A 54,797-nucleotide genomic window follows, 5' to 3' on the forward strand; every position below is an offset into this window, starting at 1 on the left:
CGACCGATGTCGACCTGCGTGTGGTAGCCAGGCGAGAGCAGCAGCGGCACGATGACGCCCGCTCCATCGAGCCCCGCCACTACCTCGTCGACCTGTGGCTGTTGGACGTCGACGTAGGTCTCACGCAGGGGAGCATCGCCGAGAAGCTCGGCGGCGCGCCGGGCGAGGAGAGAGATGACGGCCCGCCCCTCGGGGGAGTCGGTGCCGTGTGAGCAGCAGACGAGAGCGGGTGTCGGCATCAGATGTCCTTCACCGTGAGGCGGTATCCCCGCTTGACGACGGTCGTGATGAGATCGGGGAAGCCGAGCGCCTCGCGCAGACGCGCGACGGCCATCTCGACGGCATGGGTGCTCTGGCTCGACCGCGGCAGCGAATCCTGCAGATCGCGCCGCGGGATCACGGCGCCGCCCGCATCGAACAGTGCGCCGAGGACGGCCGTGCCGGTGGGGGAGAGCGGGAGGAAGACGCCCTCCAGCACGGCGCCGGCGCTGCGCATCTCCAGCCGCCCGCGCGGGGTGTCGAGCCCGGGAGCCTCGCCGCCGCCGAAGTGCGCCACGACGCCGCGCACGAGCGATCCGAGTCGGCCGCGCTCGGCGACGAGGGCGGGGATGCCGACGTCGTGCAGCGGCTGAACTGTGATGGGGCCGACGGCGGCCATCAGCAGTCGGTCGCGATCCGCGCGCTCGCGGATCTCGTGGAGGACGCCTGCGCGCTGCGCCTCGGCGAGCCATTCGCTCGCGCCCGGCGCGGAGGTGAACAGGACGGCGTCCACCTCGCCCGCCGCCGTCGCGAGCACGGACTGCCGCACGACGAGCGGATCCGCGGGCGGGCCCCAGCGGTACACCGTGAGGCTCACGACGTCGGCGCCGCGCTCACGGAAGAGCTCGTCGAGCCCGTCGGAGCCGGAACCGTGATGCTGCACCGCGATCCGCTTGTCTGCCACGCCCTCCGCGAGCAGGTACTCGCCGAGCTCGCGGGCCGTCTCGGACTCGGCGACCCAGTCGACGTCGAAGCCCGCCTGCTGAACCGCGCCGCGGGCCTTGGGTCCGCGCGCCACGATCTGCGCCCCGGAGAACGCGTGACCGAGCTCGTCGGCGAGGCCGGCCTCGTGGGCCGCCTCCATCCATCCGCGGAATCCGACGCCCGTCGTGGCGACGACGACGTCGGGCGGGGAGGCGATGAGTTCGCGCGTGGCGTGGAGGAGAGCCTCGTCGTCGATGTGGGGGATGATCGTCAGCGCGGGGGCCTGACGTACCGCGGCGCCGTGACGTTCGAGCGCGGCCGTCAGCTCGCCGGCGCGCCGATCGACGGCGATGACGACCGTGCACCCGTCGAGCGCCGAGGACAATCGGGGGCGGGGCGCGGCGTCGGTCATCCGGCGGCTCCCTCGTGCGCGGCAGTCGCCGTGTGCGCGGGGAGAAGCAGATCGGGTCGAGCGACCTCGCCGATGACGATGACGGCCGGGTTGCGCACGCCCGCGTGCCGGGCGTCGGCGACGGCGTGTGCGAGGGTCGTGCGGGTCGTGCGCTGGTGCTCGGTGTGCCCGCTCTCGACGAATGCCACGGGGCGATCGGCCGGGACGCCCGCCGCGAGGGCCTCGTGCGCGATCGCGCCGAATGCCTTCACACCCATGAGCAGGACGGTCGTGACCGTCGGATCCTCGAGGGAAGCGAGCGTCGCGTCCGAGACGCCCGACTGGCCGTTGATGATGTGCACGCTCGAGGCGACTCCGCGGTGCGTGACGGGGATCCCCGCCGCCTGCGGAACCGAGACGGAGCTCGAGACGCCGGGGACGACCTCGACGGGGATGCCAGCGTCGAGACAGGCCGAGACCTCCTCGCCGCCGCGCCCGTAGACGAACGGATCCCCGCCCTTGAGGCGCACGACGCGCTTGCCGGCGCGCGCGTGGTCGACGAGCATCGCGTTGATCTCGTCCTGGGGAACCGGATGGTGACCGGGGGCCTTGCCGACGTGCACGACCTCGACATCGGGATCGAGCTCGTCGAGCACTCCGGTGGCGCCGAGGCGATCTGCGACGACGACGTCGGCCTCGGCGAGGAGGCGCCGAGAGCGCAGCGTCAGGAGGTCGACGGGTCCCGGACCGCCGCCGACGAGGGCGACGGATCCCGCTGCCGATTCACGCACGCGGCGCAGGGGCGCGCGCCCCGACTCGAGCATCTCGCGGACCGAGGAGTTCACGCGCGCGGTGCGGCGCGGATCCACCCCCGAGTCGCTCGTGACGCCGACGAGCACGTCACCGGCGCGGGTCTGCGACGTCATCCGGGCGGATCCGTGCGCGCCGTCGGACGAGTTCACGCAGAACGTGCGCCGCGCCTCGCACCAGGCGACGACCTGGGCATCGACCTCGGGGTCGCCCGTGGCCGTGTGGACGAGCCACGCGCCGTCCACGTCGCCCTCGGACACGGGGCGAGCGTCCCACGGGACATCGTGGTCGGCGACGAGCTGCGCCACTTCGGGCGACAGCTCGGGGGCGACGAGACGCACATCGGCGCGTTCGTCGAGGAAGCGGCGCAGGCGGCGCGCGGTCACGCTGCCGCCGCCGACGAGCACGACGAGGCGGCCGTCGAGGGATACTCCGAGCATCGCCGTCATGTCACGCCGCCTTCCACTTGATGAGCACCTGTCCGTCGTCCACCGCAACGGGGTGAACCGCGATGTGGCGCTCGTCCTTGCCCTGCGTCTCGACGACGGCACCCGTGCGCAGATCCCATGCCTGCTTGTGCAGGGGCGATGCGATCGTGGGCACCTCGGAGCCGTCGGTGAACGCCTTGGAGCCGACGATACCCCTCGAGAGCACGTGTGCCAGGCCGTACGGGTCATAGTTCGACACAGCGCGCACCGTGCCGTCGACCAGCCGGAACAGCGCGATCTGAGTGTCGCCGATGAGGGCGGCGCGCCCCCGTTCGACCGTCAGATCGTCGAGCGCGCACACGCGCACCCACGTGGTCTGCGCGGTCGCCGCCGCGTCGCCGATCGTCGTCATCGCCGCACCTCCAGCGTCGTACCCGCGATCATCACGGATCCGGATTCCTTCTCCTCGTCTGAGGCGGGCCGCACCTGACCGCGCTCGAGCACATACGCGAGCGACGGATCCGGAGTATCGGGTGCGTTCACGAAGGAGTGGAAGCGCGAGAGCTTATCGGGATCCTTCAGCGTCGCCGCCCATTCGTCCTCGTACGTGCCGACGTGCTTGTCCATTGAACGGTCGAGGTCGTCTGCGATGCCGAGCGAGTCGTCGAAGATGACCTCGCGCAGCCCGTCGAGGCCGCCCTCGAGCTCTTCGACCCACGGCGCCGTGCGCTGCAGGCGATCGGCCGTGCGGATGTAGTACATGAAGAAGCGGTCGATCGCGCGGATCAGCCCGTCGTCGTCGAGTCCCTCGGCGAGCAGCTGCGCGTGGCGCGGGGTGAATCCGCCGTTGCCGCCGACGTACATGTTCCAGCCGTTCTCGGTTGCGATGACGCCGACGTCCTTGCCGCGCGCCTCGGCGCACTCGCGCGCGCAGCCCGAGACGCCGAGCTTGAGCTTGTGAGGCGAGCGCAGACCGCGGTAGCGCAGCTCGAGGCGCACCGCCATGCCGACGGAGTCGAGCACGCCGTAGCGACACCACGTCGAACCCACGCACGACTTCACGGTGCGCAGCGACTTGCCGTACGCCTGCCCCGACTCGAAGCCCGCGTCGACGAGGCGCTTCCAGACGAGGGGGAGCTGTTCGAGGCGCGCGCCGAACATGTCGATGCGCTGGCCGCCCGTCAGCTTCGTGTAGAGACCGAACTCCTTCGCGACCTCGCCGATGACGATGAGTCCCTCGGGCGTCACCTCGCCGCCGGGCATGCGCGGAACGACCGAGTACGAGCCATCCTTCTGCATGTTCGCCATGACGTGGTCGTTCGTGTCCTGCAGCGTCGCCGTCTCGCCCTCGAGGACGTGCTCGCCGACGAGACCCGAGAGGATGCTCGCGATCGTCGGCTTGCAGACATCGCAGCCGCGACCGCGGCCGAAGCGGTCGATGATCGCGCTGAACGTCGTGAGCCCCGACACCGAGATCGCGTCGAAGAGCTGTCGGCGAGACATGTCGAAGTGCTCGCACAGCGCGTCGCTGACGGCCTTGCCGAGAGATGCGAGCTCCTTGCCGACGATCTTCTTGACGGTCACGAAGCAGGATCCGCACGTGGCGCCGGCCTTCGTGCACGCTTTGACCTCGCCCGCGTCAGCGCAGCCGTCTTCGTGCACGGCGCCGCGGATCCGCCCCGCCGTCACCGACGAGCACGAGCACACGATCGCCTCGTCGGGAAGATCGCCCGTAGGGGCCTCGACGCCGCCTTCGGGCATGAGGTATGCCGCGGGATCGGCGCCGAGGGGGCTGCCGACGAGCGGGCGGAGGGATCCGTAGGCTGACGCGTCGCCGACGAGGATGCCGCCGAGGAGGGTCGAAGCGTCGTCGCTCATCACGAGCTTCTTGTACACGCCGCCCACGGGGTCGGTGTAGACGACGTCGAGCGCGCCCGGCGAAGTGGCCATCGCGTCACCGAAGCTCGCGACGTCGACACCCGACAGCTTCAGCTTCGTCGACTCGTCGTAGCCGGGGAACGTGGCCTCGCCGCCGAGGAGTCGGTCGGCCGCGACCTCGGCCATCGTGTAGCCCGGAGCGACGAGACCAACGCAGCGGCCGTCGAAATTCGCGACCTCGCCGATCGCGAAGATCGCGTCGTCGGAGGTGCGGCAGGCGTCGTCGATGAGGACGCCGCCGCGCGGCTCGCATTCGAGCATCGCCTCGCGCGCCAGGCGGTCGTTGGGGCGCACGCCGACGGTGAAGACGACGACGTCCGCTTCCTCCCACGATCCGTCGCGGAACTCGAGACCCGCGACCTGGCCCGTGCGATCGGCGTCGAGTCGCGTCGTGCGCGATTCGGTGCGCACGTCGATGCCGCGCTGCGAGATGAGGCGGCCAAGCACCTCGCCGCCCGCGCGGTCGATCTGCGCCGACATGAGGTGCGTGCCCGAGTGCACGACCGTGCAGTCGACGTCGAGCCCCTGCAGGGCGCCCGCCGCCTCGAGACCCAGCAGGCCGCCGCCGACGACCTTGCCGACGAGCGGCCGGCCGAGCTGCGCGCGACGTGCCTCGACGAAGTCCGTGAGCGAGACGAGATCGTCGATCGTGCGGTAGACGAAGCATCCGGGCAGATCGGCGCCGTCGACGGCGGGGCGCGCCGCGTAGGAGCCGGTCGCGAGCACGAGGGTGTCGTAGGCGAACTCGGATCGCGCGGCCGTGTGAACGGTCTTCGCCTTCCGATCGACGCGCACGACAGGGTCGCCCGTCACGAGCGCGACCCGCGGATCCTCGAGGTGGTGCCGCTCGAGCGTCAGCTCATCGGCCGTCGTGCCCGAGAAGAACGATGTGAGGCCGACGCGGTCGTAGGGGAGACGGCTCTCCTCTCCGATCAGTGTGATCTGCCACGGAGCGTCGCTCCGGGTGAGGAGGCTCTCGATGAATCGGTGGGCGACCATACCGGCGCCGACGACGACGATATGACCGGCGGTCTTGTTCGATGTGCTCATTCGCAGCTCCTGCACGGGGTGTCACGACAGTGATCCCCACGCTAAGAACGCGGTGTTTCGCGGCGCATCGCGATCGGGTTTCCCGAGAGCGACGAAACCCTCACAAGGCGCTGAGGGCCTTGTGAGGGTTTCGTGACGTGCGGGAAGCCTCCGCTCCTCTACTGCGAGAGGAAGCTCCGATCGGTGAGGACGACGGGTCCGTCCGCCGTGATCGCGATGGTGTGCTCGCTGTGCGCCCCGCGCGATCCATCCGCGCTGCGGAGGGTCCAGCCGTCGCGATCGTCGGTGACGAGCTTGTCGGTCGTGTGCAGGAACCACGGCTCGATCGCGACGACGAGGCCCGGCTTCAGAGGGAAGCCGCGTCCCGCCCGCCCATTGTTCGGGATGTGCGGGTCGCCGTGCATCGTGCGGCCGACACCGTGGCCGCCGAAGTCGGTGTTGATCGACAGGCCCTCGCCGTGGGCCACCGCGGCGATCGCCGCGGAGATGTCGCCCACCTTGCCGCCCGGCTGCGCCGCGGCGATGCCGGCGTCGAGCGCTCGCTCGGTCGTCTCGATCAGCTTCAGATCCTCGTCGCGCGGCGTTCCGACGACGAAAGAGACGGCCGAATCGGCGACCCAGCCGTCGATCGATACGGCGAAGTCGAGCGTGACGAGATCGCCGTCCTTCACGGCGTAGTCGTACGGGCGCCCGTGCAGGACGGCGTCGTTGACCGACGTGCAGATCACGTAGCCGAAAGGCCCGGATCCGAACGACGGTGCGTAGTCGAGGTAGCAGCTCTCGGCGCCCGCGCGGCGGATCAGCTCATGAGCGCGGCGGTCGATCTGGAGGAGGTTGGTGCCGACGCGAGTCTCGTCGCGGAGGGTCGCGAGCGTCTCGGCGACGAACCGGCCCGCCGGTCGCATCTCGTCGATCTCGGCCGGTGTGCGCAGTTCGATCATGGGAGTCCTTTCGCGTGTTCTGCCATTGTTCCGCATGGATCCGCGTAGCACCTGAAGGGGATGTTCCCGCATGCGCAGTCGATGTGGCAGAATAGGCGTTTGTGCCGTGATCGGCGCGCCCGTTGGTGCGCCTGGTTTCGACTCTGCCACAGGGGAGTCGAGGATCCGCTTCTTCAGGGGGTCTCATGCGCACCGCTCTCTCAACACCCCTCATCGCGGGCGACCTGTGGCGGCCGCAGGAAGCGATTCATCATGAACATCATCGATGCCGTCGACGCCGCGTCGCTGCGCAGCGACATCCCGAAGTTCGGCCCCGGCGACACCGTCAAGGTGCACGTCAACATCGTCGAGGGCAACCGCTCGCGCGTCCAGGTCTTCCAGGGCGTCGTGCTCGGCCGCCAGGGCGATGGCGTGCGCGAGACCTTCACGGTCCGCAAGGTCAGCTTCCAGGTCGGCGTCGAGCGCGTGTTCCCCGTGCACTCGCCGATCATCGACAAGATCGAGGTCGTCTCGCGCGGTGACGTGCGCCGCGCCAAGATCTACTACCTGCGCGGTCTGACCGGCAAGAAGGCGAAGATCCGCGAGAAGCGCGAGAACGCCTGATCGTCGATTCGAATCGGCTGAACGCCCCGCGACGTCATCGTCGCGGGGCGTTTCGCATATGGGATCCTGTGAGAGATGACAACCGAATCTGAGCCTTCCGCGACGGGCGGCCCCTCGCGAGGGCGCGGCATCCTCGCCTTCCTGCGCGACATCGTCGTGATCGTCGTCGTCGCGGTCGTCGTGTCGGTGCTGATCAAGGCGTTCGTGGTGCGCTCCTTCTACATCCCGTCTGCCTCGATGGAGGACACGCTCATGACGGGCGACCGGATTCTCGTCGACGAGCTGACCGTGAACTGGTCGGGATACTCGCGCGGCGATGTCGTCGTATTCGCCGACCCGGGCGGATGGCTGGACGGGGCGGATGTCGAGGGCCCTGGCGGCATCGCGGGCGCGATCGACTGGGTTCTGACGGGCGTCGGCATCTCGGCATCGGATTCGGAGGAGCACCTTGTCAAAAGGATCATCGGGCTGCCGGGCGATCACATCGAGTGCTGCAATGAGCTCGGTCAGATCCAGATCAACGGCGCCGGTGTCGACGAGCTCGACTACCTGAGACTTCCCGACGGATCGACGCTGGCGTCGACCGACGAATTCGACGTGACGGTTCCCGAAGGTTCCATCTGGGTCATGGGTGACAACCGCAATCGCTCGCAGGACTCGCGATACCACGATCAGCAGCCGGGAGGCGGCTTCGTGCCGATGGAGAAGATCGTCGGGCGCGTGGTGCTGCGTACCTGGCCGCTGTCGCACTTCGGTGTGCTCGAGGGGCAGAACGACGCGTTCACGGGCGTACCGGACGCTGCAGGATGAGCCCCGTCGCTCCGACTCTCGACCTCGAGCGTGGCCTCCTCGAGACCGCACCGCTCGTCTTCGGGCTCGACGAGGTCGGCCGGGGTGCGCTCGCCGGGCCGGTCACGGTCGGCGCATCCGTCATCGACCGCGCGGTCGCAGACGAACCGATCCCGGAGGGGCTGCGCGACTCGAAGCTCGTGAGTGAGAAGAGGCGTCCCGCCGTGGCGGAGCGGACCGCGGAATGGGTGCTGCGCACGACTCTTGGGTGGGCCACGCCGGGCGAGGTCGACGAAGTCGGGATCGTCGGGGCGCTCGGCCTTGCCGCGACACGCGCCCTCGCCGGGATGCGCGAGGCGGGCATCGATCCCACCGACGGGATCGTGCTTCTCGACGGCAGCCATGACTATCTGTCGGCGACCGCGCGTCCGCGGCTCGGCCGCCTGGACGTGCGCACGGTCGTGAAAGGCGACCGCGATCGCGCGTCGATCTCGGCGGCGTCGATCGCGGCGAAGGTCGCGCGTGACGTCGTCATGGTCGACCTCCACGCGCAGCATGAGGAGTACGCGTGGGAGCGCAACAAGGGGTATGCGAGCGCCGCCCACCGCGCGGCGATCGACGCGCACGGCCTCACCGACCACCATCGCCGGTCGTGGGCGATCGGGCCGGGACCGGCGCTGTTCTGACGTGGAGCCGCCGACTCGTAGGATGGGATGACCATGGATGACGACGCCTTCGAAGAATTCGACCGCGAGCTCGAGCTGGCCCTGTACCGCGAGTACCGCGATGTCGTCGGACAGTTCCAGTACGTCATCGAGACCGAGCGGCGCTTCTACCTCGCGAACGATGTGAACATCGTCCGGCACGACACCGAGCACGACTTCTACTTCGAGCTCACGATGCGCGATGTGTGGGTGTGGGACATCTACCGCGCGGATCGCTTCGTCACGAGTGTGCGCGTGCTCACCTTCAAGGACGTCAACATCGAGGAGCTTTCTCCGCGCGACTTCGAGTTGCCGGAAGACCTTTCCATCGGCAAGCCGTAGCGCCGGCGCAGCGTGCTCACAGCCGGCTGATTTCTCGCGCTGTCCACATCGCCCGCGAAATCACGCGGAGGCGCCGATCCGCCATCGGGGCGATCGCGGCACGGTGGGGGAATGCCTCACAATATGAGCCTCGGGCGCGCGGGGGAGCAGCGCGCCGCTCAGCACCTCGCAGATGCCGGCTACGACATCGTCGACCGCAATTGGCGGTGCTCTGACGGCGAGATCGACATCGTGGCCGTGCGCCGAGACGTCGTCGCGATCGTCGAAGTGAAGACGCGTACGAGCAGAAGGTACGGCCACGCCCTGGAGGCGCTCGACGCGCGCAAGACCGATCGTCTCTGGCGCCTCGCGTTCATGTGGGCCCGCGCGCATCCCGACGTCGCGCGCGGGAGACGCGTGCGGGTCGACGCCGTCGCCGTCACGGGCGCGGATCCGGCAGTGGGGGCGGTCGAACACCTGCAGGGTCTCCGATGATCGTCGTACGCACGTGGGCGGTCGCGTTGACGGGGCTGCAGGGCGCGCTCATCGAGGTCGAGGCCGACATCACGCAGCACAAGCCCGACTTCCGCCTCATCGGGATGCCCGACAAGGCCCTCGGAGAAGCGGTGCGCCGCGTGACCAACGCGTGCGAGAACAGCGGCCTCGCCTTGCCCGATCGGCGATTGACGGTCAATCTGTCGCCGGCGAGCCTGCCCAAGCAGGGATCGGGGTTCGACCTCGCGGTCGCGATGGCCGCTCTCTCGACCGACGGCCGGGTCGATCCCGACTCGCTCGCGCGCACCGTGCATATCGGTGAGCTCGGGCTCGACGGGCGGGTGCGCGCCATACCCGGGGTGCTCCCGTCGGTGCTCGCGGCTGTCGCAGCGGGGCGGCCGCGGGTGGTCGTGCCCGAGGAGAACCGCGCGGAGGCCGAGCTCGTGACGGGGGCGGAGGTGACGGGAGTGCGGTCTCTCGCCGAGGCCGCGCGGTTGCACGGGGCCGACGTCGACGACGCTGTGCTCGTGGGGCCGGATCCCGTTCCCGCGGTGCTCCCGGCACCCGAATCGCGTGCGGTGAACCCGCCTGCCGACCTGGCCGACGTCGTCGGTCAGCCTGCGGCGGTCGACGCGCTGCTCGTCGCGGCGGCCGGCGGCCACCATCTGCTGATGTCGGGTCCGCCGGGTGCAGGCAAGACCATGCTCGCCCAGCGGCTTCCGGGAATCCTGCCGGCGCTTGACGACGCGGGGGCGCTCGAGGTCGCCTCCGTGCGCTCGCTGACGGGCGAAGCGATCACCTCCCTGTCGCGCACGCCTCCCTTCGAAGCGCCCCACCACTCCGCCACGCTCGCGGCGCTGGTCGGGGGCGGATCGCGGCGCGCGAGCCCGGGAGCGATCGCGCGGGCCTCGCGCGGCGTGCTCTTCATCGACGAGGTCGCCGAGGCGCCGCGATCCCTGCTCGATGCGCTTCGGCAGCCTCTGGAACACGGTGCGATCTCGATCCACCGTGCGGGGTTCACAGCAAGCTTTCCCGCGCGATTCCAGCTCGTGCTCGCAATGAACCCGTGCCCGTGCGGCGAGTTCGGGGTCGCGGGTGGCACGTGCACCTGCTCGCCGACGGACGTGCGGAGGTACGCGAGCAAGATCTCCGGTCCACTGCTCGACCGCGTCGACATCGATCTGCGGATGCAGCGCGTCTCTCGCCTCGACGGGAACGGATCCGGGGGCGCTGTCTCGAGTGCCGAAGCCCGCGAACGGGTGATCGCTGCTCGCCAGCGCGCCGCCGCACGCCTCTCGGAGACCCCGTGGAGCACGAATGCGGAGGTGACGGGATCCTGGCTTCGCGAGGGGCCGTGCGCCCTCGACGGCCTGGCCCGGAAGACGCTCGACGGGGCCCTGCAGCGGGGGCTCCTCACGCTTCGCGCCTACGACCGCGTGCTGCGCGTCGCCTGGACGATCGCCGACCTCGCCGATCATCCGGCTCCGGACGCCGCCGATATCGGACGCGCGCTGTTTCTCAAGAAGGGGGTGACGGCGTGAGCAACGACCTCGACGTGTCGCGCCTCATCCGTCCCGAGGACGTCGAGGTGGCGCGTGACTGGCTGGGTGAAGACCGGCTCGTCGAGCGCGTCTCGCGCATCGCCTGGTCGATTCTCATCGAGCCGGGCGACCGCGCCGCGGGTGAGCACATTGCTCGCTTCGGTGCGGCGGAGTCCCTCGCTCGCGTCGCCGCGGCGGCCGAGGAGGGCGGAAATGAGACTGCGCAGGCGAGTGATCGGTGGCGCTCGCGCTGGGACTCGGCCCTCGTTGCGGCAGCCGTAGCCGCGGGCTCCCGGCGCGGCCTTCAGATCGTGATCCCCGGGGACGAAGCGTGGCCCCGATCGCTCGACGATCTCGGACCTCACGCTCCCGTCGTGCTCTGGGTGCGCGGCGATCCGTCGACTCTCGTCGACCGTGCGTCGGTCGGCATCGTCGGCGCGCGCGCCGCGACGCCCTACGGAGAGCACGTCGCCGCGGACATCGCCGGAGAGCTCGCCGCGAGCGGGACGACCATTGTGTCGGGCGCCGCGTACGGCATCGACGGTGCGGCGCACCGGGCGGCGCTCCGCGCCGGGGGACGCACGGTCGCCTTCGTCGCGGGCGGAGCAGACCGCGTCTACCCGGCGGGTCACGCCCATCTCCTCGCCCAGATCGCCGAGACGGGCGCAGTCGTCGCTGAATGCCCGCCCGGCACCACACCCACGAGGTGGCGTTTCCTCGCGCGAAATCGCCTCATCGCCGCGGTCTCGGACGGAACGGTGGTCGTCGAGGCGGGCGCCCGCAGCGGCAGCATCAACACCGCAGCCCACGCCGCCTCGATCGGCAGACCGCTCGGGGCGGTGCCCGGCCCGATCACGAGTTCGACGTCGGCGGGTTGCCACCGCGTGCTGCGCGAGTACGACGCGGTATGCGTGACGAGCGCCGACGACGTGCGCGAGCTCATCGGTGCCGCCAGCGCCCCGATTCCGCTCGCCTACGAGTCTCCCGACGCCGTGCGGGTGGCCGACGCGCTGTCGCGTCGACGCCCGCGGGATGTGGAAGATCTCGCGCGTCGCAGCGGTCTCGCCCCGGCCGACGTCATCGCGACCCTCGGGCTGCTCAGCCTGCAAGGGGCGGCTGAGGCCCGTCCGGACGGGTGGGTGGCGACTGTGTGAGGTTCCCACCGCCCCAAGGGCGTCTACGTCGGCGGGATGGCAGGGACGCAGTGCGGTTCGCCCGGCGCGCCGCGCGGAAGCGGCTCGCTCGGGCGCGGCATCCTGAAGTCATGATCCTGTCCGAGGCAGCCGCCGCGTTCACGGAACACCTCACCGTGGTGCGCCGACTGTCTCCGGCGACCGCGCGCGCATACGCGGCTGACCTCGCCGACCTCGCGCACGCGGCTGGCGACATCGAGCTGCGCGAGGTCGATCTCGAGCACCTGCGCGATTGGCTGTGGCGAGCAGCGCAGCGCGGCGACGCGCGGTCGACGCTCGCGCGCCGCACATCGTCGGCGCGTGGTCTGTTCCGGTGGGCGCTCGACGCGGGGCATGTCGACGTCGATCCGAGCCTGCGCCTCGTCACACCGAAGCGCGGCCGGACTCTGCCGAAGGTCGCGAACGCCGGCGGGCTGGGAGAGATGCTGGCGCGGGCGGCTGATGCAGCCGCCGAAGGCGACCCGATCGCGTTGCGCGATCATGCAATCCTCGAACTGCTGTACGGATCCGGGATCCGCGTCTCCGAGCTCTGCGGGCTCGATGTCGACGACCTGGATCTCGGACGCGCCACGGCCCGAGTTCTCGGCAAGGGGTCCAAGGAACGCGTCGTGCCCTTCGGCGCCCCCGCCCGCCGCGCGATCGAGGCCTTTCTCACCCGCGGGCGCGCCGCGCTCGCGGCGCGGACCGAGACGGCGACGCCCGCCACGTTCCTCGGCGCCCGCGGCGCCCGGATCGGCCCGCGCACCGTGTACGACCTCGTGGCCCGTACGGTGGGTCCGGTCGTCGGATCCGCGGCCGTCGGCCCGCACGCGCTGCGCCACTCGGCCGCGACGCATCTGCTCGACGGAGGGGCTGATCTGCGGGCGGTGCAGGAGCTCCTCGGGCACGCGAGCCTCGGCACGACGCAGGTGTACACGCACGTCTCGAGCGAGCGGCTCAGCGCCGCCTATCGCCTCGCGCATCCCCGCGCCTGACGCCCCCTCTTCGCAAGCATCGAATACGACCTTCCCGCCAGCTCAGGCGTCCTGAGGCAACGCGAACGCACCGAGATTCCCGGGTGAGCGCGGACTCTGCCTCGTCTCGGAACGTCCACCGTCCTCGATCGAGAGCCCAGGATCGCGGCCGAGCCTCAGCAGCAGGGGAGGAGCACGGGGCGCTCGAGCGCTCCGAGCAGACCGCGCGGGTCGATGTACTCGCCGTCGAGACGCGCGCCGAGGTGCAGGCCCCCCGCCGGGGCGTTCCCGCCGGAGGCGAGCATTCCGACGACGTCCCCGCGCGCGACCGGATCCCCCGCGGACAGCTCGCTGGCGACGGGTTCGAGTGTGGAGACGAGTCCACCGCCGTGATCGATCGTTATGAGTGGCCGGTCGACCACGGTCCCGCGGAAGGCGATGACGCCGTCGTCGGGCGCGACCAGGTACTCCCCGGAGACCGCGATGTCGATGCCGCGGTGGCCGGGACCGTACTCGTGCGATGGGCGCTCGAACGGCGTGATCACCTGGGCGACGCCGCCCGGCCAGACCCAGCGTGGCTCGACGTCCTCGGCCTCGGCGGTCGGCCCGGGAACGTGACCGAGCATTGCGCCGAGATCATCGTCGGCGACGGGCGCGGGATCGGCCCCGCGCGGGCCGATCGCGGGTGCGGCGAGCAGAGGATCGCCCACCGAAGCACCGCTCCCGACCGCCTCATCGGGCAGCGCGAGTGCGAGCGCGGGTGCCGGAGCCGCACACATCGCGGCGAAGACGAGTGCGGCAAGGGCGGTGAGGATGCGGGAGAGTCGGCGCTGCATACGGCTACCGTGTCCGATCCGTCGCCGCCGTGTGGGCGGGCGCGTACCTGATGTGGAGAGAATCTGGGGATCCGTCGGATGTGGACACGCTGAGTCCGCTGCCGCCGCGAGGATCACGGTCGTCCGTGCTGATACACTGGCATCCGCATCTCGGTCTCCGAGATGACTTCGCGTGCCTCAGCGACTTCGGTCGCGTCTGCACTTCCTCCGGTCCTCCCTCGTGGAGGTGGGAGTGCGTCGGGCACCAGGCTCGCCAGTGCATCGCTGGCAGATCAACCGCACACGGCGCGCTGAGCGCGCCCCGACACAAGGAGAACGGCACATGGCCGTCGTCACCATCCGCCAGCTGCTCGACAGCGGCGTTCACTTCGGACACCAGACCCGTCGGTGGAACCCGAAGGTCAAGCGCTTCATTCTCACCGAGCGCAGCGGCATCCACATCATCGACCTCCAGCAGTCGCTGTCCTACATCGACAGCGCGTACGAGTTCGTCAAGGAGACGGTCGCCCACGGCGGCACGGTCCTCTTCGTCGGCACGAAGAAGCAGGCGCAGGAGGTGCTCGCCGAGCAGGCGACCCGCGTCGGCCAGCCGTACGTGAACGAGCGCTGGCTCGGCGGTCTGCTCACGAACTTCCAGACGGTGTCGAAGCGCCTGGCGCGCATGAAGGAGCTCGAGGAGCTCGACTTCGACGACCCCGCCGGCACGGGCTTCACGAAGAAGGAGCTCCTGCTCAAGAAGCGTGAGCTCGACAAGCTGCACAAGTCGCTCGGCGGCATCCGCAACCTGACGAAGACGCCCTCCGCCCTCTGGGTGGTCGACGCCAAGCGCGAGCACCTCGCGATCGACGAGGCCCGCAAGCTGGGCATCCCGGTGATCGGCATCCTCGACACGAACGTCGACCCCGATGACCTCGCGTACCCGATCCCCGGCAACGACGACGCGATCCGCTCTGTCTCGCTGCTGACGCGCATCATCGCCGACGCGGCCGCCGAGGGGATGCAGCAGAAGCACAACCCCGAGAGCGGTGCCGACGCCGAGCCTCTGGCCGAGTGGGAGCGCGAGCTCCTCGAGCAGGGTGGCCAGACCGAGGCTCCGGCCGCCGACGAGACGCCGGCTGAGAAGGCCGAGGACGAGGCCCCGGCAGAGGCACCCGCTGAGGCGGCTGCCGACGAGAAGCCGGCCGAGGCTCCCGCAGCCGAGTGACCGTCGCGAGGGCGGGTGCCGACCCGGCACCCGCCCTCGTTCTCGGCGCGACCCGCGCCGCACACTTGAATCACAGAACACCTCCGGTCCATCACCGACACCAAGGGGAAGCCACTCATGGCAAACGTCAGCATCGCCGACATCAAGACGCTGCGTGAGCAGCTCGGCACGGGCATGGTCGACACGAAGAAGGCGCTCGAAGAGGCCGAGGGCAACCTCGAGAAGGCCATCGAGATCCTGCGCCTCAAGGGCGCGAAGGGCAACGCGAAGCGCGCCGACCGCGCCGCAACCGAGGGTCTCGTCGCCGGCGTCACGAGCGAAGGATCCGCGACGCTCATCGAGCTCGCCTGCGAGACCGACTTCGTCGCGAAGAACGACAAGTTCATCGCTCTGGCCGAGACCGTCCTTCAGGCCGTCGCGGCCGCGGGCGCCGATGGCGTCGAGGCGGCGCTCCAGGCCGACGCGAACGGCAAGAGCGTCGAGCAGGCGATCGCCGACGAGGCTGCCGTCCTCGGCGAGAAGGTCGAACTCCGCGGCGCGTCGACGCTCTCGGGCGATGCCTTCCAGATCTACCTCCACAAGACGAGCAAGGACCTGCCGCCGCAGGTCGGCGTCATCGTCGCCTACTCGGGTGACGACGCCGAGACGGCGCGTTCGATCGCGCAGCACATCTCGTTCGCTGCGCCGCAGTTCCTCACGCGCGACGAGGTCCCGGCCGACGTCGTCGAGAAGGAGCGTGACATCGTCACCGAGATCTCGCGCAACGAGGGCAAGCCCGACGCCGCGCTTCCGAAGATCGTCGAGGGCCGTGTGAACGCCTTCTTCAAGCAGGTCGTCCTGCTCGACCAGCCGTACGCGAAGGACAACAAGCTGTCGATCCAGAAGGTCGCCGACGACGCGGGGATCTCGATCTCCGGCTTCGCGCGCTTCAAGGTCGGCGCCTGACCGTAAGCTCGCTTCACGTCGAAGGGCCCGGGATCCGCGAGAGCGGCCCGGGCCCTTTGTCGTGCGCGGGGCGTCCGCTCAGCCAGGGCACGAGTGCCCTGCGCTAGCGTGGGGGACGCTGCTGCCAGCCGAGAGAAGGAAGTCATCGTGACCAGCGACGCCCCAGCAACCAGCCGCCGTGTATTGCTCAAGCTCTCGGGAGAGGCGTTCGGCGGCGGCCAGATCGGCGTCGCCCCCGATGTCGTCGGCACGATCGCGCGCGAGATCGCTGAAGCGGCGCAGGAGGTCCAGGTCGCGGTCGTCGTCGGCGGGGGGAACTTCTTCCGCGGCGCGGAGCTGTCCAAGAGCGGCATGGAGCGGTCGCGTGCCGACTACATGGGCATGCTCGGTACGGTGATGAATGCGCTCGCGCTGCAGGACTTCCTCGAGCAGGCCGGTACGGAGACGCGGGTGCAGTCGGCGATCGAGATGCGTCAGGTCGCCGAGCCCTACATTCCCCGTCGCGCCGAGCGTCACCTTGAGAAGGGGCGCGTCGTGATCTTCGGTGCGGGCGCCGGGCTGCCGTACTTCTCGACGGACACCGTGGCCGCCCAGCGGGCGCTGGAGATCCGCGCGGACGAGGTTCTCGTTGCGAAGAACGGCGTCGACGGCGTCTACACGGCGGATCCGCGCGTCGACGAGACGGCAGAGAAGCTCGATCACGTCACGTACGGCGATGCGCTTGTTCGAGGTCTCAAGGTCGTCGACTCGACGGCGTTCAGCCTGTGCATGGACAACGACATGAGCATGCGCGTCTTCGGAATGGAACCGGCGGGCAACGTCACGCGCGCGCTGCGCGGTGACCGGATCGGCACGAGCGTCACAAGCTGACGCGGCACGCCGCATCCGCTGCGGACGGGCGCGGACGCCGCCCGTCGATAGAATCTCGTAAGTCCCCAACGAATGGAGTTCCCGTGATCGCCGACGTACTGGCTGAAGCCACGAGCCGCATGGACCGCGCCGTCGAGGCCGCGAAAGAAGACTTCGCGACGGTGCGCACGGGCCGCGCCAATCCGCAGATGTTCCAGAAGGTGCTCGTCGACTACTACGGCACTCCGACGCCGCTGCAGCAGCTCGCGTCGCTCGCGAATCCCGAAGCACGCACGCTCGTGGTGACGCCGTACGACAAGTCTGCGCTGGGTGCGATCGAAGAGGCGATCCGCAACATGCCGAACCTCGGAGCGAACCCGTCGAACGACGGCGTGGTCGTGCGCGTGTCGATGCCCGAGCTCACCGAAGAGCGTCGCAAGGAGTACGTGAAGATCGTTCGCGCGAAGGCTGAGGACGGCCGCGTGCGCGTGCGCGGCATCCGCCGCCAGGTGAAGGACGATCTCGGCGCGCTGAAGGACGAGATCGGCGAGGACGATGTTGTGCGCGGTGAGAAGGAGCTCGACGTTCTCACGAAGAAGCACGTGGATCAGATCGACGAGGCGCTCTCGCACAAGGAAGCCGAACTTCTCGAGGTCTGATGGTGACCGGAACGCCCGAGGAGGAGGAACGGCAGGGTGACCCTGCCGCGGATCTGTCGCGGGATGACATCGCCTCGGGCTCGCTGCACGACCGTCTGAGCAGCGCACGCGATGACTTCGAACATCGCGTGGACCGCGCACGTGACCAGTTTGACGCGACGAACGAGATGATCAAGAAGCGCACGGGTCGCGACCTTTTCGCCGCGATCGGCGTGGGGATCGTCGCTGCCGCGGCGGTGCTGGCCTCCCTTCTCTTCGTAAAGTGGGCCTTTGCGATCCTCGCGGTGGGGATTGCTGCCCTTGGCGTGTTCGAGCTGACCCGTGCCCTGCAGGCTCGCGGTCGACGGATCGACCTCGTCCCGCAGCTCGTCGGCGCAGTTGCCATCGTCGGCGCCGCGTTCTGGTTCTCGACCGCCGTTCACTGGACCTCGGTGTTCGTGTCGCTCGCGTTCATCGTCGTGTGGCGCGTGCTGGTGCAGATGTCCGCCCGTGATGGGCGGGTGTATGCGTCGATCTTCAGCGACATCATCGTCGGCTGCTTCATTCCGCTCTACGTGCCCTTCCTTGCGAGCTCCGCACTGGTGCTCGTGCGGCAGGATGACGGAGAGCTGTGGGTGATCGCGTTCCTCCTCGTGGTCGTCGTCGCCGACACGGCCGCCTATGCGACGGGCCTTGCGTTCGGCAAGAACAAGCTCGCACCGCGGATCAGCCCGGGCAAGACCTGGGAAGGGCTTGCGGGGGCGGTCGTCGTCTCCGTCGCGGCAGGCATCGCCGCCGCCGTCCTGCTCCTGGACCTTCCCTGGTGGACGGGGATCATCATCGCGCTTGCGCTGGTCGGCTCGGCGACGATGGGTGATCTTGGAGAGTCGATGATCAAGCGCGACCTCGGCATCAAGGACATGAGCTCGTGGCTGCCGGGGCATGGCGGTGTGCTCGATCGGCTCGACAGCATCCTTCCGTCAGCGGTCGTCGCGTTGGCGCTCTTTCACTTTCTGTCTCCGCTGGGGGTTGCATGAGCGCCGGAACGTCGAGCGCCGTTGGTCGTACACCCGTCTCGCGGGTCTCTCGCCGTCGCCGTGGATACGATCCGGTCGCGGTCGACGATTTCCTGGCCGATGCCCGCGCGGCCTTCGAATCGGGAACTGAGGGATCGTTGAGCGAGGCTGTTCGCACTGCGGCCTTTCCTCTCGTGCGCGGCGGATACGACATCGCGGGTGTCGACGCGGTGCTGGCCCGCGTCGAGGATGCGTTCGCGATGCGTGAGCGCGACGCCCGGATCCGCGAAGAGGGCGCCGATGCCTGGGTGGCCGAGGCCCGTGCGGAGGCCCAGGTGCTCCTCGCGCGGATGACTCGCCCGCGCAGAGAGCGGTTCGATCGCGTCAGCTGGTTTCGCTCGGGGTATTCGACCGCCGAGGTCGACGTCGTCACCTCTCGCGTTGCGCGCTATTTCTCGGACGGTGACCCCGTGACGCCCGATCAGTTGCGCGCCGCTGCCTTCCACCCGCAGCGCGGTGGGTATCGCGAGGAGCAGGTCGATGCCGTGCTCGACGCGGCCGTGCGCGTGATTCTCGCAGTGCGCTGAAGAATCTGCAGGGCCGCCGACTCGGGTTGTCTCATTCAGGTAACAATCGGGTAGACTTCCGAGCACTGTGACTTCTGCGAACAACGACAACCGGCCCATGACCCGCCGTCAGGCGCGCGCCATCGAACGCTCCGCCGTTGCGGACGCCCGGCGCTCTCGCCGTGCCGTCGCGGTTGCTGAGCGCCGCGACTCGCGAACGACGTCCGTCGGATGGAGCGCCAGGCGCGCGACGGCGGCCGTTTTCGGCAGCATCGCGGCGGTCGGCTTCCTTGCCGCATCGCTCGCGCCCGTCGTGGGCTCGCAGATCGCGCAGGCCAGCCAGGACTCGGCACAGTCCGCCTATGCGACGGCAGCCGACGAGGCGCAGCTGTTCGCGGCTTCGGCGAAGGGCGGCTCTCTCGCGGCGCTCTCCACGGTCTCGTACGAGGCCGAACTGCGCACGCCGACACCGACGCCCGAGCCGGAACCTGAACCGGAGCCTGCGGCGATTGCCGAGGCGCCCGCTGAGGAGACCAGCGCGGAAGAAGAGGCTCTGCCGGCCCCCTACCAGCCCCCGGCGCCCTACTCGGGGGGTGGTGCCCCCGCCGAGTGGATGGCGGCGGCAGGCATCGCCGAAGCCGACTGGGTCTACGTCGACTACATCGTCAGTCGCGAGAGTGGCTGGAACCCGAACGCGACGAACCCGTCGTCGGGCGCCTGCGGCCTCGTCCAGGCCCTGCCGTGCAGCAAGGTGCCGGGCAACGGCTACGACCCCGTCGACAATCTGCGCTGGGGATCGGGGTACGCGATCGGCCGCTACGGCAGCTGGGCGAACGCGTACGCCTTCTGGACCGCCAACCACTGGTGGTGACCACGGGTGGCGAAGAAGGGCCGGTCGCGCCGGCGCCCTGATCGCCGCGCCTCCGACGACTCGTTCGATCGTCTGCTCTCGGGCTGGCGCCGCACAGAGGTGCGCCGCGGCTCCGAGTGGTCGGTGCAGCCCGTCGGGCCCGGCAGGTCCGACAAGCCGTACACGTGCCCGGGGTGTGGACGCGCGATCGAGCCCGGCGTCGCGCACCTCGTGACATGGCGCGAAGACGGCGTTCTCGGCGCCCGCGCCGACCTCGAGGCCCGCCGACATTGGCATTCGCACTGCTGGAACATCTTCTGATCTCACGCAACGTCGTCGTGACGGGACAGTATTCATTATCCGTTTGCCTGGAGGGCACTCTCGCCTGGGGGTCGCCGCGATAACGTGTCTGGGCGAGGCGACGGCAAGAGAATGCGAATGAAGCGTGTGTGGAACCGAATGGCCGCGAGCGTTGCAGCGCTGGGCGCGGTGGCGGTTGCGACTCCGATGTTCGTCGGTGCGGCAGGCGTGGAGGATCAGCCCAATACCGTCACCTACGCCGTGGTCGGCGATCTGGGCATCGAGGGTACGCAGGTCTCCCTCAATGAGCTTGAAGCTGCGGCCGACGCGTCGGGGCAGCCTCTCGAAGCAGTCGATGAGAGTGGTACCTCACCGAAGGATCAGCTCACGGCCATGGCGTCTGACCCGAAGTGGGGACTCGTCAATTCCTGGAATGATAAGAAGGGCAGGAACATATACCTGCGATACGGGAACGGCGTCGGCTGGGGCTGGAACAAGGTCAAGACCAAGCACGGCGAGACGCAGACGATGATCGTCTCGGCCACTCAGAACTACTTCGATCGTACGAGGACATCCTCTTCCACAACGTCGTATCTGTACAGGGCCACCGTGAGGTTGTGGGAGTGCGGCCTGTCGTGCACCTTGAAGGACGAGGAAATCCTGAAGGTGATCCACGAATCGAAGAATCGTAAGGGCGTCATCACCTCCTATTGCGACGGGCGAATCGTCTGCCCGAAATGGACGTGGGATGCCGTCTGACACAGATGTGGACTGGGCCGGCCTGATCAAGGCGGCCGTCGAGTCATGGCTCAGCGTTCCGAACGTCTCCGTCACCGAGCGCGACCATGAGGTGATCGTGGAGTTTGACGGACGCCCGTCGTTTCGGCCAGGGCGCTTCGGCACGTGCTTCTCGGTGCCGAGCGGACCCGACGACCCGCTCTGGGACCGATTCGACGACGACGAGCACGACGTAGATTTGTGGGTGTCGCTTGCCGTCGTCGTCGACGTGATGGAGCGATACGAGGCCATCGAGAACGAGAAGATCCCCGGTCCGGACGAGCGCGGCGTGCGCTGGCTGCCGGAACTCTGAGCGTGCCGCGGACGCCGGTTGGTCGGTAGTGTTCTCGAGTGCTCCGCGACCACGCGACGTTGCGGAGCGGGAACATCTACTGATCGAGGAGGCCCGTGTGGAGATCCGCGGAGCGACACAGCTGCCCGCCCGCCGCGAGGACATCGAACTGCGCACGTCCGACGGGCTCACGCTCGTCGGGGAGCTGGCTCTCCCGCTCGAGCGCGACCCCGTGGCGACCCTCGTCACCCTGCACCCGCTGCCGACGCACGGCGGGTTCATGGACTCGCACATCATCCGCAAGGCCGCGGCGCGGCTGCCGGCGCTCGCGGATCTCGCGGTGCTGCGCTTCAACACCCGAGGCACGGCATCGCCACGCGGGACGAGCGAGGGTGAGTTCGGCGACGGCGTCGCGGAACGCGCCGACGTCGAGGCTGCAATGCGCTTCGTCGCGGAGCGCGATCTCCCGAACCCCTGGCTCGTGGGCTGGTCGTTCGGCACCGAGCTGACGCTGAAGTACGGGCGGGATCACTCGATCGCGGGGGCGATCCTTCTGTCGCCGCCCCTGCACCGCACGACGCCCGAGGAACTCGCGGCGTGGCAGGGGGAGGAACGCCCCCTCGTCGCCCTCATTCCGGAGCACGACGACTTCTTGCGCCCCCCGGAGGCGCGCGAGCGCTTCGCCTCCGTGCCGAACGCGCGCCTCATCGAGGTGGAGGACGGCAAGCACCTGTGGGTGGGGGAGAAGCAGACCACTCGCGTGCTGAATGAGATCGTCTCGCTTGTCCGCCCTGAGGCGGCCCCGTTGCCGACTGAGTGGCCCGACGCCTGACGCGACGTCGGAACGAGCGGCTCAGCGCTCGTTCATCCGCGGGATCAGCACCTGCCGGTAGACGATCAGGATGCTCGCTGCGACGGGAATCGCGATGAGCGCACCCAGCAGGCCGAGCAGCGTGCCGCCCGCGAGTGCCGCCACGACCACGACTCCGCCGGGGACCGACACGGCGCGGCTCATGATGCGCGGCGACAGCACGTACGCCTCGATCTGCATGTACACGAGGTAGTAGATCGCGGCGATGAGAGCCGTGGTCGTGTCCCCGACGCTCGGCATCAGGCAGACGAGCACGATGATCGTCGATCCGGTCACGGTTCCCACGAGCGGGATCATCGAGCCGAGGAACGCGATCACGGCGAGGACCATCGCGAACGGCGCGTCGATGATCGACAGAAAGATCGCGCTGAGGACGCCGTTGGTCGCTGCGAGCGTCACCTGCCCCATCACGTAGTAGCCGACCGAGTCGGTGATCTGCTCGGCGATGTGAATGAATCCCTCGCGGCGCGAGGCGGGCACGATCTGATAGATCGCGTTTTTCAGCGACGGCGTCGATGCCGTGAGGTACAGCGTGAGAATCAGGATGATGAGGGCGCCGAAGAGCCCGTTCGCGACGCCGACCGTGACGTTCACGAGGCTCTCGCTGATCGAGAAGATGTTGTTAGTGAGCCAGCCGTTGACCGCGTCCAGCAGGACGGGGACATCGAGATTGGGGAAGGTGCCGCTGATCCAGGCCTCGAGATCTGTGTTCCAGGCGGAGCGATTGAGCGTGAGAGTGATTCGTCGGACGAGCTGCGAGACCTGATCGATCAGGACGGGGATCACGATGAGGAGGATCCCCGCGAAGACCGCCAACACGCCGACGATCGCCACGAGCACCGCGGCCCAGCGGGGGAGACGCCGCCGTTCGAGCCATGAGACGACGGGGTCGAGACCGAGGGAGATGAACAGCGCCGTACCGACGTAGAGAAGCACGGTCGACATGCTCTCGATGCTCTGCAGCAGGATGATCGCGAGGCCGACCCCGAGGGTGGCGATGAAGCCCAGACGGAACGGGTTGTGGATCTTCATGGATCTCCTGCGGGGAAGACGGGCACGGTTGGCCGGACGGTCTCCGCTGAGGGTACCCGGCGCGCGGGGATGGGCGGGGTCAGCACGCCCAGAAGCGAGGCGTCTCGGATTCTCAGGAGCCGTCGCTAGTCTGGGGAATCTGCGACGTCGGGGGCGAGGCGCACCCGACACCCGAACGAGGAGAGTTGATCCGTGCGATTTGTGTGGGCGGTCATCGCATTCTTGGCCGCCGTGGGCCTCATCGGCGCGGGAGTCGCGCAGCTGACGGTGTTGCGCGGTCCTGACACCGTCACGAGTCAGGTCGACGCGCCCGATCCCGATGCGCGCTACACCGTGATCGATGCCGCGGTGCTGAAGGCTCACCCCGGGCAGCAGGAGCTGAGGATCGCAGGCGCGGAGCAGGAGATCTTCGCGGCGTTCGGACGAACCGCAGACATGCAGGCCTGGCTCTCGGACACGAGCTACAACCATGCGACGCTCCGCGAGGATGTCGAGGAAGACGCCTCGCCGGTGGCCGTCGAGGTCGTGGAGCCGACGAACGCCTACCAGGACACGGGCGAGCGGGTGCGATGGAATCCGCGGAACGCCGATGTGTGGGTCGAACAGATGACGGCGGACGACGAGCTGGTGAGATCGTTCACACTGCCCGCCGGCATGAGCCTGCTCGTCGCGACCGATGGCACCGAGCCGGCGCCTTCGGACATCAGCGTCACCTGGCAGAGGTCGGTGACGACGCCGTGGGCGGGACCTCTCATCGCTCTGGGCTGCGTCGCCCTGCTGATCGGGCTGATCTTCTGGATCGCCGGCTTCGTGCACCTGCGTCGCCGCCGCGGGCCGCGACGCAAGGGACCGAAGAAGCCGCCGACGGGGCGTCCGTCGTCCGAGGCTTCGTCGTCCGAGCGCGCGGAGATCGCCGCGCCCGCAACGGGCGACGGCTCGGATGAGGCGACCACCGGCGCCGCCGCCGAGGAAGAGCCCGAGACGCGGACGCCGGACGGTGAGACGCCCGATGAGACGACGCGCAAGAGCGTCACAGCACGTCGGGGCGCTCGCCGAGCGATTCTCGTCATCCCGGCCATCGCCGTCGGCGGCGCGCTTCTCGCTGGATGCTCGCCCACGGCGTGGCCCGACTTCTCGACAACACCGACGCCCACCGTCGAACCGACGGAAGCCCCCGACACCGAGACTCCGGCGCTCACCGACGCGCAGGCGCAGCGCATCGTCTCCAACATGGCGCAGACGATGGCCGAGGCCGACGAGGAGAACGACACCGAGAAGGCGGAGGGGCGACTCACCGGTGCCGCTCTGGAGATGCGCTCGACCGCGTATGGCATCCGCAAGGAGGTCGAGGGCTATGCCGTGCCGACGGCACTCCCCGATGGCGACGTCAGCGTTCTCCTTCCGCAGGCGAACGACGGGTGGCCGCGGACAGCGCTCATCGTCGTCAGCCCGAAGGAGGAAGACGGTGAAGAGGAGACGAAGGCGACTCCGACCGTCCTGATGGCGACGCAGTCGAGCCCGTGGGAGACCTACAAGGCGTCCTACATGGGGTCGATCGCAGCGAGCACCGAGCTCCCCGAGCTCGCGCCCGCCTGGCTGGGCGCCGCACTCGTCCCGCCGGATTCTTCCTTCCTGCAGATCGCTCCCGACGAACTCGCCACCGCGTACGCCGACATCGTCGGCAAGTCGGAGGACAGCGAGTACGCCGAGCTCTTTGACATCGAATCGGATCCTTTCCTCACCGCGCTCAGCGAGAAGCGCCGGACGACTCGGGATACGTTCAACGAGACGGCCGAGGGGACCGCCGAGATCACCTTCGACGAGCGGGCAGGCGACACAGACGCTCTGGCCCTCGCGACGTTCAACAGCGGCGCGATCGTCGCGGTTTCGATGAACGACTCCGAGACGCTGAAGCCGACGGACGAGGACGGCGTCATCAAGATCCCCGAGGCGCCCGAGATCCAGCATTTCGTCGGTGAGGAGGAGACCACCACTGGGCTCACGACCAGCTACGCGAGCCAGCTGTTCTTCTACGTGCCGGCCAAGGCATCCGATGAGCCGATCCGCGTCCTGGGCTTCACGTACGGGCTCGCAGACTCGGAGCTGCTCCCGGAGCCCGAAGACGAGGAAGAATAGTTCCTGAACATCCCTGACGAACACGAAAGGTGATCGATGTCTGACGCCTCTCTCGGATCCGCTCTGCGCGGCGCCGTGGACCTGTCCTCTCTGCGCAACCAGCCCCCGGCCTCGCAGCCCGGTGCGCCGTCGGGCGGTGCGGGCGCGGCCGCTTCGTCGGGCGGTGAGCCCGAGGTGGTGATGCACGTCGACGACCAGAGCTTCGGTCGCGTGATGGAGCTGTCGGCGCAGTACCCGTTCGTTGTGCAGCTGTGGGCCGAGCAGGTTCCGCAGACGGTCACGCAGGGTGAGCTCTTCGAACGCGTGACGCGTTCGTACGGGGGCCGCATCGTCCTCGCGCGCGTCGACGCATCGCGCGCGCCGCAGGTCACTCAGATGTTCCAGCAGAACGGCTGGCCCATGACGATCGGCGTGATCGGTCAGCGGCCGGTCCCGGTCCCCGACCAGGAATACGGCGAAGAGCAGGTGCGCGACCTCTTCGAGCAGATCCTCCAGCTCGCCGCGAACGCCGGTGTCACGGGCATCGTCGCGGCTTCGGGCGAGGACGAGACGCCCGAAGAGCCTGCCGAGCCGACGCTGCCGCCCCTGCACCAGGAGGCCTTCGACGCGATCCAGCGCGGCGACTACGACTCGGCGGTCGCGGCGTACGAGAAAGCGCTCACGGAGAATCCGCGCGACGACGACGCGCAGGCCGGTCTCGCCCAGGTCAGCCTCCTGAAACGAGTCGAGGGTGCCGATCTGCAGGCGGCGCGTCAGGCTGCGGCCGACGCGCCCGGCGACGTCGACGCCCAGCTCGCCGTCGCAGATCTCGATATGGCCGGCGGTCACGTCGATGATGCCTTCGAAAGACTGCTCGACGCCTTCGCCGCGCAGGCGGGGGACGAGCGTGTGCGGATCAAGGATCGCCTGCTGGAGCTCTTCGGGCTCGTCGGGCAGGCGGATCCGCGCGTCGTCGCGGCACGTACGCGGTTGACGAACCTGCTGTTCTGACCCGCGTGCCGTACCTCGACTACGCCGCGACGGCGCCTCTGCGCCCGGAAGTGCGTGAAGCGTGGAATGAGGCGCAGACGACGGGGAATGCGTCGTCGGTGCACGGCGATGGACAGCGCGCCCGGCGGATCCTGGAGGACGCGCGGGAGCGCCTCGCAGCAGTTCTGGACTGCGATCGTCTCGAGGTCGTCTTCACCTCGGGGGGCACCGAGGCGATCAACCTGGCCCTCAAAGGCCTGTGGTGGTCGCGACGCCCCGAGACGCGGGCAATCGTGCTTCCAGACGGCGAACACCACGCGACGATGGATGCGGCCGAGTGGCTGAGGACGGCGGAGGGCGCCGAGGTGCGCGACGTTCCGCTCGACGATCTCGGCCGGATCCGCGCCGATCGTTTCGCAGAGGTGGTCGAGAGCGGCGCGGCGTGGGCCACGGCCCTCGCAGCGAACAACGAGGTCGGCACGATCAACGACGTCGAGGCGCTCACCGCGGCGTCCGCGGCGGCGGGCGTGCCGATGCATGTCGACGCGGTCGCGGCCCTCGGCCACCTGCCGATGTCATTCCGTCGATGGCGGGGCGATGCGGATCCGGCCGCGGGGCTCGTCGCGCTGAGCGTGAGCGGGCACAAGATCGGCGCGCCCGTCGGAACCGGGGCGCTCGTCGTCTCGAGGGCGGCGACGCCCGCGCCGCTGCTGCACGGTGGCGGACAGCAGCGGGGTCTCCGCGCCGGCACGCAGGACGTCGCGGGGGCGACCGCCCTTGCGGTCGCGGCCGAGCTCGCCGAGCGCGAGCGCGCCGACGAGGACATGCGCCTGGCCGGGCTGCGCGAGCGTCTTCTTGTCGCTCTCCGCGCGGACCCGCGGATTCGCCTGCTCGGCGATCCAGCCCGCCGCCTCGCCTCGAATGTGCATCTGCTGCTGCCGGGTGCGACCGGCGAATCGATGCTCTATCTGCTCGACATGTCGGGTGTGTCGGCGTCGACGGGCTCAGCGTGCCAGGCCGGCGTGACCGAGGCCTCGCACGTCGTCGAGGCGATGGGGATCCCGGGCGAGGCGCCGCGGCAGGTGCTGCGTCTCACGATGGGGCCCGCGACGACCGCTGCGGACGTCGACGCGGCCGCGCAGGCGATCCTCTCCTCGTACGCGCGCCTGGTTCCGCCCGACGCGGATCCCGCGACCAGCTGAGCGATCTACACTCGCACCATGCGAGTTCTTGCAGCGATGTCAGGCGGCGTCGACTCGGCGGTGGCTGCCGCGCGCGCGGTTGATGCCGGTCACGATGTCGTCGGCGTGCACCTCGCGCTTTCGCGCGCCGGCGGAACGCTGCGCACGGGAAGCCGTGGCTGCTGCACCGTCGAAGACGCGATGGACGCCCGCCGCGTCGCGGACCGGCTCGGCATCCCGTTCTATGTCTGGGACTTCTCGGAGCGTTTCCGCGACGACGTCATCGATGACTTCGTCGAGGAGTACCGGGCGGGACGCACGCCGAACCCCTGCATGCGCTGCAACGAGCGGATCAAGTTCGCCGCGCTTCTCGAGCGCGCGCTCGAACTCGGTTTCGATCGAGTCTGCACGGGCCACTACGCGACGCTGATCGATGGCGCGGAGGGTCTCGAGCTGCACCGTTCGAGCGAGCAGGCGAAGGATCAGTCGTACGTACTCGGCGTGCTCACCGCCGAGCAGCTGGCGCACACGCTGTTCCCTCTGGGGACGACTCCGTCGAAGGAGATCGTGCGCGCCGAGGCGGCGGAGCGCGGCTTCTCGGTCGCGAAGAAGCCGGACAGCTACGACATCTGTTTCATCCCTGACGGCGACACCCGCGGCTATCTCGCCGAGAAGGTGGGCGCCGAGCCGGGTGAGATCGTCGACCGCGCGGGGGAGGTCGTGGGTGCGCATGATGGCGCGCACGCCTTCACGGTCGGCCAGCGCAAGGGGCTGCGCCTGGGCACGCCGGCCTCCGACGGCAAGCCGCGTTTCGTGCTCGAGGTGCGGCCGGTCTCGAACACGGTCGTCGTCGGGCCGAAGGAGGCGCTCGCGGTCGCGGAGCTCTCGGGGAAGCGCTTCAGCTGGGCGGGCGCGGCGCCGCGCGACGTGGACGAGGAGTTCGCGTGCGATGTGCAGATCCGGGCACACGCGGATCCGGTTCCCGCCGTCGCCGTCGTACGCGACGGTGCCCTGACGATCACGCCCCGCGAGCCGCTCACGGGTGTCGCGACGGGACAGACGGCCGTCATCTACGTCGGTACCCGGGTGCTTGGTCAGTGCACGATCGACCGCACAGTGAGCGCGGTGCCCGTTCCGGCGTGAGCATTCGATTGTCAGAGGTGCGAATCTAGAATCGAGTCGTGACCGACGCCGATTCCGCTTCCGACATCTCACTCGACGACGCACGCGCCGAGGTGACCGATCTCATCGCGCGCATCGACGCGGCGCGCGATGCGTACTACGGCGCCGACGCCTCGAGGGTCGACGATGCGACGTACGACGCGTGGATGCATCGCCTCGAGCGGCTCGAGACGGCGCACCCGGTGCTGCGCGGGCAGGACTCGCCGACGCAGACGGTGGGCGCGGCGACGCAGACGGGGCTCGACACGATCGAGCATGCCGAGCGCATGCTCAGCCTCGACAACGTGTTCTCGCCCGACGAGCTGCGCGACTGGTGTGTGAAGACGGCTGAGGCGGCGGGGCGCGCCGTGCGATGGCTGACCGAGCTCAAGATCGACGGACTCGCCATCAGCCTCCGCTACGAGAACGGCGTGCTCACGTCGGCCGCGACGCGCGGCGATGGCCGCGTCGGCGAGATCGTGACGGAGAACGCGCTCCGCGTGGCCGGGATCCCCGAACATCTGGCGGGCGACGGGCATCCCGAGATCGTCGAGGTGCGGGGCGAGGTCTTCATCCCCGTCGAACAGTTCCACGAGCTCAACGCGCTTCAGGCATCGTTGCGCGAGCGTGCCGTGGCGGAGGCGCGCGATCGGTGGGAGCGCGTGCGAAGCGCGGGAAAGAAGCCTTTCGACGAAGAGCGACAGAGTGTCGCGGCTGCGCGCCGGTTCCCTGCGTTCGCCAATCCGCGCAACGCCGCGAGTGGCGGACTCCGCCAGCAGCTCGACAAGAAGGAGGGGCTCGAACTCGAGGCGGGCCGCGCGCGTCTCGGATCCCTGCGGCTGTACGTGCACGGCATCGGCGCCTGGCCGTCGCCGCCGGTCTCCGCGCAGAGCGACGTGTACGCGTTGCTGTCGGGGTGGGGCCTGCCGACAAGCCCGCATCTGCGCGTGTGCGATTCGATCGACGATGTGCTCGCGTTCGTCAGTCACTACGGTGAGAACCGACACTCGGTGGAGCACGAGCTCGACGGCATCGTCGTCAAGGTAGACGAGCTGTCGCTGCACGACGAGCTCGGTGCGACGAGCCGCGCGCCGCGCTGGGCGATCGCCTACAAATATCCGCCCGAGGAGGTGCAGACGCGCCTCCTGGACATCCGCGTCGGTGTGGGGCGTACGGGGCGCGCGACGCCGTATGCGGTCATGGAGCCGAAGCTCGTCGCGGGGAGCGTCGTGCGCCAGGCGACGCTGCACAACCGGGAAGTCGTCGTCCAGAAGGGCGTGCTGATCGGCGACGTCGTCGTGCTGCGCAAGGCCGGCGACGTCATCCCCGAGATTCTCGGCCCCGTCGTCGAGAAGCGCGATGGATCCGAGCGCGCTTTCGAGATGCCGCGCGACTGCCCCGAGTGCGGCACGCCGCTGCGAGCGATGAAAGAGGGAGACATCGATCTCCGCTGCCCCAATGGAGAAGACTGCCCGGCGCAGGTGCGCGGGCGCGTCGAGCACGTGGGTTCGCGCGGTGCGCTCGACGTCGAGGCCCTGGGCGAGGTGACGGCGGCGGCCCTCACGCAGCCGGCGCGTTCTGCGCAGACCGGCGAGGAGCTTCCCCCGGTGCTTCGCACAGAGGCGGGACTATTCGATCTCGGTCTCGACCAGATCGTGCCGATCGAAGTCGTCGTCCGTGACCCCGAGACGGGGGAGGAGCGCACCGACGAGGCGGGAGAACCCGTCCGGCGCGCGCCGTTCCAGCGCGTCGAGCGGACGTACCCGCCGGGCTGGGAAGACGCGTCGCCTGCCGCGCGTCGCAAGGCGGGGGTTCGCAAGGATCACGAGGTCGTGCACCCTTCGGCGCAGGCGACGAAGCTCCTCGATGAGCTCGAGAAGGCGAAATCGAAAGACTTCTGGCGCCAGCTCGTCTCCCTCAACATTCGCCACGTCGGTCCGGTGGCGGCGCGCGCCGTCGCCCAGCACTTCGGATCGCTCGACGCGATCCGAGCGGCGAGCGTCGACGAACTCGCGGCCGTCGACGGCGTCGGGGAGATCATCGCGCGATCGCTGCTCGACTGGTTCGACGTCGACTGGCACCGCGAGATCGTCGATCGCTGGCAGCGCTCGGGCGTGACGTTCCGCATCGAGGGGCACCCGGGGCCCGGCGCTGCGGCCGAGGGCGGCGGGGTGCTCGACGGCCTCACGGTCGTCGCAACGGGATCGCTCGACGGCTACACGCGCGATGGCGCGAAGGAGGCGATCCTTGCGGCGGGCGGGAAGGCAGCCTCGAGCGTCTCGAAGAAGACCGACTTCGTCGCAGCGGGGCCCGGAGCGGGCTCCAAACTGGCGAAGGCCGAGGACCTCGGCATCCCGATCCTCGACGCGGCGCAGTTCCGTGTGCTCGTCACGGAGGGGCCCGACGCGCTCGAGACGCCGGAGACAAGCGGATAACATTCTGCCTCTACAGCTTGCGATCCTGGAAAGAACCTGTGTAGCGTGACGAGGTCCCGCGGGAATGCCGTGGGCGAGACCACATGCTCGTCGCCGGTGAGAGCCGGCCCGGGGTACGGCTGCCGACCTGGCGGTCGTTGCCCGATCGGGCGGAGGACCACACCCTAAGATGTCACCACACACATACTTCATCATCGCGCTGGTCGTCTACTTCGCGGCCATGATCGGCATCGGCGTCTACGCGACGCTGAAGACGAAGAGCCACGAAGACTACATGCTCGGCGGGCGCAGCCTGCCGCCGGCCGTCGCGGCACTCAGCGCGGGCGCGTCTGACATGTCCGGCTGGCTCGTCATGGGTCTGCCGGGTGCGCTCTACGCGACGGGCCTCATCGAGGCCTGGATCGCGATCGGTCTCACGATCGGTGCCTACCTGAACTGGAAGCTGGTCGCGCCGCGTCTGCGCGCCTACACCGAGGTCTCGAAGAACTCGATCACGGTTCCGAGCTTCCTCGAGAACCGCACGCGCGACAAGTCGCACGTGCTGCGCATCGTCGCGGGCGTGATCATCCTCGTCTTCTTCACGCTGTACGTCTCGAGCGGCATGGTCGCCGGCGGCAAGTACTTCGAGAGCTCGTTCAACGGTGACTACCTCACGGGCATGCTCCTCGTCGGTGGCGTCACGCTGCTGTACACGCTCTTCGGTGGCTTCCTCGGTGCGACCTACACCGACTTCGTGCAGGGCATCATGATCTTCGCCGCCCTGCTCATCGTTCCGGTCCTCGCGATCATCTCGATCGGTGACCTCGGACAGGTGGCTGAGGGAATCACGACGGTTGGCGCCTCGAACCTCGACTGGTTCGGCGGAGGCCTGTCGGCCGCGACGTTCCTCGGCATCATCTCGTCGCTGGCGTGGGGCCTCGGCTACTTCGGCCAGCCGCACATCATCGTGCGCTTCATGGCGCTGCGCACCCCGGGTGACGCGAAGGTCGCCCGCCGTATCGGCATGGGCTGGATGATCCTGTCGCTGCTCGGCGGCGTGAGCACGGGTCTCATCGGTATCGCCTGGTTCAGCATCAAGGGCATCGAGCTGCCCGACCCCGAGACGGTCGTGCTCGTCCTGGCGCAGAACCTCATGCACCCGCTCATCGCCGGTCTCGTGCTCGCGGCCGTGCTCGCGGCGATCATGTCGACGATCTCGAGCCAGCTCATCGTGTCGTCGTCCGCCCTCATCGAGGACGTCGCGCGCCTGGTGCTGAAGAAGGACGTCAAGGAGTCGGTGCTCGTCTGGCTCGGCCGCGCGGCCGTGCTCGTCATCGCCGTGATCGCGATCCTCATCGCGCTCGACTCCGAGGCGACCGTCCTCTCGCTCGTGGGCTTCGCGTGGGCCGGTTTCGGCGCCGCCTTCGGTCCGCTGATCATCCTCGCCCTGTTCTGGCGCAAGCTCACCAATGTGGGTGCGATTGTCGGAATGATCGCGGGTGCCGCGACGGCGTGGATCTGGGGCAAGGTGCTCTCGGGCGGGTTCTTCGACCTCTACGAGATTGTCCCCGGCTTCCTCATCAACCTCGTGCTCGCCGTCGTCGTCAGCCTGGCGACGCACAAGGCCGACACGAGCGACGACCAGGAGATCCAGAAGGAGTTCACGGACACCGGATCGATCATCCTCGCGGACGTCAAGAAGGGCAGCAAGTCGGCCTGAGCGACGTAGAGCGCATCGCAGACGGCGTCCCGTCGAGCCTCGGCTCGGCGGGACGCCGTTTGCGTGCGCGAGGACCGCACGGACGCGCATACGATTGGTGACGTGACTGACGCGTACGATCCTCCGCGCCCCTGGATTCACTCCTACGCTCCCGGAGTTCCCGAAGATCTCCCGCCGATGCGCGGATCCCTGATGGATCTCGTCGCCGAGTCGGCCGCTGACTACCCGAACGCTCCGGCGCTGGAGTTCTTCGGCCGCGTCACGAGCTACGCGGAGCTTGCGGCGGCGATCGAGCGCGCGGCCGCGGGGCTCCGCGCTCAGGGTGTGCGGAAGGGAGACCCCGTCGCACTCGTGCTGCCGAATTGTTCGCAGCACATCATCGCGTTCTACGCCGTGCTGCGGCTCGGCGCGATCGTCGTCGAGCACAATCCCCTCTATACGGCTCGCGAGCTGCGCAAGCAGTTCGAGGACCACGGTGCGAAGCACGCGATCGTGTGGAGCAAGGTGGCCCGAACCATCCAGGAGTTCCCCGACGACCTCGTCGTCGACTCGCTCGTTTCGGTCGACGTCACGCGGGGGATGCCCGCGCCGATGCGGGCGGCTCTGAGCCTGCCGATCCCGAAGCTGCGGGAGATGCGCGGGCAGCTCACCGAGAGGGTCCGCGGCGCGATCAGCTGGGAGGCGATCGCCGGGTACGCGCCGCTCGACGCATCGGTTCCCGGCCCCGAGACCGACGACATCGCGATCATCCAGTACACGAGCGGGACGACGGGCGATCCGAAGGGCGCCGCCCTCACGCACCGCAACCTCCTCGCGAACGCAGCGCAGGCGCGGGCATGGACGCCCGATGTCGCGCGGGGCGAGGGTGTCGTCGTCTACGCCGTCCTTCCGATGTTCCACGCGTACGGGCTGACCCTGTGCCTCACGTTCGCGATGTCGCAGGCGGCTCGGCTCGTGCTGTTCCCGAAGTTCGACCCGGATATGGTCCTCAAGGTCACGAAGAAGAGGCCGGCGACGGTGCTGCCCGCCGTGCCCCCGATCGCGCGTCGCCTGCTGGCGCGCGCGCAGGAGAAGGGGATCTCACTCGCCGGCACGCAGATCGGCGTATCGGGTGCGATGGCCCTCGACGACGCCCTCGTCGTGCCCTGGGAGGAAGAGACCGGCGGCATGCTCGTCGAGGGCTACGGGCTGTCGGAGTGCTCGCCCGTGCTCATCGTGAACCCCGTCTCGGAAGACCGGAAGGCCGGGACGATCGGGTTGCCTCTTCCGGGAACCGAGTGCCGCGTCGTCGATCCTGACGAACCCGAGAAGGACGTCGCCCCGGGGCAGCCTGGCGAGCTGGTCGTACGCGGCCCGCAGGTGTTCAGCGGGTACTACGGGCGCCCAGAAGAGACGGAGCGCGCGTTCGTCGGTGGCTGGTTCCGCACGGGAGACATCGTGGAGATGGACGAGGACGGATTCTTCACCGTCGTCGACCGCATCAAGGAGCTCATCATCACGGGAGGGTTCAACGTGGCCCCGACCGAGGTCGAGATCGCCCTGCGCCAACACGCGTCGATCCACGAAGCCGCTGTCGTCGGGCTGCCGGGCAAGAACGGCGAGGATGTCGTCGCCGCGGTCGTGCTCGACGAGGCGACGGAGATCGATGAGGAAGAGGTGCGCGAGTTCGTCAAGCGGATCCTCACGCCCTACAAGGCCCCGCGGCGGATCGTCGTCGTCGACGAACTGCCGACGTCGATGATCGGCAAGGTGCTGCGCCGCCAGGTCAAGGAACGGTTGCTCGCGTCGGACGACTGATTCTCGGCGCCCGTCAGGCGACCTTCTGCGGGCCGGAGAACGGCGCGAGCACATCGCGAATGTCGGCGAGCTCCCGCGGGCTGAGCCCCGTCTGTGCCATGACCTCGCCGGGCACGTCGAGCGCTCGACCGCGGAGGGCTCGTCCGTCGTCCGTGAGGGTGATGTCAAGGCGGCGTTCGTCGTCCGGACGCCGCTCGCGCTGCACGAGGCCGATGCTCTCGAGGCGCTTGACGAGGGGAGAAGCCGTGGCCGGCTCGAGTGCGATGGTGCCGGCGAGGTCAGACAGGGAGCGCGGTGATCGCTCCCAGAGCGCGAGCATGACGAGATACTGGGGATGCGTGATTCCGAGAGGCTCGAGGATCGGTCGGTAGATCGAGACGATATTGCGCGCGGCTGTGACGAGCGCGAAGCACAGCTGATTGTCCAGGAGGAGGAGGTCGTCGCGCGGATCCGTCATAGGAGGATGTTACCTCGCAAAAGATAAGTACACTAAGGGTTATGGCACACACGAAGAAGCTGCGTGAACGGATCCGCGAGGCTGGCGGCTTCTATCAATGGGCCAACCAGACCCTCATCCGCATCGCCGGCCCCGCGCAGGTGGGGCCGTACGGGCCGACGCCGACGCCGCGCTGTGAGCACTGCGGTCTGCGCAGAGAACAGCATGTCGAGGCGCCCGACGGAAGCCTGCGCTGTCCCGAAGGACCCGCGCCGGATGCGTAGACTGGAGCGGTGTCTGAAATCACCCCCGATCTCGTGCGCCATCTCGGCGTGCTCGCCCGGATCAAGCTGTCCGACGAGGAGGTGACCAGCCTCACCGGCGAACTCGACGCCATCGTCGAGAACATCGCCAAGGTGAGCGAGGTGGCCACCGACGACGTCGCTCCGACGAGCCACCCGATTCCTCTTGAGAACGTCTTCCGGGCCGATGAGCCCGGTGAGATGCTCACGACCGAACAGGCGCTCCAGAACGCCCCCGACGCGGACGACGGTCGCTTCCGCGTCTCCGCGATTCTGGGAGAGGAGCAGTGATGGCGGATCTCACCCGGCTGACCGCGGCGGAGCTCGCGGCGGAGCTCGCGTCCGGCGCGGTCTCGAGCGTCGAGGCGACGCAGGCGCACCTCGACCGTATTGCTCAGGTAGACGGTGATGTGGGCGCGTTCCTGCATGTGTCTGAGCACGCGATCGACCAGGCGAAGCGCATCGACGACGCGCGCCAGGCAGGGGAGGAGCTCGCCGAGCTCGCGGGCGTCCCGCTCGCCGTGAAGGACGTGCTCGTCACGACCGACATGCCGTCGACCTCGGGCTCGAAGATCCTCGAGGGATACATGTCGCCGTACGACGCGACGGTCGTCGCGAAGTCGCGCGCCGCGGGCCTCATCCCGCTCGGCAAGACGAACATGGACGAGTTCGCGATGGGGTCCTCGACGGAGCACTCCGCGTACGGCCCCACGCGCAACCCGTGGGATCTCGACCGCATCCCCGGTGGTTCGGGCGGCGGATCCGCCGCCGCCGTCGCCGCGTTCGAGGCCCCGCTTGCGCTGGGCAGCGACACAGGCGGATCCATCCGCCAGCCCGCCCACGTCACGGGTACGGTCGGCATCAAGCCGACGTACGGGGGAGTGAGCCGTTACGGCGCGATCGCGCTCGCCTCGAGCCTCGACCAGATCGGCCCGGTCTCGCGCACCGTGCTCGACGCAGGTCTTCTGCACGACGTCATCGGCGGGCACGACCCGCACGACGCGACGAGCCTCGAGGGCGACTGGCCGTCGTTCGCGGCTGCGGCGCGCGAGGGCGCATCCGGTGAGGTCCTGAAGGGGCTCAAGGTCGGTGTCGTCCGCGAGCTGCAGGGCGAGGGCTTCCAGCCGGGCGTCTCCGAGTCGTTCGGCGCGTCGATCGCCGCCCTCGAGAAGGCGGGTGCCGAGATCGTCGAGATCAGCGCCCCGCACTTCGAGTACGCGATCGCGGCGTACTACCTGATCCTGCCGGCGGAGGCGTCGAGCAATCTCGCGAAGTTCGACTCGGTGCGTTTCGGCCTGCGCGTCGACGTGCCGGGCGGCACCGTCGAGGACGTCATGTCGGCGACGCGCGACGCGGGCTTCGGTCCGGAGGTCAAGCGCCGCATCATCCTCGGCACCTACGCGCTGTCGGCCGGATACTACGACGCGTACTACGGAAGCGCGCAGAAGGTGCGCACCCTGATCCAGCAGGACTTCGCGAACGCCTTCGCCGACGTCGACGTCATCGCGACCCCGTCTGCGCCGACGACGGCTTTCCGTCTCGGCGAGAAGCTCGACGATCCGCTCGCGATGTACGCGAACGACCTCGCCACGATCCCCGCGAACCTCGCGGGCGTCCCCGGAATCTCGGTCCCGTCGGGGCTCGCGTCCGACGACGGGCTGCCCGTCGGGATCCAGTTCCTCGCTCCGGCTCGTGAGGACGCGCGCCTCTATCGCGTCGGCGCCGCGCTCGAGACGATTCTCACGGATGAGTGGGGTGGCCCGCTGCTCGACCGGGCTCCCGAGTTGAACGGAGGGACGCGCTGATGGCGACCGCGCTCATGGACTTCGACAAGGCGCTCGAGCTGTTCGAGCCCGTCATCGGGCTCGAAGTGCACATCGAGCTGAACACGAAGACGAAGATGTTCTCGTCGGCGGGCAACCCCGCCAACGAGGAGTTCCACGCGGCCGCGCCGAACACGCTGCTCGCGCCCGTCGACCTCGGGCTGCCGGGCTCGATGCCGGTCGTGAACCGCGAGGCTGTGCTGAGCTCGATCAGCCTCGGACTCGCCCTCGGCTGCTCGATCGCGCCGTCGAGCCGATTCGCCCGGAAGAACTACTTCTACCCGGACCTCGGCAAGAACTACCAGATCAGCCAGTATGACGAGCCGATCGCTTTCGAGGGATCCGTCGAGGTCGAGCTCACCGACGGCACGATCGTCGAGGTTCCGATCGAGCGCGCCCACATGGAAGAAGACGCCGGCAAGCTCACCCACCAGGGCGGATCCGCGGGCCGCATCCAGGGTGCATCGTCGTCCCTCGTCGACTACAACCGTGCGGGCGTTCCGCTCGTCGAGATCGTCACGAAGCCGATCTTCGGTGCAGAGGAGCGCGCGCCCGAGCTCGCGAAGGCGTATCTGCTGACGATCCGCGACATCGCGCGCTCGCTGGGCATCAGCGAGGCGCGTATGGAGCGCGGCAACGTCCGATGCGACGCGAACGTGTCGCTGCGGCCGCGGGGGGCCGAGGCCCTCGGCACGCGCACCGAGACGAAGAACGTCAACTCGATGCGCTCCGTCGAACGCGCCGTGCGGTACGAGATCCGGCGGCAGGCCGCGATCCTCTCGGCGGGCGGCTCGATCACCCAGGAGACGCGTCACTGGCACGAGGACACGGGCGAGACCTCGCCCGGCCGTCCGAAGTCCGATGCCGACGACTACCGCTACTTCCCGGAGCCCGATCTGCTTCCCGTCGCTCCGAGCGAGGAGCTCATCGAACAGCTGCGTGCGCGCCTGCCTGAGGCGCCCGCGGCGAAGCGGCGTCGGCTCAAGGGCGAGTGGGGCTTCACCGACCTCGAGTTTCAGGACGTCGCCAACGGCGGGCTGGTCGACGAGGTCGAGGCGACGATCGCCGCGGGCGCGACTCCCGCGGCGGCGCGAAAGTGGTGGACGGGCGAGCTCACGCGCGTGGCGAACGCCGCCGATCGGGAGCCGTCCGGGCTCGTCAGCCCCGCGCACGTCGCCGAGCTGCAGAAGCTCATCGACGACGGGACGCTCACCGACAAGCTCGCGCGCCAGGTGCTCGAGGGAGTCGTCGCGGGCGAGGGATCCCCGCAGGAGGTAGTTGATGCCCGCGGCCTCGCTGTCGTGAGTGACGACGGTGCCCTTATCGCGGCGATCGACGAGGCCCTCCAGGCCCAGCCGGACGTCCTCGAGAAGATCAAGGGCGGCAAGGTACAGGCCGCTGGCGCGATCATCGGCGCCGTCATGAAGTCCATGAAGGGCCAGGCGGACGCGGCCCGCGTGCGCGAGCTGATCCTCGAGCGCGCGCAGGCGTAGCCCGCACCAGCGAGTCCACAAGTCTCTTGCGTGTCCGCCGCGATTCGCGGTGGAATCGATGAAGACTTGTGGACTCGGGCGGGGGACGGTGACGATGCGTCGGACTTCCTTCGTGGCCACGGCGGTCGCCGCCGTTCTTCTCGCGGGGTGTGCGCCGGGCACGGGAACGGACGGGCCGGGGTCCTCTGCGCCCGAGACGCCGGCTCCGGTGCCCGCCGAGACGGCGCAGACGCCCTCCCCGACGCCGCCATCCGTCGCCGAACGCGCGGCCGCTCGGATCGCGTCGATGACGGTCCGGCAGAAGGCCGAGGCGGTCGTCATGGGATACGCGGCCGGGACGGATCCCGGAGTCCTCTCCGGATACGTCGAGGAGGGCCCGGCGGGCGTGATCCTCATGGGTGACAACATCCCGGCAGACGCCGCGTCCCTCGCGGAACTCACGTCCGCGATCGCTCGAACGACGGATCCGCCCCCTCTTGTGGCGATTGATCAGGAGGGCGGCGTGGTCTCCCGCCTGTCATGGGACGATCTTCCGTCGGCCCTTGACCTCAAGGGTGCAGATCCGGCCGCGATCGAGCAGGCGTTCTCCGCTCGCGGCGATCTGCTCGCCGAGGCCGGAGTCACTGTGAACTTCGGGGTGGTGGCCGATGTCCCGCGCGGCGATGGGTCGTTCATCTTCTCGCGGGCATTCGGCACGGAGCCGGAGAACGTCGCCGACGCCGTCGCGGCGGCCGTGCGCGGCGAGCGCGGGCGGGTCCGCACGACTCTCAAGCACTTCCCGGGCCACGGCGCGGCTGAAGGCGACTCGCACCACGTGATCCCCCAGACCGATATCTCCTACGACGCGTGGCGGGCGCGAGACGGAGCACCGTTCGCGGCGGGCATCGACGCGGGCGCCGAGCTCGTCATGATGGGACACCTGCGCTTCACGGCCGTCGATGATCGGCCGGCGTCGCTTTCGCCTGAGTGGTACAGGATCCTCCGTGAGGAACTCGGCTTCGACGGCGTGGCCGTCACCGACGATCTCGGGATGCTGATGTCATCAGGCGATCCCGCGTACGGCGATCCCGCGGACAATGCCGTCGCGGCCCTCGCAGCGGGCGCAGATCTCGTCCTCATGGTCGCCGGATCCGATCCGAGCACCGCGGGCGACATGATCGACGGCATCGTCGAGGCGGCGGGGGAGGGGGCTCTTCCCGCGGACCGCCTCGACGCTGCCGTCGAAAGGGTTCTCGCGCTGCGCCTCGAGTGAGAGGCGCCGCGCTACACCCGACGGAACTCGGGCCGGTCCGTGCCGGGCTTCAAATGGGAGATCAGGGCTCCCTTGGCGACCTCGAGCGTCGGGTACGCACCGATCTCGCGGCGGTCGGCCATGACGACATGGAACAGATCGTCTTCATGGCGGATCGAGCCGACGGCTCCGGCCTTCCCATATGCCATCCACAGCATGTCCATCTGCGTTGCACTCATGGCGACTCCTCTCCTGAAGCGCGGTTCACACTGCTCGCGTGGGACTCACGGTACGCCCCCTTCGCGCGCACTTCCAGGGCTCTGCGCGGGAGAGAATGGACAGCATGAGCAGGCAGGATGGATCCGGCAGACTCGTGTCGCGCGCGGGCGCGGACGACACGGGGGCGCGCATCCTGCACGTGGATATGGACGCGTTCTACGTCGCCGTCGAGACGCTCTCAGACCCCTCGCTCGCGGGGCGTCCCGTGGTGATCGCGCACCCGGATGGGCGTTCGGTCGTTTCGAGCGCGTCGTATGAGGCGCGGCGCTACGGAGTTCGTTCGGCGATGCCGATCGGGATGGCGCTGCGCCTGTGCCCGAGGGCGATCGTCGTCCCGCCGACGTTCGACCGGTATCGCGAGGTGTCGGCGCAGGTCATGGATGTGTTCCGCAGCATCACTCCGCTCGTCGAGCCCCTGTCGATTGACGAAGCCTTCCTCGACGTCGGCGGTGCACGACTCCTCTGGGGCACGCCGGGCGAGATCGCCGCGCTCATCCGGCAGCGCGTGCGCGACGAGATCGGCATCACGTGCAGCGTGGGTGCGGCGGCGACGAAGCACGTCGCCAAGATGGCGTCGACGGCATCGAAGCCGGATGGGATGCTCGTCGTACCGGCTGCGCGTACGCATGAGTTTCTCGATCCACGGCCGGCGGGATCCATGTGGGGAGTCGGTCCGAAAGCGGCCGAGGCGCTTTCGGCGCGCGCGATCCGCACGATCCGGGATGTGCGCGAGACGCCCGTGCACGCCCTCGCACGCATCGTCGGGGAAGCGCAGGCGCAGCGGATCCACGAGCTCGCGCAGGGGCGCGACCCGCGCCGCATCGAGACCGAGCGGGTCGAGAAGAGCATCTCCCACGAAGAGACGTTCCACGAGGACGTCTCGGATCCGTCGCTTCTGCGCGCGGAGCTGCTGCGCCTTGCCGATCGGGTCGCCGTCCGTCTGCGGAAGGCGGGTGCGGAGGCCTCGGGCGTCGCCATCAAGCTGCGCTTCGAGGACTTCGGGACGATCACGCGCTCGCAGTCGCTGAGCGAGCCGACGGCCGTCGGGCAGCGCATCGCGCACGTGGCGCGCGAGCTCCTCGATGCGGTCGATCTGCGTGCCCCCGTCCGCCTCATCGGCGTGCGGGCGGAGCGCCTCATCCCGGCGGGGACGGCGGCTCTCGCGCTGTGGGACGACGACGGCGACTGGAAGCAGGTCGAAGGGGCGCTCGACCGGGCATCGGCGCGCTTCGGCGCGGGCTCGATCACGCGGGCGTCCTTCCTCGCGAGCGAGAGTCGTTCTCGTCACGTTCCCGCCTTCGATCGACCACCGGAGGATTCCGACTGACGGGGTACTGTAGGTGCCATGCCCAACATCGCGATCGAACTCGGCAAGCTCAGCGGCAATCTCGGCGTGAAGGCGGCCTACGGCGAGCAGCAGGATCTCGACGGCGTCAAGGTGCTTCCTGTGGCGGCGACGTGGTCCGGCTTCGGCGGCGGCTCCGACGAGGCGGGCAACGGCGGAGGCGGCGGGGGCGGATTCTCTCTTCCCGTGGGCGCCTATATCCGGCGCGGATCCGAGTTCCGCTTCGCGCCGAACGTCGTCACGCTCCTGGCGACACTCACCCCGTTTGTCTTCGTCGCGGGCCGCGCGCTGGGGTACGTCATCAAGTGCCTCAAGAAGAAGCGCTGACGACGCACCTGAACGCGGCGGCGATCGACGGCGTCGTCGATGCGGCCGTCCGCGCGGTCGAGAAAGAGCGACCCCGCGTGGGCCGCGTCGTGATCGATGGCCGCAGCGGGGCAGGGAAGACGACGGCCGCGAACCGAATCGCACGAGCCGTCGGCGCACGGGTCGTCTCGCTCGACGAGTTCTATCCAGGCTGGGAGGGTCTTGCCTCCGCGACCGTGATCGCCGCGGAGCTGGTCGCCGCGCACGCGGACGGGCGAGTGGGGAAGTATCGCCGGTGGGACTGGGAGACGGGCGAGTGGGACCCGACCCCGCAGCGCGTCGATCCTGATGTTCCGCTCGTGGTGGAAGGGTGCGGCAGCCTCACGGCAGCGACTGCGGCGCGCGCAACGGCCGCGGTCTGGATGGACGGCGACGCCGCGGTGCGGCGGGCGGGCGCGATCGCGCGTGACGGTGATGCCTTCGAACCGTTCTGGGAGACCTGGGCGTGTCAGGAAGAGAAGCACATTCATGCCCACGACCCGCGGGCACTCGCGACGATCGCGGTCGACGTCGCCTGATGGGCCGTCAGCCCGCGCGCTGCTCGGCGACCTGAACGAGGCCCTCCAGGCGGTAGCCGAGCCAGTCGTACAGACCGTAGCTCGGGTCGTCCTCGTCGTGCTCCGTGCTCTCGTCGTCGATGCCGAGGCGACTCGCGAGAACGAGACGAAGGGCGGCGAGCGTGCGCATCCATGCGTCGAGGTGGTCGCCCGCGATCGACACGTCGACGGGGGCGAGAGCCTCGTCGAGGTCCGCCTTCTCGATCTGAGAGAGATCTCCGCGCACAGCCGCGGCGTCGCGTGCGCGCCGCCCCAGCAGGTCGCCGCGCGTGACCTGCTGGAACTCACGGGAGGCGTCGGCGTCCTCCGGATACGCGTCGGGGGTGAGGCGCGCGAGCGCGGGATCCGCCGACGGATCCTGCTCGCTCACGAGCGCCTCGAACTGCGCGACGAGATCGTCGAGATGCGTCGCCTCGATCCGGGTGAGGGTGAGGATCACGAGGTCTTCGCTCATCGCGGCGCCTTTCGAACGGTGGCCCAGAGGCCGTAGTCGTGCATGGCCTGGGCGTGGAGCTCCATCTGCTCGCGCGCGCCCTCGGCGACGACGGCGTGGCCGTCGTGGTGGACGGACAGCATGAGCTGCGTCGCGCGATCCTGCGAGTAGCCGAAGTAGGCCCGGAAGACGCGCACGACGTAGCTCATGAGGTTGACAGGGTCATCCCACACGACCGTCTGCCAGGGCGTGTCGGGATGCGAGGAGGCATCAATCGACTCGTCGGCCTCGGGCAGAACGGTGCTCATCAGGCCCATCCCAGCTCGTGCAGCCGTGCGTCGTCAATACCGTAGAAGTGCGCGATCTCGTGCACGAGCGTCGTGTGCACTTCGCTGCGTAGCGCCTCGACGGTGTCGCACTGCGCGAGGTGAGGCTCGCGGTAGACGATGATCCGGTCGGGGAGCTCGCCCATCCCGTAGCGGTCGCGTTCGGTGAGCGCGAGGCCGTCGTACAGCCCGAGCAGGTCGAGTGAGCCATCCTCGGGGCGGTCCTCAACGACGAAGATCACGTTGTCGAGGCCCTCGACCATGTCGTCGGGGAGCTGATCGAGTTCGTCGACCACGAGGGCTTCGAACTCATCCGCATCCATGAACCCAGCCTATCGGCGCGTGGCCTCCACGGAGACCGGGAAGCACCTCTCGCGCCCGGGATCCGGACGAGGCGCAGAAGGCTTCTTGTGCGCCGACGTACACCGGTGGAACGATGTGGGCCATGAGCACTCAGGAACCAGTGATTGAGCTGTCGACCGAGGAGTCTTGGCAGCGACTGCGCTCCGCGGAACTCGGGCGTGTGGTGACACACGTGCGGGACACGGTCGACATCTTCCCGGTCAACTTCGTCGTCGATGGCGATGCCGTGGTGTTTCGCACGGCCGAGGGGTCCAAGCTCCTCGAGTTGACGATCAACGAGGACGTTCTGTTCGAGGCCGATGGACACAACGATGCCGAGGCATGGAGCGTCATCGTGCGAGGACACGCTCGTCGGCTCGAGCTGTCTGCCGAGATCGAGGCGGCCGATGCGCTGGCACTGCGACCCTGGGCACCGACGATGAAGCGCAACTATGTGCGCATCGAGGCAGACGAGATCACGGGTCGATGGTTTCCGCGGACAGAGGAGCCCGATCACAACCAGCCGTAGGCGTGTCCTGCGGGCGGGAACGCAAGAGCCCGTCCGGTTGATCCCAACCGGACGGGCTCTTCTCTGGGTGGCTGACGGGGCTTGAACCCGCGACCCCCGCGACCACAACGCGGTGCTCTACCAACTGAGCTACAGCCACCATGTTTCCCGCTCTCGCAGGGCAACCCGACTATTTTGTCATAGGTTCTCGGCGAACTCGTTCACGACATTCTCAGCAATCGCCTTCGCCTCGTCGCTGCTCGGGCCGGGCTCGGCCACGAAGGCCGCGCGGCGGTAGTAGCGGAGCTCACGGATGGACTCGCGGATGTCCGCGAGTGCTCGGTGGCCGCCATCCTTCTCCGGCGCCTGGAAGTACACGCGGGGCATCCAGCGGCGCGCGAGCTCTTTGATGCTCGAGACGTCGACATTGCGATAGTGCAGATAGGTGTCGAGCTCGGGCATGTACTTCGCCAGGAACATCCTGTCGGTTCCGATCGTGTTCCCTGCGAGAGGAGCCTTGCGCTCCTGCGGCACGAAACGCGCGACGTACTCGAGCACGCGCCGCTCCGCCTCGGCCAGCGAGACACCGCGAGGGATCTCGATGTCGAGGCCGCTCGCGGCATGCATCTTCGTGACGAACTCACCCATGTTCTCGAGCGCGGCATCCGACGGCTTGATGACGATCTGGAGGCCGGGGTCGAGGATGTTCAGTTCGAAGTCCGTCACGATCACCGCGATCTCGACCAGCTCGTCAATGGAGGGGTCGAGGCCCGTCATCTCGCAGTCGATCCATACGAGTCGGTCGTTTTCTGACGTGCTCACCGCACTCCTCTTCATGGTTGTCGGCCGCTGTCCCCCAGGGGCGATTCGAACACCCGACCAAAGGATTAGAAAGCCTCTGCTCTTCCACTGAGCTACTGGGGGTCGTCACACCAGATTACCTGCCGCGGGTGAGGGGCCTTACGGACCGTGTCGTGCGAACCCGGCGTACCGTGGAAGCGAGCGGTCGTGCGGGCCGTGGTTCACGCATGCAGGGAGACGAGAACATGCAGACTTTCGTGTTGGCGGGCGGTTGCTTCTGGTGCCTCGACGCGGCCTATCGCGCGCTGCGGGGGATTGAGAGCGTCGTCTCGGGATACACCGGCGGCGACAGCGCCGAGCCGAGCTATGAGCAGGTGTGCACGGGCACGACGGGGCATGCGGAGGCCGTGAGCGTCACCTTCGATCCCGACGTGATCCCGGCCGAGGTGATCCTCGACGCGTTCTTCACGATGCACGACCCGCGCCAGCTGAATCACCAGGGGGCAGACACGGGCACGCAGTACCGATCGGCGATGTTCCCCGCCGATGATGGGCAGCGCGAGGTCTTCGAGCGCGCGCGCGAGCGGGCGACGGACCTCTGGGATGCGCCGCTCGGCGACGTTGAGGGGACGCTCGTCACGACGATCGAGCCCCTCGGCCGGTTCTGGAGCGCCGAGGACTACCACCAGGACTTCTTCGCCAAGAACCCCGGCCAGGGATACTGCCTCGCCGTCGCGGTTCCCAAGGTCAACAAGGTGCGCGCTCGATTCTCGGAGTACCGGCGCGACTGAGCAGGGAGGCGCTCCGGTCAGCGTGCTCACAACCGTGGATTCCGCGGTTTTTCTCCACATCGCCCCGTCTCGCCGAGCGCGAGACGGGGCGATCGCGTCAGGCTGAGTTCGCCGGACGAGCCGCGGACGGCAGGAGAAAGGATGTGAGGGCCCATGGCCGAGACGATCACGATCACCGGGAATATCGCCACCGAGCCGACCGTACAGGCGACGGGTGAGGGGGTGACGTACACCCGCTTCCGCGTCGCGTGCACACAGCGCAAGCGCAATCCGGACACGGGTGAATGGGTCGACGGAGAGTCCAACTGGTACACGGTCTACGCGTATCGGGCGCTGGCCGAGAACGCGATCAAGTCGCTGAGCAAGGGCATGCGTGTGATCGTGTCTGGCGCGTTGCGCGTGCGCGACTGGGAGCGCGACGAGCGCCGAGGCACGAACGTCGACGTGATGGCCGAGTCGCTCGGGCCGGACTTGCGGTGGGGCAGAGTGAAGTTCGAGTCGACGTCGACCGGTCGGCGGCGCGAGGACGAGCGCACCGAGCAGGTACCGGGAGTCGGAGACGAGTGGATGGCTCCGCCCGCTCAGGACACGGGCGCGAGCGGGGCAGGCGAGCTCCCACCCGAGGGCGGGGCCGGATCCGACGGGCAGGTGCCAATCGGGGAGGCGGAACGGGAGAGCGAGGCGGTCGGGGCGACGTCGCCGTTCTGATCGTAGGGTGAGAGGGTGAGCATCCGTCCGTCGCGCCTGATTGCCGCGCCCGCCCTCATCACCGTCCTCGCCCTGACCGCGTGCGGACCGGTCGGAGGCACAGCAGAGCCGACGCCCGATGCCACCCCGTCCGCCGAACCGTCCACTTCGGCGGATCCGACCCCCACTTCAGATCCTGTCGCGTTCGTGGCGGAGGGAAGCGCGCGCGACAATCTGCCGGTCTTCCTCGCCGTGCTCGAACAGGCCTGGGAATCCGATGGGCGTGCGGAGGGTCGCACGTACGTCGATCTGCTCGTCGAGACCGGCTTCGACAAATCGGCCATGCAGGTCAGCAAAGACCTGTCGACGGTCGGGAATCCGGCAGAGACGATGATGGTGTCGGTGAAGTGGAGCGAGACGGCGTGCCTCGTCGGTCAGTTCGGTCCCGACACGCCGCAGCCGGTCGCGACGGTTCTCGAGCCGACCGACGGCGTGTGCATCCCGGGTGAGACCGCCGCGATCGAGTGAAGACTTCATCGCGCGGGGGCGCGGGGATCGGGCGTCCGGCACCGTAGACTGGATGCCAACATGGCTGAGTACATTTACCAGATGGTCCGCGCCCGCAAGAAGGTGGGCGACAAGCTGATCCTCGACGACGTGACGATGTCGTTCTTCCCGGGAGCGAAGATCGGCATGGTCGGCCCGAACGGCGCCGGAAAGTCGACGATCCTGAAGATCATGGCCGGTCTCGACCAGCCGTCGAACGGCGAGGCGACGCTCACGCCGGGCTTCTCCGTGGGCATCCTCATGCAGGAGCCCGAGCTCGACGAGTCGAAGACCGTCCTCGAGAACGTGCAGGATGGCGTCGGCGAGATCAAGGCGAAGATCGACCGATTCAATGAGATCTCGAGCCTCATGGCCGAGCCCGACGCCGATTTCGACTCGCTGCTCGCCGAGATGGGCACGCTGCAGGAAGAGATCGACAACGCCGACGCGTGGGATCTCGACGCGCAGCTCGAACAGGCCATGGACGCGCTGCGCACGCCTCCGGGCGACGAGCGCATCGAGCACCTCTCCGGCGGCGAGAAGCGCCGCGTGGCGCTGTGCAAGCTGCTGCTTGAGAAGCCTGATCTGCTTCTGCTCGACGAGCCGACGAACCACCTCGACGCCGAGAGCGTGCTGTGGCTCGAGCAGCACCTTCAGAAGTATCCCGGTGCGGTGATCGCGATCACCCACGACCGGTACTTCCTCGACCACGTCGCCGAGTGGATCGCGGAGGTCGATCGCGGTCGTCTCTACCCGTACGAGGGCAACTACTCGACGTACCTCGAGAAGAAGTCCGAGCGCCTCGAGGTGCAGGGCAAGAAGGACCAGAAGCTCCAGAAGCGCCTCAAGGAGGAGCTGGAGTGGGTCAAGTCGAACACGAAGGGCCGCCAGGCGAAGTCGAAGGCCCGTCTCGCCCGCTACGAGGAGATGGCCACCGAGGCCGAGCGCACGAAGAAGCTCGACTTCGAGGAGATCCAGATCCCCGCCGGGCCGCGCCTCGGAAACATCGTCATCGAGGCGAGGGGGCTCAAGAAGGGCTTCGGCGACCGGGTCCTCATCGACGACCTGAGCTTCAGCCTCCCGCCGAACGGCATCGTCGGCGTGATCGGTCCCAACGGTGTCGGCAAGACGACCCTGTTCAAGACGATCGTCGGTCTCGAACCGATCGACGACGGCGAGCTCAAGATCGGCGAGACGGTCAAGCTCAGCTACGTCGACCAGACGCGTGGTGGGATCGACCCCAACAAGACCCTGTGGGAGGTCGTCTCAGACGGTCTCGACATCATGATGGTGGGTAAGACCGAGGTGCCCTCGCGCGCCTATGTGTCGAAGTTCGGCTTCAAGGGCCCGGACCAGCAGAAGAAGGCCGGGGTGCTCTCGGGTGGTGAGCGCAACCGCCTCAATCTCGCGCTCACGCTCAAGCAAGGCGGCAACGTGCTGCTGCTCGACGAGCCGACGAACGACCTCGACGTCGAGACGCTCCAGTCTCTCGAGAACGCACTTCTCGAGTTCCCGGGCTGCGCCGTGGTGGTGACGCACGACCGGTGGTTCCTCGACCGCGTTGCGACGCACATCCTCGCCTACGAGGGAACCGACGAGAACCCGTCGAAGTGGTACTGGTTCGAGGGGAACTTCGAGGCCTACGAGCAGAACAAGATCGAGCGACTCGGTCCCGATGCCGCGCGCCCGCACCGGATGACGCACCGGAAGCTCACTCGCGACTGAACATGACGAGGAACGCCCCCGAATCCGAGAAGGAATCGGGGGCGTTCTTCGTGGTGCCGCGTGCGGGGATCAGATCGCGGATCCTTCGCCGAGGCGATGCCATGTGCGATTGTGATGAACCAGCGGGCCGGCCTCGTGCTCGGGACTGCGAGCGATTGCTCCCTCGCGCGCGTGGGCGACGATGACCGTGGAGCCGCCGGCCTGGATGCGGTCGACGATGGTCGCCCGCGTCCAGGCGCGGACACCGTGGTACACGGGTTCGCCAGTGATGAGACGCGTCCAGCGGTCGCGGTCGGCGAATCTGTCGGCGCCGCTGGTGGCGGCGAGCTCGGCGAGATCGAGATCGTCGGCGTCGAGGAGATGCACGACCACCGAATCTGCGGCGATGATCGACGGGGCTGCCGATGACCGGGCGGAGACGGAGAAAATCAGCAGCGGTGGGTCGAGGCTGATCGACGCGACGGAACTCGCGGTGAGCGCGACGGGGCCGGCAGATCCCTCTGCGGTGATCACCGAGACGCCGCTGGGGTGGCCGCGGAACAGCGATGCGAAGCCCTCCGCATCGATCCGCGTGGCGGTGGACTGAGGTGCGGCGCCTGCTGCGCGTGAGGTGGTGAGAGTTGTCATCGTGTGTGGTCTGCTTCGCTCCGGAACCCGCTCAGGCAAGTTCCGCTCGGATGATCTGCGCGCCCGCTGCCAGCGCGATCATCTTGTCCCGCGACACCTCTCGGGCCAGCGGCGCCATGCCGCAGTTCGTACTCGGGCGCAGCCTGTCGGCGTCGACGAAGGGCAGCACGCCCCGAAGCGTCGCCGCTACCTCCTCCGGAGTCTCGATTCTGGGGCTTGCGACGTCGATCGCTCCGACCATCACGTTCTTGCCCCGAAGGAGCTCGATGAGATCGACAGGGACACGAGAATTGTGGCGCTCCAGCGACACTGTGTCGATTGACGACTGCTGCAGCAGCGGGAACGACTCCTCGTACTGGCGCCACTCGGATCCGAGTGTCGCCTTCCAGTCGTTGTTGGCCTTGATGCCGTACCCGTAGCAGATGTGCACGACAGTCTCGGCCCGCAGCCCCTCGGCGGCGCGCTCGAGCGCGGCCACGCCCCACTCCTTCAGATCATCGAAGAAGACGTTGAACGCCGGCTCGTCGAACTGGATGATGTCGACGCCCGCCGCCTCCAGCTCCCTCGCCTCCTGATTGAGGATCTTCGCGAACTCCCACGCGAGCTTCTCGCGGCTCCCGTAGTGACGATCGGACAGCGTGTCGATCATCGTCATGGGGCCGGGGAGCGCCCACTTGATCGGCCGATCGGTCTTCTCCCGGAGATCCTTCGCGTCGTCTACGAAGACCGACCGCTCGCGGCCCACCGCCCCGACGACCGTCGGGACACTCGCGTCGTAGCGGTCGCGGATCCGCACCGTCTCGCGCTTGTCGAAGTCGACCCCGCTGAGGTGCTCGATAAAGGTCGTGACGAAGTGCTGACGGGTCTGCTCGCCATCGCTGACGATGTCGATGCCGGCGTCGAGCTGTTCGTCGGCTGCCAGCCGCAGTGCGCGTCGCTTGCCTTCGGCGAGCTCCGCACCCTCGAGCTTCCAAGGGGACCAGAGAGTCTCGGGCTCCGCGAGCCAAGCGGGCTTGGGCAGGCTGCCGACGATCGAGGTGGGAAGGTTCGTGTTCATCCTGATTCTCCGCGTCCTATCCGGTCAGAGCGAGCGAGCGGCGGCCCACCGATCCAGAACGTCCTGGTACGGCTTCATGAAGTGCTCCTCGGTGAACTTCCCCTGCTCGACGCCCAGGCGGCTGCGCTCCTCGCGGTCGTACGTGACGTCGGGCGTCGAGAAGTCGGGATTCTGCAGGCTGGGCCGATACACCTCACCGGCGGCCGTGTGGGCGTTGTAGATCTCCGGGCGGTAGATCTTCTGGAACGCCTCCATCGTGCTGATCGTGCCGATCAGCGCCAGATCGGAGTGGTCGGACGTCAGGCTCCCCTGGTGGTAGAACGCGAGAGGAGCGACCGAGCCGCGCGGCATGAAGTACCGAACCTGCTGACCCATCTTGCCGAAGTAGAGGTCGGTCAGCGAGTCGGCATCGTGCGTGTACTCCCATCCGAGGACGGGGTGCCGGTGCTCGGTGCGACGGTACTCTCGGCTTGTCGAGACGCTGATGCAGACCACGGGCGGCTGGGAGAACCTTTCGCGGTATGCGTCGGAGGCGACGAAGTGCTGGAACAGCTTCCCGTGCAGCTCGCCGAAGTCGTCGGGGAGCCCCGGACCGGTTGAACTCGCCTTGTGCGCGGGCAGCACGACGCTGAAGTCGTAGTCGCGGACGTACGACGAGAAGTTGTTCCCCGTGATCCCCGTGATGCGCTCGCCGGTCGTCCTGTCGAGGATCTGCACGTCGAGCATCTCGATCAGCGGGACACCTGCGCCGTGGCCGGTGCCAGCGGCGTCGATGTGCAGGTCCACCGAGACGATGTCGAGCTCCACGGCATAGCGGTTCCGCTGCGGGTTGTCATGATCGGCGAGGTCGTTCACGCGGTCATCGATCATCTTCAGGACGTTGCGGAGATTCTGCCGGCGCCCCTCGCCTCGAGCGAGGTTCGCGAAGTTCGTCGTGACGCGGGAGCCGGCCGACGGGGAGTACTCCTCGTCGAATCGGGTGGTGCTGATGCTGAACGTCAGGTCGGTCGCCGTTGTCGTCGTCATCCGATGCCTCGATTCCTCGTGGTGAGTCGTGGGGTGGGTTCGCACCCGGTGAACTCACTGTAGGTGGCACCAACGGCTATAGCCCCATAGGAATGCTCCGCGGCTTGACATAGGTGATTCCTATGTCAGGAGCTCGACGCCGAAGCTGACGACGACATCGCGCATCTCGGCGACGAATCGCTCGGCCTGCGCTGTGAGTGGCATGGATCCGTGCCCGATCCATCCGATCTCGATGCGTTCGTCGACATCGAGCGGGATGGCGACGATCGATGGATCGAGATCGTCCGAGATGATGCCGGTGGAGATGGTGTACCCATCGAGACCGATCATGAGATTGAAGATGGTGGCGCGGTCGCTCACCCGGATGTCCTGCTTCGATGACCTGGTGGAGAGGATCTCCTCGGCGAAGTAGAAAGAGTTGTTCGCCCCCTGGTCGAAGGTGAGCCGAGGGAGATCCTCGAGGTCTTCGAGGGTGACGCGCTCGCTCTCCGCGAGCGGGTTCGTCCGCGCGACGAAGATATGCGGTGTGGCACGAAACAGCGGGGTGAAGGCCAGCCCGGACTCGCGCAGGAGCTTGTCGATGACGTTCCGGTTGAAGTCGTTGCGATAGAGCACTCCGATCTCACTCCGGAGCGTGCGGACGTCTTCGATGATGTCCCAGGTGCGCGTCTCGCGGAGGGTGAACGCGTATTCCGCCGCATCAGACCCCTTCACCATCCGGACGAATGCGTCGACGACGAACGAGTAGTGCTGCGCAGAGACGGCGAGGAGGCGGCGTGACGGTGGACGCCCCAGGTAGTGCTGTTCCAGGAGTTCCGCCTGCTCGACGACCTGGCGGGCGTAACCGAGGAACTCGGTGCCGTCCTCCGTGAGAGTCGCGCCGCGGGCCGAACGTTCGAGGAGGGCGCGGCCGACGCGGCGCTCGAGATCCTTCATCGCGGCGGACATCGTCGGCTGCGAGACGTAGAGAAGATCCGCGGCTGCGGTGATGGATCCTTCGGCGGCGACCTCGACGAAGTACCGGAGCTGCTGCAGGGTGATCCCGTTCGCTGTCCCGATTCCGTCGCGCGCCATAGCCACAAGCTATCGCACTGCGGTGGCGGCGGAAGAGGAACGACAGTGTCGACCAGCTCCGTCCGAGCACCCGCCCCCCCACGAAGAAGCGCCCCTGAGAACGAATCCCAGGGGCGCTGCACGAACGGGTGAGATTACTCCACGACCCACTCGAACTCGTCGCCGTAGTCGGCGAGCCATGCGTCGATGGCCTCCGGCTCCTCGCCGTCACCGAATTCATTCACCACGGTGTTCTCGAGCGCGCCATACTGCTCATCATTCAGCGTGATCTGCGCCATGAGATCCGCGGCTTCGGGGAAGTCGTCGCTGAAGCCCTTGTGCGCGAGGAAGTGAAGCCCCTCGGTGGCTCCCATTCCTTCCTTCGGGTCATCCAGGTCCTTCAGGCCGTATTCCTCGTACGCCCAGAAGGGACGCCACAGTGTGACGACGATGTCCTCTTCGTTGTTGACGGCGTCTTCAAGCGCGGTGAGCATCGCCGCGAGAGACGACGAAGTGAGTGTGTACTCGTCGCCCAGCTGATAGGCGGGAAAGAGGCTCTCCTCCGCCATCGTCGCAGTTCCCGAGCTCGGCTCGATCGTGTAGATCCGACCGTCGAATCGATCCGCCTGCCCGTGGAGATCCTCGACGGCGTCGATGTCGACGTAATCGGGTACCGCGAGCGTTCCGTGCGCATTGTCGTAGTAGGTGCCGATGTCCTCGATACGGTCGCCGTACTTCTCGATGTAGGCCGCCTGCGAGATGTCGGACCAGGCAGAGGGGTAGATGTCGACATCTCCCTCGGCGAGCGCGGTGTACAGCAGCCCGGGCTCCGTGAGCTCTTCGAGCTCCACGGCGTAGCCCATCTTCTCGAACTGATCCTGGAGCAGATACGCGTTGTTGACGGCGTCGGTCCACGACGGCAGGAAGCCGACCGTGATGGTCTCCTCCTCTGCGGCGGTGGTGGTCTCGCTTCCGCACCCGGAGAGGGCGAGGAGCGCGGCCGATCCGAGTGCTGCAGCGGTCAGGATACGGGGAGAAAAGCGCATGGGCCTCTCTTTCATATTCGTCTCGTGGTTCTGTGTCGCAAGAAAGTGGGGCGCCACGAGCAGATCGCGGCGCCCCACTTCGTGTGCGGGGTAGCCCCCGCGTCACTGAGTTACTCGGTGACGAGCGTGTCGAACGCCTCGGAGTTCGCCTCGATCCACTCGTCGATGGCGGCGGACTTGTCATCCTCGCCCTCGTACTCGTTCACGACGGTGTCCTCCAGCGCCGCGTACTGAGCGTCATCGAGCTTGATGCCGGCGATGAGTTCCGCGGCCTCCGGGTTCGCCTCGGCGAAGCCCGAGGTGCCGAGGAAGTGGAGACCCTCGGGCTCGCCCATGGCGCCCTCGGGGTCCTCGAGGTCCTTCACGTCGTACGTGTCGTTCGCCCAGAACGGACGCCACAGCGTCACGACGATCTCTTCCTCGTTCTGGATCGCGGTGTCGAGCTCCGTGAGCATGCCAGCCGTCGAGCTGGTGACGAGCTCGAACTCGTCTCCGAGCTCGTACGTCGGGATCATCGAGTCCTGCGTCTGGGCCGTGAGGCCGGCACCGGGCTCGATGCCGACGATGCGGCCGTCGAGCAGGTCGCCGTTGCCCTTGAGATCCTCGATCGAGTCGAACTGCGAGTACGACGGCACCGCGATCGTGAGCTTCGCGTTGTCGTAGTACGTGCCGAGGTCCTCGATGTCGTCGCCGTACTCGTTCATGTACTCGGCGTGGGTGAGCTCAGGCCAGGCCGACGGGTAGATGTCGACGTCGCCCTGAGCAAGGGCCGTGTAGAGCGGGCCGGCCTCGGTGAGGTCGGTCATCTCGACGGTGTAGCCGAGCTTGGTGAGCTGGTCTTCGAGCAGCCAAGCGGTGCTGAGGCCGTCGGTCCACGCAGGCAGGAAGCCGAGCGTGATCGTGCCCATGGCCTCGCCGTCGCCGGAGCCCGTGTCTCCGTTGTCTCCGCCGTCGGAGGAGCAGCCGGAGAGCGCGAGCGCGGCGGTGGCCCCGAGTGCGATGAATCCTGTGAGGTGGCGCTTCTTCATCATGATGATGTTTCCTTTCCTCCCGTGCCGAGGCAGCGGGCGTTGGGGATCCTCTCGAGCAATCCTGCTCGGAGAAGAACGGACGAGGTCCGCTCAGGTCTGTGTCGGTATGCGATTGATACGGGACGGGTTCAGGCGCCGCCGCCGACCGGCGCGCGCCGGGGCGAGGCCTTGGCGCGCTCGGCTTCCTCTGCGGCCTGGGCGGCTTCAGCGTCAGCCCGTGCACTGCGCGCCGCGGCGCGGCGGCGGCTGATCGTGCCGATGAGCGACGCGGGATACTCGGACGGATTTCCGA

60 protein-coding genes and 2 tRNA genes (2 of these 62 only partly in view) are annotated in these 54,797 nt (G+C 68.4%); 39 read left to right on the forward strand and 23 right to left on the reverse strand.

The window, feature by feature from the left end; all coding sequences use genetic code 11:
• The 6 genes from C0012_RS07915 to map all read right to left on the reverse strand — a co-directional run.
• A protein-coding gene (locus tag C0012_RS07915; RefSeq protein WP_110589137.1) for a sirohydrochlorin chelatase crosses the window boundary here: on the reverse strand, nucleotides 1-239 show its beginning. The gene continues 445 nt to the left of window position 1, outside the view; the window shows 239 of its 684 coding nt (coding positions 1-239); its start codon is at nucleotides 237-239; its stop codon lies beyond the left edge, outside the window.
• Nucleotides 239-1,375 carry a uroporphyrinogen-III synthase gene (locus tag C0012_RS07920; RefSeq protein ID WP_110589136.1) on the reverse strand — a complete coding sequence of 379 codons (1,137 nt, stop codon included), beginning with the start codon at nucleotides 1,373-1,375 and terminating at the stop codon, nucleotides 239-241. The genes C0012_RS07915 and C0012_RS07920 overlap by 1 nt, the downstream gene beginning before the upstream one ends.
• Nucleotides 1,372-2,613: a uroporphyrinogen-III C-methyltransferase gene (gene cobA / locus C0012_RS07925; protein ID WP_110589135.1), complete on the reverse strand. Its 1,242-nt coding sequence runs from the start codon at nucleotides 2,611-2,613 to the stop codon at nucleotides 1,372-1,374. Before cobA ends, C0012_RS07920 begins: the two co-directional genes overlap by 4 nt.
• A 1-nt stretch (nucleotide 2,614) precedes the next feature.
• Complete coding sequence (gene nirD / locus C0012_RS07930; protein WP_110589134.1) at nucleotides 2,615-3,004, reverse strand: nitrite reductase small subunit NirD; 390 nt, start codon at nucleotides 3,002-3,004, stop codon at nucleotides 2,615-2,617.
• The gene (gene nirB / locus C0012_RS07935; RefSeq protein ID WP_198411098.1) at nucleotides 3,001-5,580 is read right to left on the reverse strand and encodes a nitrite reductase large subunit NirB; all 2,580 of its coding nucleotides are present in this window, start codon (nucleotides 5,578-5,580) and stop codon (nucleotides 3,001-3,003) included. The genes nirD and nirB overlap by 4 nt, the downstream gene beginning before the upstream one ends.
• A gap of 158 nt (nucleotides 5,581-5,738) precedes the next feature.
• The gene (gene map / locus C0012_RS07940) at nucleotides 5,739-6,521 is read right to left on the reverse strand and encodes a type I methionyl aminopeptidase (RefSeq protein ID WP_110589133.1); all 783 of its coding nucleotides are present in this window, start codon (nucleotides 6,519-6,521) and stop codon (nucleotides 5,739-5,741) included.
• A gap of 252 nt (nucleotides 6,522-6,773) precedes the next feature.
• Here map and rplS point away from each other — a divergent pair, with 252 nt between their 5' ends.
• From rplS to C0012_RS07980, 8 genes are all read left to right on the forward strand, one after another.
• Complete coding sequence (rplS, locus tag C0012_RS07945) at nucleotides 6,774-7,124, forward strand: 50S ribosomal protein L19 (RefSeq protein ID WP_110589132.1); 351 nt, start codon at nucleotides 6,774-6,776, stop codon at nucleotides 7,122-7,124.
• 75 nt (nucleotides 7,125-7,199) lie between these two features.
• Complete coding sequence (gene lepB, locus C0012_RS07950) at nucleotides 7,200-7,934, forward strand: signal peptidase I (RefSeq protein WP_110589131.1); 735 nt, start codon at nucleotides 7,200-7,202, stop codon at nucleotides 7,932-7,934.
• Nucleotides 7,931-8,599, forward strand: a complete 669-nt coding sequence (locus tag C0012_RS07955; RefSeq protein ID WP_110589130.1) for a ribonuclease HII — start codon at nucleotides 7,931-7,933, stop codon at nucleotides 8,597-8,599. The genes lepB and C0012_RS07955 overlap by 4 nt, the downstream gene beginning before the upstream one ends.
• A 33-nt stretch (nucleotides 8,600-8,632) precedes the next feature.
• Nucleotides 8,633-8,959, forward strand: a complete 327-nt coding sequence (locus C0012_RS07960; protein WP_110589129.1) for a DUF2469 family protein — start codon at nucleotides 8,633-8,635, stop codon at nucleotides 8,957-8,959.
• A 111-nt stretch (nucleotides 8,960-9,070) separates the two neighbouring features.
• Nucleotides 9,071-9,433, forward strand: a complete 363-nt coding sequence (locus C0012_RS07965; protein ID WP_110589128.1) for a YraN family protein — start codon at nucleotides 9,071-9,073, stop codon at nucleotides 9,431-9,433.
• The gene (locus tag C0012_RS07970) at nucleotides 9,430-10,974 is read left to right on the forward strand and encodes a YifB family Mg chelatase-like AAA ATPase (RefSeq protein ID WP_110589127.1); all 1,545 of its coding nucleotides are present in this window, start codon (nucleotides 9,430-9,432) and stop codon (nucleotides 10,972-10,974) included. Before C0012_RS07965 ends, C0012_RS07970 begins: the two co-directional genes overlap by 4 nt.
• Nucleotides 10,971-12,128: a DNA-processing protein DprA gene (gene dprA, locus C0012_RS07975; protein WP_232527831.1), complete on the forward strand. Its 1,158-nt coding sequence runs from the start codon at nucleotides 10,971-10,973 to the stop codon at nucleotides 12,126-12,128. Before C0012_RS07970 ends, dprA begins: the two co-directional genes overlap by 4 nt.
• Nucleotides 12,129-12,238: 110 nt before the next feature.
• Nucleotides 12,239-13,141, forward strand: a complete 903-nt coding sequence (locus C0012_RS07980) for a tyrosine recombinase XerC (protein ID WP_110589126.1) — start codon at nucleotides 12,239-12,241, stop codon at nucleotides 13,139-13,141.
• A gap of 155 nt (nucleotides 13,142-13,296) precedes the next feature.
• Here the strand turns inward: C0012_RS07980 and C0012_RS07985 are convergent, their stop codons facing one another.
• Nucleotides 13,297-13,956: a M23 family metallopeptidase gene (locus C0012_RS07985; protein WP_232527832.1), complete on the reverse strand. Its 660-nt coding sequence runs from the start codon at nucleotides 13,954-13,956 to the stop codon at nucleotides 13,297-13,299.
• 322 nt (nucleotides 13,957-14,278) lie between these two features.
• Between C0012_RS07985 and rpsB the strand changes: the two genes are divergently transcribed.
• The 11 genes from rpsB to C0012_RS08040 all read left to right on the forward strand — a co-directional run bounded on the left by rpsB (nucleotide 14,279) and on the right by C0012_RS08040 (nucleotide 22,225).
• A complete protein-coding gene (gene rpsB, locus C0012_RS07990) occupies nucleotides 14,279-15,160 on the forward strand; it encodes a 30S ribosomal protein S2 (protein ID WP_110589125.1) in 882 nt (293 codons plus the stop codon).
• A gap of 117 nt (nucleotides 15,161-15,277) precedes the next feature.
• The gene (tsf, locus tag C0012_RS07995) at nucleotides 15,278-16,105 is read left to right on the forward strand and encodes a translation elongation factor Ts (RefSeq protein WP_110589124.1); all 828 of its coding nucleotides are present in this window, start codon (nucleotides 15,278-15,280) and stop codon (nucleotides 16,103-16,105) included.
• 147 nt (nucleotides 16,106-16,252) lie between these two features.
• The gene (pyrH, locus tag C0012_RS08000; protein ID WP_110589123.1) at nucleotides 16,253-16,975 is read left to right on the forward strand and encodes a UMP kinase; all 723 of its coding nucleotides are present in this window, start codon (nucleotides 16,253-16,255) and stop codon (nucleotides 16,973-16,975) included.
• 83 nt (nucleotides 16,976-17,058) lie between these two features.
• Entirely contained in the window at nucleotides 17,059-17,613 is a 555-nt protein-coding gene (frr, locus tag C0012_RS08005) for a ribosome recycling factor (protein WP_110589122.1), read from the forward strand.
• On the forward strand, nucleotides 17,613-18,629 hold the full coding sequence (locus C0012_RS08010) for a phosphatidate cytidylyltransferase (protein WP_110589121.1): 1,017 nt from the start codon (nucleotides 17,613-17,615) through the stop codon (nucleotides 18,627-18,629). Before frr ends, C0012_RS08010 begins: the two co-directional genes overlap by 1 nt.
• Complete coding sequence (locus C0012_RS08015; protein ID WP_110589120.1) at nucleotides 18,626-19,195, forward strand: DivIVA domain-containing protein; 570 nt, start codon at nucleotides 18,626-18,628, stop codon at nucleotides 19,193-19,195. Before C0012_RS08010 ends, C0012_RS08015 begins: the two co-directional genes overlap by 4 nt.
• 67 nt (nucleotides 19,196-19,262) lie before the next feature.
• Nucleotides 19,263-20,045: an aggregation-promoting factor C-terminal-like domain-containing protein gene (locus C0012_RS08020; protein ID WP_232527833.1), complete on the forward strand. Its 783-nt coding sequence runs from the start codon at nucleotides 19,263-19,265 to the stop codon at nucleotides 20,043-20,045.
• Between the two features lie 6 nt (nucleotides 20,046-20,051).
• Nucleotides 20,052-20,345 carry a hypothetical protein gene (locus C0012_RS08025; RefSeq protein WP_110589118.1) on the forward strand — a complete coding sequence of 98 codons (294 nt, stop codon included), beginning with the start codon at nucleotides 20,052-20,054 and terminating at the stop codon, nucleotides 20,343-20,345.
• Nucleotides 20,346-20,462: 117 nt separating this feature from the next.
• Nucleotides 20,463-21,083: a hypothetical protein gene (locus C0012_RS08030; protein WP_162621847.1), complete on the forward strand. Its 621-nt coding sequence runs from the start codon at nucleotides 20,463-20,465 to the stop codon at nucleotides 21,081-21,083.
• The gene (locus C0012_RS08035; RefSeq protein WP_110589116.1) at nucleotides 21,073-21,414 is read left to right on the forward strand and encodes a hypothetical protein; all 342 of its coding nucleotides are present in this window, start codon (nucleotides 21,073-21,075) and stop codon (nucleotides 21,412-21,414) included. Before C0012_RS08030 ends, C0012_RS08035 begins: the two co-directional genes overlap by 11 nt.
• 97 nt (nucleotides 21,415-21,511) lie before the next feature.
• Nucleotides 21,512-22,225, forward strand: coding sequence for an alpha/beta hydrolase (locus tag C0012_RS08040; RefSeq protein ID WP_110589115.1), 714 nt, complete (start codon nucleotides 21,512-21,514; stop codon nucleotides 22,223-22,225).
• A 21-nt stretch (nucleotides 22,226-22,246) separates the two neighbouring features.
• Here C0012_RS08040 and C0012_RS08045 read toward each other — a convergent pair whose 3' ends face one another.
• Entirely contained in the window at nucleotides 22,247-23,296 is a 1,050-nt protein-coding gene (locus tag C0012_RS08045; RefSeq protein ID WP_110589114.1) for an AI-2E family transporter, read from the reverse strand.
• 192 nt (nucleotides 23,297-23,488) lie between these two features.
• Between C0012_RS08045 and C0012_RS08050 the strand changes: the two genes are divergently transcribed.
• From C0012_RS08050 to C0012_RS08080, 7 genes are all read left to right on the forward strand, one after another.
• Nucleotides 23,489-25,432 (forward strand): hypothetical protein, encoded by a 1,944-nt coding sequence (locus tag C0012_RS08050; protein WP_162621846.1) that lies wholly within the window; start codon nucleotides 23,489-23,491, stop codon nucleotides 25,430-25,432.
• 36 nt (nucleotides 25,433-25,468) lie between these two features.
• Nucleotides 25,469-26,422 (forward strand): tetratricopeptide repeat protein, encoded by a 954-nt coding sequence (locus tag C0012_RS08055; protein WP_110589112.1) that lies wholly within the window; start codon nucleotides 25,469-25,471, stop codon nucleotides 26,420-26,422.
• Nucleotides 26,423-26,427: 5 nt separating this feature from the next.
• Nucleotides 26,428-27,603: a cysteine desulfurase family protein gene (locus C0012_RS08060; protein ID WP_110589111.1), complete on the forward strand. Its 1,176-nt coding sequence runs from the start codon at nucleotides 26,428-26,430 to the stop codon at nucleotides 27,601-27,603.
• A gap of 18 nt (nucleotides 27,604-27,621) precedes the next feature.
• Nucleotides 27,622-28,725, forward strand: a complete 1,104-nt coding sequence (gene mnmA / locus C0012_RS08065; protein ID WP_110589110.1) for a tRNA 2-thiouridine(34) synthase MnmA — start codon at nucleotides 27,622-27,624, stop codon at nucleotides 28,723-28,725.
• 38 nt (nucleotides 28,726-28,763) lie between these two features.
• Complete coding sequence (ligA, locus tag C0012_RS08070; RefSeq protein WP_110589109.1) at nucleotides 28,764-31,178, forward strand: NAD-dependent DNA ligase LigA; 2,415 nt, start codon at nucleotides 28,764-28,766, stop codon at nucleotides 31,176-31,178.
• Nucleotides 31,179-31,347: 169 nt separating this feature from the next.
• Nucleotides 31,348-32,877 (forward strand): sodium/proline symporter PutP, encoded by a 1,530-nt coding sequence (gene putP, locus C0012_RS08075; RefSeq protein ID WP_110589108.1) that lies wholly within the window; start codon nucleotides 31,348-31,350, stop codon nucleotides 32,875-32,877.
• Nucleotides 32,878-32,979: 102 nt separating this feature from the next.
• Nucleotides 32,980-34,674: a long-chain-fatty-acid--CoA ligase gene (locus C0012_RS08080; RefSeq protein WP_110589412.1), complete on the forward strand. Its 1,695-nt coding sequence runs from the start codon at nucleotides 32,980-32,982 to the stop codon at nucleotides 34,672-34,674.
• A 13-nt stretch (nucleotides 34,675-34,687) separates the two neighbouring features.
• On the opposite strand, the gene C0012_RS08085 is transcribed toward C0012_RS08080, so the two are convergent.
• Nucleotides 34,688-35,131 (reverse strand): MarR family winged helix-turn-helix transcriptional regulator, encoded by a 444-nt coding sequence (locus C0012_RS08085; protein ID WP_110589107.1) that lies wholly within the window; start codon nucleotides 35,129-35,131, stop codon nucleotides 34,688-34,690.
• Nucleotides 35,132-35,172: 41 nt separating this feature from the next.
• On the opposite strand from C0012_RS08085, the gene C0012_RS08090 reads away from it, so the two are divergent.
• The 5 genes from C0012_RS08090 (at nucleotide 35,173) to C0012_RS08110 (ending at nucleotide 39,980) form a co-directional block, all read left to right on the forward strand.
• Nucleotides 35,173-35,394: a hypothetical protein gene (locus C0012_RS08090; RefSeq protein ID WP_110589106.1), complete on the forward strand. Its 222-nt coding sequence runs from the start codon at nucleotides 35,173-35,175 to the stop codon at nucleotides 35,392-35,394.
• 9 nt (nucleotides 35,395-35,403) lie between these two features.
• Nucleotides 35,404-35,703 carry an Asp-tRNA(Asn)/Glu-tRNA(Gln) amidotransferase subunit GatC gene (gene gatC, locus C0012_RS08095; protein ID WP_110589105.1) on the forward strand — a complete coding sequence of 100 codons (300 nt, stop codon included), beginning with the start codon at nucleotides 35,404-35,406 and terminating at the stop codon, nucleotides 35,701-35,703.
• Nucleotides 35,703-37,217, forward strand: a complete 1,515-nt coding sequence (gene gatA, locus C0012_RS08100) for an Asp-tRNA(Asn)/Glu-tRNA(Gln) amidotransferase subunit GatA (RefSeq protein WP_110589104.1) — start codon at nucleotides 35,703-35,705, stop codon at nucleotides 37,215-37,217. Before gatC ends, gatA begins: the two co-directional genes overlap by 1 nt.
• Nucleotides 37,217-38,728 carry an Asp-tRNA(Asn)/Glu-tRNA(Gln) amidotransferase subunit GatB gene (gene gatB, locus C0012_RS08105; protein ID WP_198411099.1) on the forward strand — a complete coding sequence of 504 codons (1,512 nt, stop codon included), beginning with the start codon at nucleotides 37,217-37,219 and terminating at the stop codon, nucleotides 38,726-38,728. The genes gatA and gatB overlap by 1 nt, the downstream gene beginning before the upstream one ends.
• A 112-nt stretch (nucleotides 38,729-38,840) precedes the next feature.
• Nucleotides 38,841-39,980, forward strand: a complete 1,140-nt coding sequence (locus C0012_RS08110) for a glycoside hydrolase family 3 protein (RefSeq protein WP_162621845.1) — start codon at nucleotides 38,841-38,843, stop codon at nucleotides 39,978-39,980.
• 11 nt (nucleotides 39,981-39,991) lie between these two features.
• Here C0012_RS08110 and C0012_RS08115 read toward each other — a convergent pair whose 3' ends face one another.
• A complete protein-coding gene (locus C0012_RS08115) occupies nucleotides 39,992-40,198 on the reverse strand; it encodes a methyltransferase (RefSeq protein ID WP_110589102.1) in 207 nt (68 codons plus the stop codon).
• Between the two features lie 104 nt (nucleotides 40,199-40,302).
• Between C0012_RS08115 and dinB the strand changes: the two genes are divergently transcribed.
• The 3 genes from dinB to C0012_RS08130 are packed head-to-tail and all read left to right on the forward strand — an operon-like array spanning nucleotide 40,303 to nucleotide 42,467.
• Nucleotides 40,303-41,565: a DNA polymerase IV gene (gene dinB, locus C0012_RS08120; RefSeq protein ID WP_110589410.1), complete on the forward strand. Its 1,263-nt coding sequence runs from the start codon at nucleotides 40,303-40,305 to the stop codon at nucleotides 41,563-41,565.
• Between the two features lie 18 nt (nucleotides 41,566-41,583).
• Nucleotides 41,584-41,910 (forward strand): hypothetical protein, encoded by a 327-nt coding sequence (locus tag C0012_RS08125; RefSeq protein WP_110589101.1) that lies wholly within the window; start codon nucleotides 41,584-41,586, stop codon nucleotides 41,908-41,910.
• Nucleotides 41,889-42,467 carry a nucleoside/nucleotide kinase family protein gene (locus C0012_RS08130; protein ID WP_110589100.1) on the forward strand — a complete coding sequence of 193 codons (579 nt, stop codon included), beginning with the start codon at nucleotides 41,889-41,891 and terminating at the stop codon, nucleotides 42,465-42,467. Before C0012_RS08125 ends, C0012_RS08130 begins: the two co-directional genes overlap by 22 nt.
• A gap of 7 nt (nucleotides 42,468-42,474) precedes the next feature.
• Here C0012_RS08130 and C0012_RS08135 read toward each other — a convergent pair whose 3' ends face one another.
• From C0012_RS08135 to C0012_RS08145, 3 genes are read right to left on the reverse strand one after another with little or no spacing between them, the layout of a single operon-like run.
• The gene (locus C0012_RS08135) at nucleotides 42,475-42,960 is read right to left on the reverse strand and encodes a DUF2017 family protein (protein WP_110589099.1); all 486 of its coding nucleotides are present in this window, start codon (nucleotides 42,958-42,960) and stop codon (nucleotides 42,475-42,477) included.
• Nucleotides 42,957-43,247 (reverse strand): ATP-dependent Clp protease adapter ClpS, encoded by a 291-nt coding sequence (clpS, locus tag C0012_RS08140; RefSeq protein WP_408631137.1) that lies wholly within the window; start codon nucleotides 43,245-43,247, stop codon nucleotides 42,957-42,959. Before clpS ends, C0012_RS08135 begins: the two co-directional genes overlap by 4 nt.
• Nucleotides 43,247-43,588: a metallopeptidase family protein gene (locus C0012_RS08145; protein ID WP_110589097.1), complete on the reverse strand. Its 342-nt coding sequence runs from the start codon at nucleotides 43,586-43,588 to the stop codon at nucleotides 43,247-43,249. The genes clpS and C0012_RS08145 overlap by 1 nt, the downstream gene beginning before the upstream one ends.
• 122 nt (nucleotides 43,589-43,710) lie before the next feature.
• On the opposite strand from C0012_RS08145, the gene C0012_RS08150 reads away from it, so the two are divergent.
• Complete coding sequence (locus C0012_RS08150) at nucleotides 43,711-44,136, forward strand: pyridoxamine 5'-phosphate oxidase family protein (RefSeq protein WP_110589096.1); 426 nt, start codon at nucleotides 43,711-43,713, stop codon at nucleotides 44,134-44,136.
• A 66-nt stretch (nucleotides 44,137-44,202) separates the two neighbouring features.
• Here the strand turns inward: C0012_RS08150 and C0012_RS08155 are convergent.
• The 3 genes from C0012_RS08155 to C0012_RS08165 all read right to left on the reverse strand — a co-directional run bounded on the left by C0012_RS08155 (nucleotide 44,203) and on the right by C0012_RS08165 (nucleotide 45,039).
• A tRNA-His gene (locus tag C0012_RS08155) sits at nucleotides 44,203-44,275 on the reverse strand.
• A 38-nt stretch (nucleotides 44,276-44,313) separates the two neighbouring features.
• On the reverse strand, nucleotides 44,314-44,952 hold the full coding sequence (gene orn / locus C0012_RS08160; protein WP_110589095.1) for an oligoribonuclease: 639 nt from the start codon (nucleotides 44,950-44,952) through the stop codon (nucleotides 44,314-44,316).
• A gap of 15 nt (nucleotides 44,953-44,967) precedes the next feature.
• Nucleotides 44,968-45,039: transfer RNA gene (locus C0012_RS08165), tRNA-Arg, on the reverse strand.
• Between the two features lie 122 nt (nucleotides 45,040-45,161).
• Between C0012_RS08165 and msrA the strand changes: the two genes are divergently transcribed.
• The 4 genes from msrA (at nucleotide 45,162) to ettA (ending at nucleotide 48,665) form a co-directional block, all read left to right on the forward strand.
• Nucleotides 45,162-45,707 carry a peptide-methionine (S)-S-oxide reductase MsrA gene (msrA, locus tag C0012_RS08170; RefSeq protein ID WP_110589409.1) on the forward strand — a complete coding sequence of 182 codons (546 nt, stop codon included), beginning with the start codon at nucleotides 45,162-45,164 and terminating at the stop codon, nucleotides 45,705-45,707.
• Between the two features lie 153 nt (nucleotides 45,708-45,860).
• Nucleotides 45,861-46,415 carry a single-stranded DNA-binding protein gene (gene ssb, locus C0012_RS08175; protein ID WP_110589094.1) on the forward strand — a complete coding sequence of 185 codons (555 nt, stop codon included), beginning with the start codon at nucleotides 45,861-45,863 and terminating at the stop codon, nucleotides 46,413-46,415.
• A 15-nt stretch (nucleotides 46,416-46,430) separates the two neighbouring features.
• A complete protein-coding gene (locus C0012_RS08180) occupies nucleotides 46,431-46,922 on the forward strand; it encodes a DUF6993 domain-containing protein (RefSeq protein ID WP_110589093.1) in 492 nt (163 codons plus the stop codon).
• Between the two features lie 60 nt (nucleotides 46,923-46,982).
• On the forward strand, nucleotides 46,983-48,665 hold the full coding sequence (gene ettA, locus C0012_RS08185; protein WP_110589092.1) for an energy-dependent translational throttle protein EttA: 1,683 nt from the start codon (nucleotides 46,983-46,985) through the stop codon (nucleotides 48,663-48,665).
• Nucleotides 48,666-48,734: 69 nt separating this feature from the next.
• Here the strand turns inward: ettA and C0012_RS08190 are convergent, their stop codons facing one another.
• The 7 genes from C0012_RS08190 to C0012_RS08220 form a co-directional block, all read right to left on the reverse strand.
• Nucleotides 48,735-49,292, reverse strand: coding sequence for a flavin reductase family protein (locus C0012_RS08190; protein WP_110589091.1), 558 nt, complete (start codon nucleotides 49,290-49,292; stop codon nucleotides 48,735-48,737).
• 31 nt (nucleotides 49,293-49,323) lie between these two features.
• On the reverse strand, nucleotides 49,324-50,349 hold the full coding sequence (locus C0012_RS08195; RefSeq protein WP_110589090.1) for a methionine synthase: 1,026 nt from the start codon (nucleotides 50,347-50,349) through the stop codon (nucleotides 49,324-49,326).
• Nucleotides 50,350-50,373: 24 nt separating this feature from the next.
• Entirely contained in the window at nucleotides 50,374-51,375 is a 1,002-nt protein-coding gene (locus C0012_RS08200) for a putative oxygenase MesX (RefSeq protein WP_110589089.1), read from the reverse strand.
• 120 nt (nucleotides 51,376-51,495) lie between these two features.
• Nucleotides 51,496-52,449, reverse strand: coding sequence for a LysR family transcriptional regulator (locus C0012_RS08205; protein WP_110589088.1), 954 nt, complete (start codon nucleotides 52,447-52,449; stop codon nucleotides 51,496-51,498).
• 134 nt (nucleotides 52,450-52,583) lie between these two features.
• Nucleotides 52,584-53,474, reverse strand: a complete 891-nt coding sequence (locus C0012_RS08210) for a glycine betaine ABC transporter substrate-binding protein (protein ID WP_232527834.1) — start codon at nucleotides 53,472-53,474, stop codon at nucleotides 52,584-52,586.
• A gap of 110 nt (nucleotides 53,475-53,584) precedes the next feature.
• Nucleotides 53,585-54,502 (reverse strand): glycine betaine ABC transporter substrate-binding protein, encoded by a 918-nt coding sequence (locus C0012_RS08215; protein ID WP_110589408.1) that lies wholly within the window; start codon nucleotides 54,500-54,502, stop codon nucleotides 53,585-53,587.
• Nucleotides 54,503-54,633: 131 nt separating this feature from the next.
• Nucleotides 54,634-54,797, reverse strand: the end of a protein-coding gene (locus C0012_RS08220) for an ABC transporter permease (protein WP_110589086.1). The gene runs 814 nt beyond the window's last position; 164 of the gene's 978 nt are visible here — the last part of the coding sequence; its start codon lies off the right edge, out of view — the gene reads right to left on this strand; it ends in the stop codon at nucleotides 54,634-54,636.

The organism is Microbacterium suaedae (genome assembly GCF_003254645.1).
Lineage (GTDB): Bacteria > Actinomycetota > Actinomycetes > Actinomycetales > Microbacteriaceae > Microbacterium > Microbacterium suaedae.

Coding starts and splice junctions, on each gene's coding strand:
- C0012_RS08190 (WP_110589091.1), bottom strand. CDS start 49,292: ATGACAACTCTCACCACCTCACGCGCAGCAGGCGCCGCACCTCAGTCC.
- C0012_RS08090 (WP_110589106.1), top strand. CDS start 35,173: ATGGCACACACGAAGAAGCTGCGTGAACGGATCCGCGAGGCTGGCGGC.
- C0012_RS08215 (WP_110589408.1), bottom strand. CDS start 54,502: ATGAAGAAGCGCCACCTCACAGGATTCATCGCACTCGGGGCCACCGCC.
- C0012_RS07985 (WP_232527832.1), bottom strand. CDS start 13,956: ATGCAGCGCCGACTCTCCCGCATCCTCACCGCCCTTGCCGCACTCGTC.
- rplS (WP_110589132.1), top strand. CDS start 6,774: ATGAACATCATCGATGCCGTCGACGCCGCGTCGCTGCGCAGCGACATC.
- C0012_RS08045 (WP_110589114.1), bottom strand. CDS start 23,296: ATGAAGATCCACAACCCGTTCCGTCTGGGCTTCATCGCCACCCTCGGG.
- nirB (WP_198411098.1), bottom strand. CDS start 5,580: ATGAGCACATCGAACAAGACCGCCGGTCATATCGTCGTCGTCGGCGCC.
- putP (WP_110589108.1), top strand. CDS start 31,348: ATGTCACCACACACATACTTCATCATCGCGCTGGTCGTCTACTTCGCG.
- ssb (WP_110589094.1), top strand. CDS start 45,861: ATGGCCGAGACGATCACGATCACCGGGAATATCGCCACCGAGCCGACC.
- C0012_RS07920 (WP_110589136.1), bottom strand. CDS start 1,375: ATGACCGACGCCGCGCCCCGCCCCCGATTGTCCTCGGCGCTCGACGGG.
- gatB (WP_198411099.1), top strand. CDS start 37,217: ATGGCGACCGCGCTCATGGACTTCGACAAGGCGCTCGAGCTGTTCGAG.
- C0012_RS07980 (WP_110589126.1), top strand. CDS start 12,239: ATGATCCTGTCCGAGGCAGCCGCCGCGTTCACGGAACACCTCACCGTG.
- dinB (WP_110589410.1), top strand. CDS start 40,303: ATGAGCAGGCAGGATGGATCCGGCAGACTCGTGTCGCGCGCGGGCGCG.
- C0012_RS08205 (WP_110589088.1), bottom strand. CDS start 52,449: ATGGCGCGCGACGGAATCGGGACAGCGAACGGGATCACCCTGCAGCAG.
- tsf (WP_110589124.1), top strand. CDS start 15,278: ATGGCAAACGTCAGCATCGCCGACATCAAGACGCTGCGTGAGCAGCTC.
- C0012_RS08145 (WP_110589097.1), bottom strand. CDS start 43,588: ATGGATGCGGATGAGTTCGAAGCCCTCGTGGTCGACGAACTCGATCAG.
- clpS (WP_408631137.1), bottom strand. CDS start 43,247: ATGAGCACCGTTCTGCCCGAGGCCGACGAGTCGATTGATGCCTCCTCG.
- C0012_RS08055 (WP_110589112.1), top strand. CDS start 25,469: ATGTCTGACGCCTCTCTCGGATCCGCTCTGCGCGGCGCCGTGGACCTG.
- ettA (WP_110589092.1), top strand. CDS start 46,983: ATGGCTGAGTACATTTACCAGATGGTCCGCGCCCGCAAGAAGGTGGGC.
- gatA (WP_110589104.1), top strand. CDS start 35,703: ATGGCGGATCTCACCCGGCTGACCGCGGCGGAGCTCGCGGCGGAGCTC.
- msrA (WP_110589409.1), top strand. CDS start 45,162: ATGCAGACTTTCGTGTTGGCGGGCGGTTGCTTCTGGTGCCTCGACGCG.
- C0012_RS08010 (WP_110589121.1), top strand. CDS start 17,613: ATGGTGACCGGAACGCCCGAGGAGGAGGAACGGCAGGGTGACCCTGCC.
- C0012_RS08030 (WP_162621847.1), top strand. CDS start 20,463: ATGAAGCGTGTGTGGAACCGAATGGCCGCGAGCGTTGCAGCGCTGGGC.
- map (WP_110589133.1), bottom strand. CDS start 6,521: ATGATCGAACTGCGCACACCGGCCGAGATCGACGAGATGCGACCGGCG.
- C0012_RS08150 (WP_110589096.1), top strand. CDS start 43,711: ATGAGCACTCAGGAACCAGTGATTGAGCTGTCGACCGAGGAGTCTTGG.
- C0012_RS07960 (WP_110589129.1), top strand. CDS start 8,633: ATGGATGACGACGCCTTCGAAGAATTCGACCGCGAGCTCGAGCTGGCC.
- C0012_RS08035 (WP_110589116.1), top strand. CDS start 21,073: ATGCCGTCTGACACAGATGTGGACTGGGCCGGCCTGATCAAGGCGGCC.
- C0012_RS08135 (WP_110589099.1), bottom strand. CDS start 42,960: ATGAGCGAAGACCTCGTGATCCTCACCCTCACCCGGATCGAGGCGACG.
- mnmA (WP_110589110.1), top strand. CDS start 27,622: ATGCGAGTTCTTGCAGCGATGTCAGGCGGCGTCGACTCGGCGGTGGCT.
- C0012_RS07970 (WP_110589127.1), top strand. CDS start 9,430: ATGATCGTCGTACGCACGTGGGCGGTCGCGTTGACGGGGCTGCAGGGC.
- C0012_RS07955 (WP_110589130.1), top strand. CDS start 7,931: ATGAGCCCCGTCGCTCCGACTCTCGACCTCGAGCGTGGCCTCCTCGAG.
- lepB (WP_110589131.1), top strand. CDS start 7,200: ATGACAACCGAATCTGAGCCTTCCGCGACGGGCGGCCCCTCGCGAGGG.
- C0012_RS08115 (WP_110589102.1), bottom strand. CDS start 40,198: ATGAGTGCAACGCAGATGGACATGCTGTGGATGGCATATGGGAAGGCC.
- C0012_RS08085 (WP_110589107.1), bottom strand. CDS start 35,131: ATGACGGATCCGCGCGACGACCTCCTCCTCCTGGACAATCAGCTGTGC.
- cobA (WP_110589135.1), bottom strand. CDS start 2,613: ATGACGGCGATGCTCGGAGTATCCCTCGACGGCCGCCTCGTCGTGCTC.
- orn (WP_110589095.1), bottom strand. CDS start 44,952: ATGAAGAGGAGTGCGGTGAGCACGTCAGAAAACGACCGACTCGTATGG.
- C0012_RS07965 (WP_110589128.1), top strand. CDS start 9,071: ATGCCTCACAATATGAGCCTCGGGCGCGCGGGGGAGCAGCGCGCCGCT.
- C0012_RS08195 (WP_110589090.1), bottom strand. CDS start 50,349: ATGAACACGAACCTTCCCACCTCGATCGTCGGCAGCCTGCCCAAGCCC.
- C0012_RS08015 (WP_110589120.1), top strand. CDS start 18,626: ATGAGCGCCGGAACGTCGAGCGCCGTTGGTCGTACACCCGTCTCGCGG.
- rpsB (WP_110589125.1), top strand. CDS start 14,279: ATGGCCGTCGTCACCATCCGCCAGCTGCTCGACAGCGGCGTTCACTTC.
- C0012_RS08210 (WP_232527834.1), bottom strand. CDS start 53,474: ATGCGCTTTTCTCCCCGTATCCTGACCGCTGCAGCACTCGGATCGGCC.
- nirD (WP_110589134.1), bottom strand. CDS start 3,004: ATGACGACGATCGGCGACGCGGCGGCGACCGCGCAGACCACGTGGGTG.
- C0012_RS08125 (WP_110589101.1), top strand. CDS start 41,584: ATGCCCAACATCGCGATCGAACTCGGCAAGCTCAGCGGCAATCTCGGC.
- C0012_RS08200 (WP_110589089.1), bottom strand. CDS start 51,375: ATGACGACGACAACGGCGACCGACCTGACGTTCAGCATCAGCACCACC.